Origin of the sequence: Anaerocolumna aminovalerica (assembly GCF_900115365.1) — a bacterium.
Classification (GTDB): Bacteria; Bacillota; Clostridia; order Lachnospirales; family Lachnospiraceae; genus Anaerocolumna; species Anaerocolumna aminovalerica.
The window spans coordinates 1-42,716 of the sequence record NZ_FOWD01000033.1; the positions used below are offsets into that span (position 1 = coordinate 1).

Below are 42,716 nucleotides of genomic sequence, written 5' to 3' on the forward strand. Positions count from 1 at the left end.
GACTGACGCTTGGAGGTTTTTCTTTTATTATAAAATAAAATGTTAGAGTATACGAGTTTTTTCGTACACCCCAACACTTATTATAGAACCATTGTTTGTAACGGCCCTTTCTTAAGTTTTTAATCCAAAATATATGAAATGAAATACTACAATTTATATTAACAGGAGAGTTTTATGGACATACTATACAGAATAAAAAATATATCACAAGACAAGTCCTTTTTGCGGAAAATAGTTGCCATTACAATACCAATTGCAATCCAGAACTTTCTAAATACTACCCTTAATTTTATTGATACCTTAATGATTGGAACTCTTGGTGAAACTACTATTGCAGCAGTGGGTCTTGCCAATAAAGTATTTTTTGTATTCTCGCTATTGCTTTTTGGTATATGCAGCGGTTCTGGTGTTCTGACTGCACAATACTGGGGAAAAAGAGAAGGAGAGAATATCAGAAAAGTGCTGGGAATATCTTTAATATTAGCAATACTGGCTTCCTTACTTTTTACAATTCCCAGTATAATAATTCCTAATGGCGTCATGACCATACTGACAAACAGTGATGAGGCTATAAAGATAGGTGCAGTCTATTTGGCTATTGTTGCTATTAGCTATCCATTTACAGCAATTACCAACGCTTATGTAACCTTATTAAGAGGTATTAATCAAGTTTTTATACCGGTTGTTATTAGTACTATTGCCATACTTACCAATGTGGCATTAAATTATATTCTTATATTTGGAAAGTTTGGTTTCCCGGAACTGGGAGTAGCAGGTGCAGCTATTGCAACGCTGATTGCCAGAATAGTTGAGACAAGTTCCTTACTTATTATTGTTTATGTCAGGAAAGGTCCTGCAGCAGCAAAGATCAGCGAAATGCTCAATTTTAATCGAAATTTTTTAGGAAAGTTCTTTCATACGGTTTCTCCAGTTATTATTAATGAATTTATGTGGGGACTTGGAGTAACTATGTATGCTTTGGTATATGGAAGAATGGGAGATGCCTCCATGGCAGCAGTAACGGTTTCTCAGACAGTGGAACAAATCATGCAGGTAATTTTTATCAGCATAAGCGGTGCCACCGCAGTTATATTAGGAAATGAACTGGGTGCCAATAAATTAGAAGATGCCGATAATCATGCTAAGAATTTCATATTTATCCAAATTACTTTATCTATTCTGGTAGGCATACTCTTTTTCTTTATAAGGGATCCCATTATCAGCTTATTCTATGTATCAGATGAAGTAGCAGGTTACATAAGATTATGCTTTTTAGTATATATTTTATATATGCCATTTAAAATGTTTAATACTATGAATGTTGTTGGAATATTAAGAAGCGGCGGGGATACCAAAGCAGCGTTATTCATAGATGTATCCGGGGTATGGTTTATTGGTATTCCAATGGCTGTAATAGGAGGATTATTATTACATCTACCTATTTTTATAGTATATGCCCTGGTTTTTATGGAAGAAATATACAAATCCATATTAGGGATAATCCGTTATCGTAAGAAGAAATGGCTGAGAAATATCATTTCAACAGATTCCCTATTATAAAATGAAAAATTTAGTAGTAATTTTAATTCCATAGTGCTATAATATCTAAGAATAGGGTCAATTTCCCTATTCTTAGATATATTTGATAGATAAGACGTTGGAGATAATTTCCGAGACTTCTGAAAAGGTTATCGAAGATGAAATCATCTGGACTTATATGGTTAGGTCAAATCATCTATTTTCGGTGAATTTTTCAGTAGTTTCGGCGTCTCCAACATAAAGTTTTTACAAAATTTAATTTATAAGGAGAGCAAAATATGTACAAAAGTTTTTCCATGGAGCTTGCCGGCAGAACCCTTACTGTAGATGTAGGCAGAGTAGCAGCGCAAGCCAATGGTGCTGCATTTATGCATTATGGTGATACGGTAGTATTATCCACTGCAACAGCATCTGATAAACCAAGAGAGGGAATTGATTTCTTCCCATTAAGCGTAGAATACGAAGAAAAGTTATATGCTGTAGGTAAAATACCCGGAGGTTTCATTAAAAGAGAAGGAAAAGCATCTGAGAATGCAATTTTAACTTCCCGTGTTATTGACAGACCAATGAGACCGTTATTCCCTAAGGATTACAGAAATGATGTAACACTGAACAACTTGGTTTTATGTGTTGATCAGGACTGTAGCCCGGAATTAACTGCAATGCTTGGTTCTGCAATTGCAACAGCTATTTCTGATATACCTTTTGACGGGCCAACAGCTTCCACTATGGTAGGAATGGTAGACGGAGAACTGGTATTTAACCCAACCAGTGAACAAAGAGATAAATCAACTCTTAGTTTAACAGTAGCTTCTACAAAAGATAAGGTAATCATGATTGAAGCCGGTGCAGAAGAAATTCCGGAAGATAAAATGATTGAAGCTATCTTTGCAGCACATGAAGTAAATAAACAAGTTATTGAATTTATAGACAAAATTGTTGCTGAATGCGGTAAGCCAAAACATGATTATGTAAGATTCGAAATCCCTCAAGATATGTATAATGATATGGTTTCATTTATTACACCAGAAGCAATGGAAGAGGCTGTATTTACAGACGTAAAACAAGATAGAGAAGAGAACATTAAAGCTATTAAAGAAAAATTAACAGCACGTTATGAAGAAATGAATCCGGATTGGATTTCTCTAATTGAGGAAGCAGTTTATACATTCCAAAAGAAGACCGTTCGTAAAATGATTCTAAAGGATCAGAAACGTCCCGACGGAAGAAAAATGGATCAGATCAGACATTTAGCTGCCGAAGTAGATGTTCTACCAAGAACTCATGGTTCCGCAATGTTTACCCGTGGACAGACTCAGGTTCTTAACATTACTACTTTAGGTGCATTGGCTGAGATTCAAAAATTAGATGGTCTTGATGAAAATGAAACTTCAAAGAGATATATGCATCATTATAATTTTCCATCCTATTCCGTTGGTGAGACAAAACCATCCAGAGGACCGGGAAGACGTGAAATTGGACATGGTGCGTTAGCGGAAAGAGCATTGGTTCCTGTTATTCCATCAGAAGAAGACTTCCCATATGCAATTCGTACCGTATCAGAAGTATTGGAATCCAACGGTTCTACTTCACAAGGAAGTATATGTGCATCCACATTATCCTTAATGGCTGCAGGTGTTCCAATTAAGGCTATGGTAGCAGGTATTTCTGTTGGTCTTGTTACCGGCGAAACGGATGATGATTATGTAATATTAACAGATATTCAAGGCTTGGAAGATTTCTTTGGTGATATGGACTTTAAAGTAGCCGGTACTCACGAAGGTATCACTGCAATCCAAATGGATATTAAGATTCATGGTTTAACCAGAGAAATTATTGAAAAAGCGATATATAGAACCAAAGAAGCAAGATTCTATATCTTAGATGAGATTATGGCACCTTGTATTTCTAAACCTCGTACAGAAGTTGGACCTTACGCACCAAAGATTGAGCAAATCAAAATTGATCCTGCCAAGATTGGTGATGTAGTAGGGCAAAGAGGAAAAACAATCAATGCCATTATCGAGCAGACAGGAGTTAAGATTGATATCTCCGATGAAGGTGCAGTATCCGTATGCGGCGTAGATGCTGATAGTATTAAGAAGGCGATTAAAATGATAAACACCATTGTAACAGACTTTGAAGAAGGTCAGATCTTTGAAGGTAAGGTAATAAGTATTAAAGAATTTGGTGCTTTCATTGAGTTTGCTCCTGGTAAAGAAGGTATGGTTCATATCTCTAAGATATCCAAAGAGAGAATTGAACGTGTGGAAGATGTTCTTACCCTTGGAGATATCGTTAAAGTTGTATGTCTTGGTAAAGACAAGATGGGCAGAATCAGCTTTAGTATTAAGGATGTAAAATAATTATTTCTATAGACATTTTAATCTATTTGAGAATTCGGTAGTATTACTACTGAATTCTCAATTTTTTGGCTTGATTCCTATGAAGGGTATGTAAATTTTGCCCATGTTTATATATATCCTTACATAGAATGAATGTATGGTAATATTATCTCATATTTTAAAAATTATCCATTCTTTTACTATTGACTATTTACAAATATTTTAGCTATGGTATTATATGTTTATAAAGGATCAATAATGTAATAATATAAGATTTAATAGGGAGGGCTATTAATGAAAAAAAAAGCAATAACATCTGATTCAGTCTACGCTATAATTTCTTTAATAAGTTTGATTTATATAAATTATTATCAAAATGCATTATATTACAAACCAACAGCGAAACATTCTATTCTTTTCGATAAAATTTATGAATATATTGCGACTCCTTGTTTCTATTTTTTTATTACTGCATTTATAACTGCTATACTTTTGAATATTGTTAATATTAATATGTCAAAGACATTACGCAAAGTATTAACATATGTTGTTGGTTTAGCTTCAATTCTATATATTGTATTTATAATAGTTAGTTCAATAAAAGTAATAAATCTTTCTCCTATTGGTTTCAACCATATTTATTCTGTTATTTTTATTATTTTAGGTTGTTTGTTCGCTCTTGCTTCTCATAAAAATTGAAATTTCAGAAAAAGATGGTGGCGTTTATGTTGTAATTACATATAAAAAATTATAGCGGTATTTAAATATTTGGACTAAAAAGCATAATTAATATTTTTATATTATAAATGAGGCTATATTTATTGGAAGAAATAAGATTCTATATTTATTAGAATATGGAAAGCATATAGAACCTATAGATTAGTTTACAAATCTACAGGTTCAATTTATATATAACAGGAGGAAAGACATGGCTGATAAACAAACAATCGGAATCCCATTAAAGGGTTTTGCTGAATTTTCAAGAAAAGTTGCCGCAGAAGGAGCTGTTTTATTAAAAAACGATGGACAGATACTTCCCCTTCAAAAAGGAGATTCCATCTCCATATTCGGCAGAACACAGATCAACTATTATAGAAGCGGTACCGGTTCAGGCGGCGCTGTACATGTGGCATATACGACCAACCTTTTAGATGGACTCCGTTCCAAAAAGTTAATATCTGTGAATGAGGAGCTGGCATCTGTTTATGAAACATGGCTGGAAGAAAATCCTTTTGACAATGGCGGAGGTGCATGGGCAGCCGAGCCCTGGAATCAAAAAGAAATGCCTTTAACAGAGAAAGCCGTATCTACAGCTGGTGTTAAATCAAATAAAGCGGTTGTTGTAATCGGACGTACGGCGGGAGAGGATAAAGATAATGAAGATGCTCCCGGCAGTTATCAATTAACAGAAGATGAAAAGAATATGTTAAACATAGTTGCAAACTATTTTGAAAAGGTGATTGTTGTCCTGAATGTTCCCGGAATCATAGATTTAAGCTGGATAAATGATAATACATATAAAAATCGCATACAAGGTGTCCTTTATGCTTGGCAGGGCGGTATGGAGGGAGGTAATGCCATTGCAGACGTATTAGCAGGGGATGTTACACCAAGCGGAAAGTTACCCGATACCATTGCCTGTTCCTTGAAAGATTATCCTTCCTCTAACAATTATGGAGGAGAGGTAAGAAACTATTACCAGGAAGATATCTATGTAGGATACCGTTATTTTGAAACCTTTTGCCCGGAAAAGGTTCAGTATGAATTTGGATATGGTCTATCATACACAGAATTTAAGATAGTACCTAAGAAAGTATTGGTTAATGATAATGAAGGTAAAAAACAAATAGAAATTGCTGTTGAAGTGATAAACACAGGAAATACCTATGCCGGTAAAGAAGTAGTTCAGGTTTATTTTGAAGCACCACAGGGAAGCCTTGGAAAGCCAAAAAGGGAGTTAGTAGCTTTTGATAAGACAAAAACTCTGCAGCCGGGGGAATCACAAACTTTGACACTTTCCTTTTTAATAAATGATATGGCTTCTTATGATGATAGTGGAATAACAGGACATAAATCTTGTTACGTTTTAGAAGAAGGTGCATACAAAATATACATGGGAAATAGTGTACGGAATACAGTAAAACTGAATGTACAGGATAAAGATGCATATTATGTAGACAAACTTATAGTGGCAGAAAAATTAGAAGAAGCGATGGCTCCAACAGAAAGTTTTACAAGAATAAAACCGGGAGAGCAGAAGACAGATGGCACCTATGAAATAACCTTTGAAGATGTTCCGAAACAAACCATATCTTTAAAGGAACGAATAAAAAATAATATGCCGGAAAGTATGAAGCAGACAGGAAACCGCGGTATTTCTTTAAGGGATGTATATGAGAATAAGGCTTCCATGGAAGAATTTATTGCGCAATTATCTGATGAGGAACTGGCAGCTATAGTAAGGGGTGAAGGCATGAGCAGCCCTAAAGTTACCCCTGGAACCGCCTCTGCTTTTGGGGGTATTACCGACAGCTTATATGCATATGGTATCCCGGTTGCCTGTTCTTCTGACGGACCTTCCGGTATCCGGATGGACAGCGGTCATAAAGCAACTCAGGTTCCAATAGGAACATTATTGGCTGCCACCTGGAATAAGAGTTTGGTGGAAGAGTTATACATAATGGAAGGAATGGAACTGTTAAGCAATAATATTGATACTTTATTAGGTCCCGGGCTTAATATTCACCGAAATCCGCTAAATGGCCGAAACTTTGAATATTTCTCAGAAGATCCCTATCTTTCAGGTGTCTTTGCCACCGCTATTGTCCGCGGTATTATGAGAGGGGGTTCCAATGGAACACTAAAACATTTTGCTTGTAATAATCAAGAGAAAGCAAGATCCTTTGTAGATGCGGTGGTATCAGAGCGGGCACTGAGAGAAGTATATCTAAAAGGTTTCGAAATGGCAGTAAAAGAAGGCAAGGCCAACTCTGTTATGTCATCCTATAATCCAATTAACGGACATTGGGCTGCGTCAAATTATGACTTAAACACAACCATACTTCGAAAAGAATGGGGATTTCAAGGCATTGTCATGACTGACTGGTGGGCTAAAATGAATGACGTAGTAAATGGGGGACCGGCAGATAAAAAATATACTAATTTCATGGTACGGGCACAAAATGACCTCTATATGGTGATAGACAACAATGGAGCAGAAATCAATGCTGCAGATGATAATACAATGGACTCTCTGGAAAATGGTTCTTTAACAATAGGAGAGTTACAAAGGAATGCAATGAATATTTGTAACTTTTTAATGCAGACGCCTGCCTTTTCCAGAGGTCAGGATAGAAAAGAAGAAATAAAGAAATATAAAGCTTCCCAAGAGATTCAATCCGGTTATAAGATGGAACAGACGCTGGAGTTATCCCTTAGCTTAACGTTGAAGCCAAATGGAACTAAAGCAGAGAGAATTAAAGTTGTAAAAGGGGGAATTTATCGAATAGTAGCAAATATCCGCTCTATGGGTACTAACCTGGCACAAACTGCCAGCAATCTTTTGCTAAATGATGAATTCGTAATAACGATTCAGACCAATGGAACAGAGGGAAGATGGTTTAAACAGAACCTTATAAAAATAGAACTGGAAGAAGGTATCTATGAACTGAAAGTAGAATCCGTCAAACCGGGAATGGAGATTGAATGGATAGAACTTTGTAGAATATAATACTTAATCATTCTGTTTGAGAGCGTAAAATGAGTTTTGTCATTCTACGTTCTCATTTTTTTACCATACCCTAGACTTTGGTTCTGTATTTTTAAATTATTTTGTTGACATAAGTCTAATAAAATGGTAGTAATTAGTAATTGTCTAGTGTATAATATCTTTAAATTACCTGATTAATAATTGGTAAAATTATGTTTTTAAATCCAAAACCCTGATAGCAGTGAAGGTAATTTTAATTATATAACAATAGGAGTAGTAGCGGCATGATCCATATATCAAAAGAGGAAGCAAGAAATTATTTGGTTCGTTATCACAATTTAGACGGAATTGAGGACTTTTACGGTGAAGAGGGCGTTTTGAAATATTTTAGAAGAGTGGGTTCTATTCAATATGATCCTTTGAATGTTGTTGGCAGAAATCCGGATCTTGTTCTTCAATCAAGAATTAAGGATTATTCTCATGAGATGTTAGGAAGCCTTCTTTATGAAAAACGTTGTTTGCTAGATGGGTGGGACAAGATGATGTCTATTTATTCCAGAGAGGACTGGCCTTTTTTCTCTAGAGTACGAAAAGAAAAAGAAGTACAGATAAAGGAACTGTTGAAAAGACGTAATTCAGTGGAAGCTTTTCAGTTAATTGATGAGATAAGGATTATGTTAAAAGAACAAGGGCCATTACAATCCAACCGCATACCTACTAAAACCACCAATCCCGGGTCCTGGGGGCATAGGAAGCTGTCCAGTGCTGCATTGGACTTTATGTTCCATACAGGAGAACTGGGTATATATAACAAGATAAATACACAAAAGGTTTATGACTTAATAGAGAACTTATTACCACATAACCTTATAGGGGGTGCAGATCCTTTTCAAAGTGATCATGAATTCTGTAAATGGTATGTAAAGAGAAGAATTGGAAGTGTAGGGTTGCTATGGAATAAGAATGGCGGTGGATGGCTTGGAGATTTTATCCAAAAGAAAGAGTTACGGAATGAAATAATAAAGGAATTAATTGAAGAAGGCGAAATCCTGGAAATACAGGTAGAAGGGATAAACGCTGTATTTTATATACGTAAGGAAGATAAAGAATTTTTCAATAATAAGCTGGAATATAGGGAGGCTCGTTTTCTTGCGCCTTTAGACAATATGTTATGGGATCGTGAAATGACAAAGGCTATTTTTGATTTTGACTATAGCTGGGAAGTTTATGTACCGATAAATAAGCGTAAATATGGTTACTATGTTCTGCCGGTTCTTTATAAGAACAGGTTTGTAGCACGCTTTGAACCTGAGATTCATAGAAATAATGATCCTCTTGTCATTAAAAATTGGTGGTGGGAAAACGATATTGAAATTACTGCTGATATGAAGTCAGCTATAGAAAATGAATTTGAGAATTTTTGTAGATATCTACATTGTGAAAGTGTACAAATGAAATTTTAAAAATAAGAGGAGGGAGAAAATGAATCTTAAATATCCCATTAGTATACTATAGAAAAAGAACTACAAATTGATGGTCAATTAAATCCGGGACCATGGGTAAAGCACTCTATTAATGACAGGTTATTACAGCTTTGTGACAGCCTTTCCGATGCAAATTGATTTTGTATAATAGTAAAACGCTTTGTAGATGTTCACCGTAGATATGGTGTAAATAAATATACTATATCTAAATGGAATAAGATTTTTGAGATAAAAGAAGATTTTGAAAGAAGAATGGGCTGTTCCATATATGACCTGCTTCCTAATGTGAAAGAAAATACTTTTGTAGAGTATCCCTTATGGAAGCCGGGAGAATAAAAAGTAGCATTAAAAAGGAATATGGGGGTATTTATGTTATCAAGTGAGAGAAAAAATGAAATTGGAGCTAAGTATATAATTGAAGGAATTGCCTCAAAAAATGATTTGGAAACTCTGAATATTCAAGAGTTGATTTTTTTAATAGATGCAGCGAAACATTTTAAAGAAAAAGAAGCATATGTATTGGATGATTTAGACCATAAGATTGCATTTTACTATGAAGCTGTATTAGATAAAGTTAAAAATGCAGAGGAACTTTATTTAGCTATAAATAAAGCAACCAATTATCCTCATATTGATGACAATGGAAATGGATGGATTTTTTCAAAAAAGAAATATGCAGATGCAGCAAAGGATTATTACCTGCAACAATTTATAATGTTGGATATTATAACTGTTGAAAAAGATAATCTAACTGCGGCATTTGCGGATTTATACCGTTATGGAATAGAACATTTATTGATAGATAACGGTCAGTATTTTTTACACATAAAACGAGAAGAAATTTTGCCTCCACCTGACTGGGGCAATATACCTGATATTCAAATACCCGTTATGAATCCAAAGTTATCCTTTGCCATGCTCCAATTCTTTCAAAACCTATATACACAAAATAATTACCCGGAAAAACAGCAAAATATGCAAATGCTTGAAGATAAGATGCTGGATGAAGTACTTGCAGCTAAGTATGTAATGCCAATGAGACTTCAGGAAAAAGAGCCTTCAGAACCTGATAAAGACGGTATGAAAATTCTTAAGGAGGGTTCTTTGATTCAAGTTCCTAATATTGTAAATCAAACTGATAGTACCGAATGGCTTCCGGCATTTACAGACTGGGAAGAATTTCAGAAAATGTACTCCAAAGAGGATTGGAGCGGTAATATAGCTACCTATGATGATCTTTTGACTTTTTCTAATAAAGCAGAAGGAATCGTTGTAAATGCGGGTGGAGTTTCCCTAAGAATCAACGAAAAAAATAAACAACTGATTGAAGAATACCGTAAAAGTAAAGATCTATTAAAAGAAGCCTGGGTAACGCCTCATGTTATTAAAAAAGACACACAGGTACTTATAGGAGAGCCTGAGGAAAATACTGTTGAAATGGTAGATACAATGATTCGTTTTATGAAGGCTCATAAGGGTATTAAGAAAGCCTTTCTTCGTAAAATGATAAAAGAAGATGAGGCAAGTTTTTTGGTAATCGTTGATTTCAAAGGAGATAAAGATATTATATTTAAAGGAATAGCAGATGCAGCGATGCCTCATTTAAAGGGTATGTACCTAGACTTCCATGAGTTCGATGAATGGGCTGCGAATACTTGTAAAGAAGTTAAGCCATTTTATAAAAAAGGTTTTTTAGGATTAATATAGATAAAATAAGTGGTGGAGTATATATTATCTATGCCTTCTATAGTGTTTGATAATACTACTTGTACGAAAAGAATTGCTTGACTAATGGCATCATGTATATACCAACAGATTATGTAATATTTATAACATACAAAGAATAGCTTTCGATGCCTAATACTAATATTTCTTTTATTAACTGCTATCAAATACTATAATATAATTATATAAGGAGCGGCACTATGAAAAAATGGATAGGTATCCTTCTTGTTCTAACAATATTTTTTTCAGGTAAGATAACAACATTTGCTGAAGATATAGAAAAACTTCCTTCCGGTTTAAATTACTCTGATTTAGAAGCAGAAATTGATAAATACGTTACTGAACATGAAGAAACAACAAAAGCAGTGTCCGTAGGGGTGTTTGTAAGAGATAAAACGTTGTTGGAGAAATCTTATGGATACACCAATATTGAGGAAGGTATCATTAATGACAGGGAATCAGTTTTTGAATGGGGTTCCTGTTCAAAACTTCTTACTTGGGTAAGCGTGATGCAGCTTGTTGAAAAAGGTGCTATTGATTTGGAGAAAGATATTCGTACTTATCTTCCAGAAGGATTTTTAAGTAAACTAAAATATGATAAGCCTATTACCATGTTAAACCTAATGAATCACAATGCTGGCTGGCAGGAAACTGTAACCGATCTTTTTTTGAAAGATAAGGATGATTTTAAAGGTCTGGGAGAAACACTTAAACTTATAGAACCGGAGCAGGTGAATAAACCGGGGGCTGTAGTTGCCTATTCTAATTGGGGATCAGCGCTGGCTGGTTATATTGTTGAGCGTGTTTCAGGTCAGTCTTTCAGTGAATATGTTCATGATAATATATTCCGGCCTCTTGGAATGGAGCATACTGCATTAAATCCTGACCTTTCAGATAATGAATGGGTATTGGAACAGCGGATGAAAGAGAAATGCTATACATCTAAAGGAGAATCTCTTGGAACCAGTTTTTATTATATATCACTTTATCCGGCAGGCATGGCAACCGGAACAATTGAGGATTTTATGAAATTCGCCAGTGCTTTCGTGCCTAAGGCGGGTAATACTTCAAAATTATTTCAGTCAAATGATACTTTGAATGCAATGTTATCACCGTCACTATATTATTCAGATGGAACAAGGGGGAGAAATTGCCACGGTTTTTGGACGGATGAACTAGGCGTTACTGTTCTATGGCATAATGGAGCAACAGTGGGCAGCTCCTCTTGGTTTGCATTTGACCCTATATCTGGCACGGGAATTGTAATACTTACCAACCAGAGCGGTGAATCCATATATAATAGCGGATTGCTACCTTTTGTATTCGGTAATAACAATGTAAAGCAGAATGCAGAAAACGTACAGGATATTTCAGGTATGTATATAAATTCCAGAAGTTGTTTCAAAGGCTACGCTAAACTATACAGCTTATTTTCCATTATAGAACTGAAAAAGAACGAGGATGGTGGATATACCATAACTGGTATGAATGGAACAGTTATGCATACTGGCCATAAATCCTATCTGATGGATATGGGCGGCCGCAAACAATTCATAATTTACTCCGATACGGATGCAGATGGACGGACTGTTTTACAGTGGCCAGGTTCCGATTATGTTGAGATTAATGGTTACGGAGTACTGGGAAGATTTGCTTTGCTTATATTACTTGTTATAGCTGCATTATATTGTCTTATTGGGTTTCTTATCAGGATGGTTTCATATTTTAGAAACAAAAAATTTAATAAGACAGATGGCTATGATATTATTTTATATTTATCAGTAATAACTGTGATGTCCCTTTTTGTATACATAGCAATTACGTTATTTGGATCTTATTCAGTTTCATTTAAATCCATACAATGGTGCTTTATAGTTATTGGGATTTTATCTTTAATTCCAATAGCTTACGCCGTTAATCTTGCAATAAGATGGAAAAGCATATGCAGCACAAAAAGAAACAAGTTAAAACTAATTAATTGTATTATTGGATTAATTATGACTTATAACGTATTTTTCTGGGAAGCTTATAAGTTCTGGTGATACATGTTATGATCACATATATGGATTATCAATCAGCACATACTTAATTATAGAAGTTAAATAATATTATTGAGACATCAAAATGCAAATGAATTATAAGTAGTATTTTTATACAAGCTATAATCAAGTCACAGAGCTCTCTATATAACAATAGGTTAACCGAATAAGTACATATTTTACCTAATAGGAGGAATTTATTTTGCAGTATAAATATATTACAAACTATAAAAATAACGATATATTACGTAAGAGTTTTAATGAATTAACGGAAAAAACATATTCATTTAATTTTGTAGAATGGTTTCAAAATGGTTTTTGGGATGAGAATTACATTCCATACTCTTTGGCTGATGGTGAAAAAATAATAGCAAATGTTTCGGTAAACAAAATGGATTTCATGCTGGATGGAGCAGAAAAGCGTTACATACAAATTGGAACCGTTATGACGGATAAGGCATATGGTGGTCAGGGGCTAAGCCGTTACCTTATGGAAAAGGTGATAGAGGAATATGTAAATAAGGTGGATGGAATTTATCTTTTCGCCAATGATCAGGTACTTAACTTTTATCCGAAGTTTGGATTTATTAAAAAAAAGGAATATCAATATAGTAAACTAGTTGATGTTAAAAATGATAAACAAATATTACATATTAACATGACAGATAGCATAAATCGGATTAAGTTTCTGGAAACAGCTAAAAACTGTGCGAATAACGAAAGATTTTCAATGCATAATTTTGGTCTGATCGCATTTATAACTACAGGACCAATGATAAATAATATATATTATTGCCCGGTTGAAGATGCATATGTAGTTGCTGATATAAAAGAAGGGGAACTATTGATTCATCAGATTATATCTTTACATAGGGTTAATCTAGATAGTATAATAAATTCATTTGGCAACACTATTGGTAAGGTATACTTAGGTTTTACACCCTATGATTCCGAGGGTTATGAAATAAATGAATATTATGAAGAAGATTGCACGTTATTCTGTTTGGGAAAAGATTTCGAGAATATAGATAAAAGAAAATTGATGTTTCCCACATTATCACATGCATAGAAAATATCTTTAATTTTTTAAGATTTCTATTTTATAAAACCTCATTGGGATTGCCCATTCGTTCCACCGGTGAAAACCCGGAATCCGTCTATGTTGCCGGGTATAAACGTTAATAAAGTAAGGTTCTTAGTTGTTTTACTAGCCGGAATTTTAGGAGGTTTGGCCAGGGGCTTTCTACTCTGTAGGATATTTAGGTATGTTTACCAATAATATTATTAATGGACGGGGTTGGATTCATTTGCAATCTGTTTCCTTGGTAACTGGAATCCAAAGGGAGCCGTAATTGGTACTGTAGTATTCGGAAGCATTATCAATTTATATACAGTCTATTAGCGGGCGGAAGTTACTTTCCAAATGAGTTATTTATTGCATGCCATATATCTTAATATTATACTAACCGTTGCAAGAAAGAACTTTAATGTTCCTGCAAAACTAGGTAATCCTTATAGTAAAGAGAATTAGACTCTTAAAAATCTGTATTTGCAGGAATGGTTTAAAAAATCATTCATGAGCTGTTGTATTACGCTTAGTTAGTTTTACAACAGCTCATTTCTAAGTTTCCCAATTATTTGGGAATTCTTACAAGATTTAATTCATTCTTTTTAAGTTAATAATATTTGAGAAAACACTGGTAACTCCAGCTAAACAACTTCCTATTCCCCACTTGCGGCCCAATAAAATACCAATAGTACCAGTAATTATAAGGAGTGTACCAACTGTCATTCCAATTTTTGAACCTATTCTTGATATTTTTTTTGAAGGATGTGTCAATTTTTTTGCCCTATCCATAGATTTGCTCAGAGTCTCTTGAGACATTTTTTTGTAGCATCTATTATTTTATCATTGTAATTAATCATTATATTACCTCCTTTTTTTTATTTTGTCATACATTTCATCATAGAAACCACATTCAACCACGAATATATCCACTGATTTTATTTCTTTTACCCATTACTTAAAATCAAACATAACTCACCTCCTTAATACCGACCGACGGTATGTATACAGGCAAAAATAATATTCTTTAATTCTTAATGAAATTATATAGGATTAATAATTAAAGAATATAGTATCATCTATTTTATTTGCTGCGAAAAACACTAATGTCCTTATAACTGCTAATAATTTTATTTATTAGTTCATCACCTACAATATCAATACCTAATTGCTTCATGATTTGTTGTAACGCTCTTAAACGTTTTTCTGTTTCATCGAGTTCACGGTTAAATAAAACTGGATTTATCCATATATTTAGTAATAGCATAAATATTTCAGCACATTCAATTGGGTAGTCCGTTTCAATAGAGCCATCTAAAACACCTTCCATAAATAACTTGGACATAAAGCTGGCATCATCATTTACGGTACCTTGTAGACCTGCAACAACAAATTGAGGATTTTTAATTTGTGAACAAAGGATAATATCAATAGCATGAATTTCTGTATCAGCAGCTATTTCATTTAAGATTTTTTTGATTTTTTCTTTTGTGTTTTCACCTTTTGTATTTTGTACTAAGTTATCTAACATTTCTCTTGCATAAATGGAACGTCTGTTGATAACAGCTTCCAGTATTTCTTCCTTGGATTTAAAGTGATGATAGATAGCTCCTTTTGACATTTTTAGTTTATCAATAATATCTTGTATAGTAGTTTTTTCGTAGCCATTTTCAATAAACAAAGTAGTAGAGATATTAAGGATTTGCTCAATTGTTTGTTCAGGATATTTGTTTCGTGACATGATAACCTCCTCATATACCGACCGTTGGTATGTATATATTAGCATTTATACTATAGAATGTCAAAAGATATTTTCAACTATTCAGCGTTAAGTTTTTGTTTCGAATACCTAAAAATGTGGAACTTTTAAATATTCCAATCGTCTAATAATAAAGAGATAAGAAACGGAAGGAGGATCTTAATGAACAGAAAGATATACTTTTATGTATTTATATTACTTTTCAGCGGAATATTAGCCGGATGTGCTAAGAAAAACTTCTTGGTAGGAGATATGATATCTGGATTTACCAATATAGAAGTAAGGGATGGTACAGCAGGTACGATGATTTCTTTAGATAAGGAACAATCAGAAGAGTTATATAATTATATAAAGAAAATGGAATTTAGAAAAGACAAAGGAAATGGGGAAGTTACAGGATGGCGTTATGCTCTGGATTTTATGGCAGATGGGAAAGTAATTGATACCATCATGATTCAAGACGAATCAACTATTAAATATAGGGATTATTTTTATAAGACAGATGATCTTACTATAGATTTAGATTATATGGCCTCTTTATGCCAATATGTATTTAAGGCAGTAGTTATTGATAACAACAAGGGTCTTTTAGTAAAACCAGATGTGGATTCCAATGAGTTTAGGTCTTCTGATAAAATTAGTGTGGGAACTAACAGTACAATTATATATGATGAGGATAAAAAGAAAGTAGATTTAAGTGAGATTCAGATTGGAGATAGTATTAAAATCACTTATAATGGCCTTATATTAGAATCCTATCCTGCCCAGATAGCGGCCGACTATATCAATATTCTTGAATCTAATTTATTAATAGATGGATATATTACTATAATAGATGATATTTACAAAGATGATAGTGGATTAAACAGTGATATAAACATGATTGCCCTCAATTTATACGAAACAAAAATTCTTTCTGAAGCGGATAAGGAAATCTTATTGATAAAGCTATTTGATATGTATGGGCTGGAAGTAAAGGAAAGTACTTTTGATCAATTAGTGAAAGAGGGGCTTATTAATAAAGATGAACTTTATTTTCCTAAAGGTATCCTTATAAACATCAGCAATTCAGAATATAATGAAGATAAAAAAACACTAAAGTTTGATATTGAAAAATGGAGAAGCGGATTAGGAGCTATTGGTTATAAAGGAAAGGCAAAGTATGACGGAGAAAAATGGATAATAACGAAGGAAAATATGTGGATTAGTTAAAAATTATTGGTTTAATAAATTTTATAATTTAATTTAATATCAGAGAATCGGAGGTCAGTGCAATTCCGATTCTCTATTTTATTGATATAAAATGCATTATCTTATATATATTCATAACAAGTACTTATTTCATAGTTAAAAAATTGTGTGGAAGCATAGTTAGAAATGTGGTATAATCTCTCCTAAAATTATGAAATTTAATAGGAAGGGAAAAATGTTAGGAGCAAATTATATATGAGCATTGTTATTGAAAAAGGGAAATATAGTATTTTAGTTTTTCTTATTAATAAAACGGAGGTTATGGTGTGTTATGAACATTATTCAAAGTACGAATAATGAAGTAAAAGAGGTTACAAAACTGGCAAAAATGCTTTGGCCGGATAATGTATATGAAGAATTACATAATTTATTTTTAGAACTGCTAAAGGATGAGCATACAGTATTATTTTTAGCTGTTGAGAAAGGGGAATATATTGGATTTGCACAATGTCAGCTAAGATTTGATTACGTGGAAGGGACAAACAGCAGTCCTGTAGGTTATTTGGAAGGAATATATGTTTTAGATGAATACAGGCATCAAGGTATAGGACGGGAATTAGTATATGCATGTGAGAAATGGTCAAAGTCAAAGGGGTGTGTAGAATTTGGAAGTGACGTGGAATTTCATAATACAGCAAGTTATGAATTCCATTTAAAACTTGGTTTCCTCGAACAAAATAGAATTATTTGTTTTTCAAAAAAGTTATGATTATTAATACGTAAGTTTCTGTTATTGAATTGACAATATGTTCTGGTATTTTATGGTTAAGTAAATTAACTTAAAAAATGAAACGGAGAGTTTAATATGAAGGTAGAAAAGATAAGAATAATTCAAAAGATGTTATTCATAGTTGTTATTTGTTTTTTATCCTCGTCCAAGTCTGTTTTTGCCGCTCAAACAAATTCCTATGATATTAGTAAAGGTAATATTACAATAGGTAAATCCGGTGATTACACAATTTCAGGGAAAACGGATAAGAATATAATAACAATCAAAAAAGGTGTATCAGCCAACATTACATTACGGGATGTTGAAATATCTACTACCGATCCAAAGGCATCGATTCTGATTGAAGAAAGAGGAACAGGAAACTTTATTTTAAATGGTAACAATAAGATAACTAATGAATGGCAAGATGGTATTCATGTGAAATCCGAAGGAAAATTTATTGTCTCTTCCAATAGTACCGGTTCCTTAGAAGCAGCAGGGGGTATTTCCTCCGCTGGTATTGGTGGAAGTGGTGCTATCACAATAAAAGGCGGCACCATAAAAGCAAAAGGCGGCCAATATGGTTATGGAATCGGAAGTGGCTATGCATATCAGCTTCATCAAGAATATGATGGTGAAGCAGGAAATATAACAATTACTGGTGGTAATGTAACTGCAATTGGAGGAAAAGATGCTGCCGGTGGTATGGGTTTTTCCAGTAAAAAATCAAAAGGAACCATAGCGATTACCGGAGGTACCGTCTATTCAACTTCAGGAGGCTCTGGAATAGGTGCTCATGATTTTGAAGGTAAAGGAAATAAAATAACAATTAGCGGCGGTAATATAACTGCAATTGCTGGTGCTTATGGCGCAGGAATCGGCAGTAGTTTAAATCCAAATGGTACATCTGTTATAATATCAGGGGGAACAATTAAGGCAGATGGTGGTATGGGAACTGCGGTGTATGATTCTTGGTCCTATTCCAATGACATACGTCTTAGACAAGGTAAACAGGAATACGACATAGCTGCCAATAGTATTACTATTACAGGTGGTCAAATTTTTGCCGATTCCTGTTCTGTACAGCCCCAAAATTCTCAAGGACAAAAATTATTTCTTATGTTAATTCCAACCGAGAAAGGTAAAGTAACTAAGATAACTGCCTACCAGAAGAGCTATGGCAGTAAAGATATTAATTCCCAAGGAATTTTAAGCTTATGGTTACCTAGATTAGAGAGTAAAGAAGGAAAACCTTGCTTAGATGTAACATTTTCATCGGGGAAACATACTACAATGGATTATTTGAGTACCTTAGATGTATTGCAAGATTATAGTGGTTCAAAGGATATGGTATTTAATTTGTCCTCAGGTAGCTTGGATGTGTATGCAAATGGTCTAATATATAAAAATAAAATTTACCGGAGAAACAGCAATTATGAGCCTATAAAAGTAACCGGCTCCACTTCCAATAATCAAATTATAGTCCATAGTGGAAAACATAGATTTGAATTTGAAAATGTAACTGTAGATTATACAAAACAAACTGATAAAATGTTCTTTGTTGTTAATGGTGAATCTAATGTTATAATTAATAGCAAGAAACAAAATACAATAAAAGTTGGTGGAAATAGTGTGGGATTTTATGTAGGTACTAATGCTAAGTTATCCTTTACAGGCAATACTAATGAAGATAAATTCACCATAGAATCTTATGACGATTCTTATGGATTTACTACTTCCAATGGTTCCATTCAACAATTTGGAGGAACAATATCAATGACTGCAAAGCAAAATAGCATTGGAATGTTTCTGGGCAATGCAGGTGCTTTCTCCTTATATAATGGAATAATTAATGGTACTGGTAATACCCAAAATGTAATTTATGGATTGAATTATATGAAAGTTAACGTACATGGCGGTATAATGAATATGGATAACATTGGATACCGTGATGAAGGTAATGAGGAAGTAACTGACGTAAGTAATTTTACCATTTCAAATGGAGAGGTTAATATAAACAACCGAATGATTTTTAACACATTTGAAGTAACCGGTGGTACTATCAATGCTCATTTATTAGGTTCTGGAACAGGTTCTAAAATTATTATGTACCAAGGTAAGATAGTGATGGATCAATTTATCACAGATTATTCGAACCTAGGATACGATACAGTTTTTGAGTATATAACACCGGATGGCAGTGTATCAAAAGAATCTGCATTGGATACCTCTAACATATATGGTGGAGAAATTATAGAAACTCATAATGTTACAATAGAAGAATTGAAAAAGATATCATTTGGAAGATGCTAATATTCAAATCTAATTACCATTTTTGTTATTTTAAATGGATAGGTATATATGCGAAATTTTAATTATTTATTATTACAGGAGATGAAGTATGGCTATTCGTAACGCTGCAAAAGCAATAATTATAGAAAATGGTAAAGTTTTATTAAATAAATGTATTGGTAAATGTAATGAAATATATTATGATTTACCAGGGGGCGGACAAAACCAGTTTGAAGAAATGGAAGATGCGGTAAAAAGAGAATGCCTGGAGGAGTCTGGTTACCGAATTGAAATCATAAGATTTGCTGCGCTTGCAGAAGAAATATATGATGATTCAGAATTAAGAAAACAATATTATGATTACACCCATAGAATTCATCATATATTTATTGCTAAGTTAACTGACAAATCTGTATATAAACCAACTGAGACAGATATGCATCAATTGGAATGTGTGTGGGTTGATATTAATAATATTTCATCGTTGGATTTACGTCCAAAACCTTTGAAAATTAAATTAATCGATATAATCCATTCTGAGAAGCCATTATATCTGGGAACTGTACATGTTTTATAAGTTTTGTGTTATAATGAAATTTATAGGTTTAAACTTTCAAAAAAGAATGTACAAAAATTAATTTAAAGCTAATGAACAAAAATGAGGAGGATATTTTTATGAGACGATATATTATTTTTGCATAGCAAAGGCTATTGCAAAAAAATAATATAAAATAGCCTTTGCTATTCCTGACAAGATTATTATGTTTAGGAGGGCAAAATGAGCTATATTAAAGCAGATAACATTCTGCCAATAGAATTGGTAGAGTTAATACAAACATATATTGATGGTGAATATATCTACATTCCAAGAAAAGAGGAGAATAAAAAGTCTTGGGGGTCAGGAACTAATACAAGACAAGAATTGGATTTAAGAGATTCTGATATATACAAAGATTATCTGGACGGTATGGTTATAGATTCCTTGGCTGAAAAATATTTTTTATCATCAAAAAGTATACAAAGAATAGTATTAAAAGAAAAAAGAAAAGATTTATAAAAATAGTCAATGCAGTGTTTCTGCATTGGCTTATTTTTAATTCTGAAACAATTATGAGGTTTATTATGAAGTATAAATCTAATAAAATAGTGAAGTCATTAGTAATTTTATTTTATGTTAAGAAGGAGGAATTTCTTTTGAAAAAATATATTTTAAATGCATAGCAAAAGCTATTGCATTATCAAATAGAAAATAGTGAGATAGCTTTTGCATTTCTATTATGCATATGAATGGAGAGGCAAATGAGCTATTTAAAAAAGAAACAATGGATATTAATACCGGATTCCATACCGGAAGTAATAAGATATTGCCCGAAGTGTGGCAAAAGGACAAATTTTATTAACAGTGAAAAATTCAGAATCAATGCAAACCGTAATAATATCGATATCTGGTTAATTTACCAATGTTCTAAATGCAAATCTACCTGGAATATGAGTATTTATGAAAGAATTAATCCAAATGATATAAAGAAGGAATTATACGATAAATTTTTAGCAAATGATAAAATATTAGCTAAAAAATACGGGTTTGATGTAACAATCCATAACAAAAACATGTCTGAATTAATTTTAGATAATATGGATTACCATATAATTGAGTCGGTTTCCAATGATTATTGTGATAAGGAAAATGAGCAGTCTATTGAGATTATTAGTGAATTTCCTCTTGATATTCGAATGGATAAATTCTTATCTGAGAATCTGGATATTTCAAGAAGCCAAATAAAAAATATGTTTGATAAAGGGTTTATATATTGTCAAGAAGAAAGGAATTGGATAAAGAAGAAAGTTAAAAATGGTATGGTAATTAATATTGTAATTAGTCATGAATAACTTAATAAGACTTTAGAGAAATAGTGGTTTACTTCAATAAAGAGGATAAACTTGCTATTTCTTTTTTATTCCAAATTTAAAAAGTTAATTATAGTTATTGACTATTTTTTATATTATTATTGTAGTTATTTTTTTACAAATAGTGTATAATCTTCATAAGTGATTAGTAAGTCGTCATTTGAGAAAAAATGAAGAATATTCAATATATACTGTTGTAATTTTGAGTGCTGTAATTATATGAAATTTAATACATTGGTGGATATGATATTATTTAAGAACAACGTTAATTGCAGGAGAAGCAGAGTAGTTTAATACCGGGGGGAAGAATAGATGGCATCTTGGATGGTACATTTTCGAATAGCAGATAAGATTATGGATAAGATACCGAAGGTGGTAAGAATACCATATATTGTAGGTAATATAGGTCCAGATTGTGGAGAGCCAAATGAAGATTGGAGTTGCTTTACTCCATCGACCAATATTACACATTGGTCTGATGGGGATAAAACTACAATTGATTATGAGAAGTTTTTTACTTTGTATTTAGATAAGGAATCTGATTCTGAAAAATGGTCCTTTTATTTGGGATATTATATTCATTTATTGACAGATGCATTATGGTCTGGAAAAATAGCAAAACCAACTATGGAGAAATGGGAGAAAGAACGCTCGGAAAATAGTGATTTTGTTTGGATAATAAAAAGAGACTGGTATGACTTGGATCATTTGTTTCTAAAGAATAATCCGGAATTTCGAACTTTTCAAGTTTTTAGTAAGATTACTGAATTCCCTAATAAATATTTAGATTATTATTCAGATATGGCGATTATTAAGCAGATTAAATATATCACCAGGTTTTATTTATCAGAGCATGATAACTTAGAAAGAGAATATACTTATTTAGAAGAAGAAACTATGGACAAATTTGTTGAAGAAGCTTCTGAGATTATTATGATGGAACTAAAAATGAAAGATATTATAACCCTTTAAAAAATATAATCTAAATTGTAAAATGAATAAAGGAGGTATAATTTAAAATTTGATTATTAAGAGTTCGTAAATAAGGAGAAAAATTCCTGTTCCTTTTTTGTACTTGGCCAAAAACTTATAAGTATCAGTTGCAGATTAATATTAATAATGGAGAAGCAGAATCTAGTTGGATTCGAATTTAGACTCAAAAAATAAATATAGATTAAAAGGGCATAAAAATAGTATCTTAACGTAAGGCAGTAAAGGATGCTATTTTTTTAATCTATAAAAGACAACGCATAAGATAGGATTAAAGCTAATGTTAATAATTTTGGTGCAGTCATGGATAACGCATTCTTTCTATTAAATAAGAGTTCAATACAGAGATTGTACCTATCCTTGTACAGAAAATTAAATAAAAATCTAAACAGAACAAATATTTAATGAATAACAAGGACATATAACCTGTACTTAATGAATAGATTGATAAAAATAAACCGTACAAAACATGAAACAACTCTCATGTTTCCGTTGTTTTTACCTTAACCATGTGCTAAAATTAAGATAAAATACATGCTTTAATAATAAAACGTATTGAAATGATGAATTTACCTATTATGTTCTTAATTTTGCCTTAAAGAAAAATATACTTTTTTATTTATAGGGGATGAAAAGTTTAATAATGGAGGGGAACATATGTCAGTGAAACAGAGAAGATATAATATATTAGAGGACTTTGATAAGGTCAGTAATTTTTTAATCGATAATTATTCTATAAAAAAGCTGAATGGTTATTTACTGCAGCCATTTTGGGAATATGCCCATACAAACCCATTCTTTAATCACAAAATGACTCATCGTTTTGGAATATGGGAAGATGATTATAAAGTAGTTGCAATCGTCTGCTATGAAACAGACTTAGGTGAATGCTTTTTATTTGCATCGGAAAGGTACGAATATCTTTATGAAGATATGCTTAAATATGCAGAGGAAGAATTAAGTATTCAAAGCCAGAATAAAAGAAAGCTGCGTATCTGGATAACAGATAAACAAAAAGTGTTATTTAATATGTTGGTTTTGGGGAATTATTCTAAGGTTGATAAAAGACCAATTACCATATACAAGTATGATAAGGGTTTTAAAGAGTACATATTGCCAGAAGGGTATTCTGTTCTTTCATTAGAAGATGAAAAGGATATTAAAAAAATGCAACATTGTCTATGGAAGGGAATGGAACTTAGTAATAAACCTGAGGATTGTAATATGTTTAATCATTCAAGACTACATTTTAGAAAAGATTTATCCACCATTATTAAAGCACCCAATGGTGAATATGCTTGTTTTGCCGGAATGTGGTTAGATAGTAAGAATCATTACGGGTATCTAAAACCCCTTGCTACTTCGCCGGAATATAGAAGATTAGGACTTGCATCTGTTGCATTAATGGAAGCAATGAAAAAAACCACTTATTTTGGTGCCACTTATTGTTTTGGAGGTTCTAATGAGTTTTTCAGTTCAATGGGATTTGAAGTATTAGGATATAGAGAAGGTTGGGAGAAAACTTGGTAAATTATATTAAAATGGTATAATAATAAAGTGTTCTTACTATCTATAAAAGGAGAAGGATATGAGAGTATTGATTATTAGACACGGTGAATCCGAAGCCGATTTATTAGATGTACATGAAGGCAGAGCAGACTTCGAATTAACCGAACTAGGCAGAGAACAGGCAGAAAGAATGGCAATTTGGGTAAAGGATAATTATAAAATAGATCGGATTTATGCAAGTACTTTAAAAAGAGCAAAACAAACAGCCATTGCACTATCCCAAGAAGTAGGCATACCTATTGAAGAGACAGAGTACCTGATGGAGTTCAATAATGGTCTTATTGCTGGCTTGTCAAGAAAAGAAGCTGCCCAAAAATATCCTGAAGATCTAAGTCTTCCAATACACGAAAGTGTTTATGAAATGGAATCTTTGTTAGAATTTCGTTTTCGTGGAGATTACATATTGTCTAAAATTTTATCAGAAAACAATCCAGATGCAACCGTAGCGATTGTATCACATGGTGGAATGATAAATCAGCTGTATCGTTCTTTTCTAAGATTGCCGGTAGATTCTAATATAATCTTCCCAACGTCAGATACCGGAATTCATAGTTGGAGTTTTGAAAATAACAGAAGAGTTATATTATTTGCTAATAGTACGAAACACTTAATCAAGATGATTTGTTAAGATAGTACTACAATCTTTTGAATATGAACACTGAATATGAACATTTGGAAATAATAATTGTTAATATCATTTTATACAGGGCTGTCTTTAATCCAATAAGGTTAAAGATAGCCTTTTTCTTGCCATTAAATTACCGGCATGTTAAAATGAGGGAAAATATAGAATTCTATAATTCTCCGGAGGATAGGTTATGTTTAATATTTTAATTATAGAAGATGATAGAGCCTTAAGTGACGGTATTGTATTATCTTTGAAAGATGATAAATATCTATTATTACAAGCACATAATATAGCTGCTGCAAGAGAACTTCTAAAGAATAATTCTATTTCATTAATTATATTAGATATTAATTTACCGGACGGAAACGGTCTGGATTTTCTACGTGAAATAAGAGAAAAGTATATGGTTTCTATAATAATACTTACTGCCAATGACTTAGAAACTGATATTGTGACAGGTTTAGAATTAGGTGCCGACGATTATATTACAAAACCATTTAGCTTAATGGTACTAAGGGCCAGAGTTAAGTTACAGCTTCGTAAATTAGAAACTGCAGTTTCGAGTGTGATACAAATAGATGATTATAATTTTAACTTCAATGCCATGGAATTTTCTAAAAACGGTAATATAATAGAACTAAGTAAAACGGAGCAAAAGCTCCTTAAGATCTTAATTGAGAATAAAGGACATACATTAAGCCGTTCAGCCCTGGTGGATTGGATTTGGACGGATGGTGCTGAATATGTAGATGAGAATGCTTTATCTGTAACTATTAAACGTTTGCGGGACAAGCTGGAGGAGAATCCCTCTTCTTCCCAATATATAAAAACAGTATATGGAGTAGGTTATACCTGGGCGGTGAAATAGATGGATTATATTCGTATTTCAATTATTATAGTTCCTATTATAGTTTTGTTGGTTTCAATAAGTATGGTTCTTTATAATAAATATCAAGTAAATAAAATAATGAAACATTTATATGGTATGTTAGAATCTGCCATCAATGGTTGTTTTACAGAAACTACTTATGATGAATCCAAAATGTCTGCATTGGAAGTGAAACTCCATCAATATTTATGGGAAAGTGAAACGTCTTCAAAAAATCTTAAAAAAGAAAAAGAGAAGATTGATTCACTTATTTCTGATATATCTCATCAAACTAAAACGCCCATTGCCAACATACTTCTATATTCCCAATTATTAATGGAAAAAAATCTTTCAAAAGAAGCTGTACAATGTGCCGATCAGATCATGAGCCAAACTGAGAAACTAAATTTTTTAATCGGCTCCTTAATCAAAACCTCCAGATTAGAAAATGGAATTATTACGGTATCGCCCCAGGCAAATAATATCAGCAGTTTACTTGATGCCATCCATAAACAATTTACTCCACAAGGAGATAAAAAGCATATTTCTGTTTTAATAGATCAGACAAAGGAAAAAGCTTATTTTGATATGAAATGGACAATAGAAGCCTTGGCCAATATTGTTGATAACGCAATTAAATATACTCCGGAACACGGCAGTGTCATGATTAAAACAACGGCATTTGAATTGTTTTGCCGTATCGACATTACAGATAACGGAATCGGAATAGATAAATCAGAATTTAATAAAATATTTATGCGATTTTATCGTTCACAAGCTGTTACAGAGCAGGAAGGTGTGGGTATTGGTTTGTATCTTGCACAAGCCATCCTTTCAGCGGAAGGGGGATATATAAAAGTTGCTTCAAAACCAGGAGAGGGATCTGTCTTTTCTGTTTTCTTACCAAGATACAAGTAAATCTTTCAAAACTGTTAGATTTCAGAAAGAATGTAGAAAGATTTTTATGATATAGTAAAAACGTAATGAGGGAATCACAAGCTTGCTTGGGATTCCCGAGTGGAGTGCTCAAGATCATGAACATGCTTTATGTTCATGATATAGTAAAAACGTAATGAGGAAATCACAAGCTTGCTTGGGATTCCCCAGTGGAGTGCTCAGGATCATGAACATGCTTTATGTTCATGATATAGTAAAAATCACGAACACCTATTACGTTCATGATATAGTCTATGTATAAACTAAGTTTATACATAGATTTTTTAAATGTTTTTTGCCGGTGATAGGGCAAATAAAAAATCACCTGTATGCAGGTGTAGGTATTAGGAAAGGCAGGGATATATTAGTGAAAATTCTTGAAACAAATAATTTAAAAAAACATTATGGAACAGGGGAAAATGTAGTTAAAGCTTTAGATGGAGTAAATCTACAGGTTGAAAATGGTTCTTTTGTTGCAATTGTAGGTACCTCAGGTAGCGGCAAATCAACCTTGCTTCATATGCTTGGAGGACTGGACAGGCCAACAAGCGGAAGTGTAGTAGTGGATGGAAAAGATATTTTTACCTTAAAAGAAGAAGAACTTACTATATTCAGAAGAAGAAAAATCGGTTTTGTATTTCAGAATTATAATCTGGTGCCGGTTTTAAACGTATATGAGAATATTGTTTTACCAATAGAATTGGATGGAAATAAAATAGACAGCTCCTATGTGAATAAAATCATCAAAACCTTAGGCTTGGAACAGAAACTTCAAAATCTGCCCAATAATCTATCCGGAGGGCAGCAGCAAAGAGTTGCCATTGCCAGAGCACTGGCAGCAAAGCCTGCTATAATTTTGGCAGATGAGCCTACCGGTAATCTGGATAGCAAAACAAGTCTGGATGTTATAGGACTTTTAAAAGTTACCAGTAAGCAGTTCGGGCAAACTATTGTAATGATAACCCATAATGAAGAAATAGCGCAAATGGCGGATTACATCATCCATATTGAGGATGGAATCATAATAAGAAGCAAATAGGTGCTTAAAGCACCGGAAATGAGGTTATTATGTTAAATGTAGCAAATAAAAAAATAATCAGAAAATTATCCTTTCGCAGTTTTCGTTCAAATAGAACCAGAAATATAGTTGCATTAATTGCCATTGCATTAACCACTATATTATTTACATCAATATTTACTGTTGCTATCTCCATGAATTATTCCTGGCAGCAGCAAACTATGAGAATGGTAGGAGGTTCTGCTCATGGCGGTTTTAAGTACTTAACGAAAGAACAAGTAAATGAATTAAAAGATCATCCTTTAATTAAAGAATATGGATACTCCGTAATGTTAGCCATGCCTATGGAATCTCCTTTTCATAAGCACCATACAGAGATTCGTTACGGTAATGATGATGGGGCAAAACTGTTTTTCTCTTATCCTACAACCGGGCGGATGCCGTCAGAAGTGAAAGAATTGGCTACAGATACCAAAGTATTGGATTTGCTAGGGGTGCCCCATGAATTAGGGCAAAAAGTGACATTTACCTATCCCCTTGGAGGTAAAAACATAACCGATACATTTACACTCTGTGGATTTTGGGAGACGGATGAAACAATGTTGGCAAGTCAAATCTGGCTTTCTAAAGATTACGTAGAAGAAAAATTATCTTCTTATGATAAGGAAGCTGATAAAGGATGGGGCAGCAATATTATCGGTACCTGGTCTTTAGATGTTATGTTTGATAATAGCAGTAACATAGAGAAGAATCTTAGTATTATAGCAGAAGATAAAGGTTATAACACTCTTGATAACACTGCTGGGAATTATTTGGATACGGGAGTTAATTGGGCGTATACCTCAACACACTTAAATTCTGCTGATAGAATGATTACATTATTGGCACTTGCCATGATAGTTGTTCTCATTGTACTTACCGGATATTTAATTATTTATAATATTTTTCAAATATCCATATCCAACGATATCCGATTTTATGGATTGCTGAAAACAATAGGAACCACTTATAAGCAGCTAAAACGTCTTATTCGAAACCAAGCTTTAATGCTATCTTTATTAGGAATTCCAGTTGGATTGGTAATCGGTTTTTTTATTGGTAATACCCTGACTAAAATAATTATGAGTAATATGGCTGTTACCAGCACTTATATCACCTTTAATCCATGGATATTCATTGGATCCGCTGTATTTTCCTGTATTACTGTACTTATCAGCACTAGAAAGCCGGGTAAAATGGCTGCATCCGTATCTCCAATGGAAGCAGTACGGTTTGTAGAAAGAAGTATAGTGAAGCAAAAAACCAGCAGAACTAAAACCGGTTCAAAAGTGTACCGGATGGCTCGAGGTAATTTAATCCGCAGCCGTAAAAAAACTACTTTAGTAATCCTTTCACTGTCCCTTAGTGTAGTTTTATTAAGTGCTGTTTACACATTTGCAAAGGGATTTAACATGGATAAGTTTTTAAGTAAATTTGTGGTATCTGATTTTGTAGTCGGTCATGCAGACTATTTTAAAAGTTATTTTAGGAGTGAGGATCAAAAGGTTACCGAATCCATTATTTCTGCAATTCATGAGCAGGAGGGTATTACAGAAGAGGGAAGAGTTTATCTTTATACAGATTTGGCTTCTGTTTTACAAACAAAGAAAAAATTTATGGAGTTTTACAGTGACTTGCCCCCAGAACATCTTGATTCTTCAATTATTAATAAGAAAGATGAAGATATGGTAGAAATGAATCTGGATGTTTATGGATTAGATGAACTTCCAATGAAACATTTAAAACTTGTAAAAGGATCTATTGATTTGGAACAAATGAATCAGGAACATGGAATCATTCAGCTTCTATCTGAAGATGATTATGGGAACCTCTATATGCACGAGTCTATTTATAATATAGGTGATAAGGTAAGTATCCACTATATTACTGACTATGACATAGATGATAAGGGTAATGTAACTGAAAATAATGGTTTTGACATTGATTATAAAGTAGTAGCCACCGCAATGATTCCTAATAATATTTCCATGCGTCGCTACGGAAGTTTAAATTTTGCAATAACCTCAGACACCATGAGAGAAGATATGGAAATTATCAGTAATAATAAAAATGTATTTAGCACTATGAATTATATGATAAATGTTGAACCTGATAAGGAAAGCAATATGGAATCATTTATAAAAGATTACACAAATAATGTAGAAGCAGATATTAATTATGAATCAAAGAGTACCTACACGAAAGAATTTCAATCTTTTCAGAATATGTTTTTATTAATAGGAGGAATATTAAGCTTAATTATAGGCTTCATAGGAATAATGAATTTTATTAATGCAGAGCTAACCAGTATCATGTCAAGAAAAAGAGAACTTGCTATGTTGAACAGCATTGGTATGACCGGGAAACAGATAAAAAGAATGCTTGTAATAGAAGGATTGTTTTATGGTGGGAACGCTATTGTTATTTCGTTCTTCGTTAGTATACTGGTAGGATTTTTCTTAATTAGGCAAATGGAGAGTATGTTATGGTTTTTTCAATATCATTTTACGGTGATTCCAATTTTAGGTGTTTTGCCCATATTTATTCTTTTAGGTATTATAATACCCCTTTCTGCTTATAAAGCCACCAACAAACAAAGTATCGTAGAACGTTTACGTGAGGCTGAATAGAAATTAGGACACCGATACCACTTTGGTTTAAAACCCGGGAATGGGATAACTAAGAGATCTTTTCTACCAGCTTTTTTGCATACCACTGCTGAAAACCCCGATGGCACTATTTAGAAAAATGACTCCCAAAAAAAGATATTCTCCCACGCTCCGGCCAGAGAAGGGCAACGCTAATCAGTACTTTGAGCATATTAAACAGGGTAAATACATTGTCTCGGATCATAGCCAGTTGGATTTTGTCTTGGATTGGGGGGCTTGGGCTTTGTTGACCAGCCCCCGACCATGACGCTCTGCTGCCTCTGCCCACGTTAATCCGCTGACGGGGTAGCTACCATTGTTTATCTGGCATGCTGACCTCCTGTTTGGCGACGATGGCTGTACTTACTTACAAAATGCCAAATCGCCTTTTGGATTTCAATGAGTGCAGTTGGAATCAGCGACAATCCCAATATCATCAGCCATTCGTCTGCATCAAGAGAGGATAGAGCAAACACTTCCCGCACAGGGGGAATCACCACCAGCACCAGCATCAGGGCGGCAGAAACCAAGACGGAAACGAACAGGGCTTTGTTCTCAAACAAACCCTTTGAAAAAATGGATTTTGTGTTCGACCGCTGACTGTACGAATAAAAGAGCTGCGAAAATGCTATTGTACAAAATGCCATTGCTTGACCTGATGGCAAATCATCTCGCAGGCCAATAAAGAAGGCAATAAGAGTAGCGGCTGCGATAAAACAGCCTTGTGTAATCACGCGAATAACAAGCGCCTTTTCAAACAATGTGCCGGACTTTTTCGGTTTGTGTTTCATTACATCTGCTTCAGGCGGGTCAACACCCAGCGCAAGTGCGGGCAGCGTGTCAGTGGCAAGATTTATCCACAGAATATGAACAGCCAGAAGTGGAGCGGGGAAATTGAACAGTGTCGCAATAAAGATGGTGAGGATTTCGCTGATGTTGCCCGCAAGCAAAAACTGAATCACCTTCTGGATGTTGCGGTAGACACGACGTCCTTCTTTCACTGCGTCCACGATAGTGGTGAAGTTATCGTCCGTGATAATCATGTCAGACGCTTCCTTTGCCACATCCGTGCCGGAAAGACCCATCGCAATGCCGATGTCAGCGGCTTTGAGAGCAGGTGCGTCATTCACGCCATCACCGGTCATGGAAACGATTTCGCCGGTACGTTTAAGAGCTTCCACAATTTTCAGCTTCTGCTCCGGCGTTACACGGGCATAAACAGATGTGGTGCGGACCGCATTGTTATAGTCGTTGTCGCTCATTTCATCCAGTTCGTCCCCGGTATATACCGTATCACCCTTGTGCCAAATATCCAGTTCCTTCGCAATGGCCACAGCGGTGATTCTATGGTCGCCGGTAATCATAACGGTACGGATTCCCGCGTCCCAGCAGGTTTTGATTGCCGCTTTCACTTCCTCACGCGGCGGGTCGATCATGCCTACAAGACCGATAAAGGTTAGGCCGAACTCCACATCGGCATCATCGTCCTCCGGCACAGTGTCAATGCTCTTTTTGGCAAAGGCCAGCACACGCAGGGCATCGGAAGCCATACCATCTGATATTCGCCGGACGGATTCAATATCTTCATCGGTAATCGGACGCTCGCCCTCAGCTGTCAGGATTTTGGTGCAAACCGGTATCAGTTCATCTATTGCACCCTTCGTAAATACGACAGGTTTACCCCCTACTTCGTTGATGGTGGACATGCGCTTTCTGTGGGAATCAAATGGCTGCTCAAACAGCCGCGGGCAGTCCTCCTCCAAATCGCCATGATCCTCGCCAAATTTTTGGGAGAGCACAATCAGTGCACCCTCAGTCGGATCACCCAAAATACTCCCGGGGTTGTCGGGGTCAAACTCGGCATTGTTACATAGTGCACCCGCCCGAATCAACTCGTAGTAGCTCCCATTCATCTTAAGCGCACTTTGGGTAGGCCGTGCCTTGCCGCTCCCAACATCAGAAGCAATGGCAATTTGCGTTACGGTCATCTTGTTGAGTGTCAGCGTACCTGTTTTGTCCGAACATATGACTGTTGCGCCCCCCAGCGTTTCCACGGCAGGCAGTTTGCGGATAATTGCGCCACGCTTTGCCATGCGCTGGACACCCAGCGCCAGAACGATGGTGGCGGTTGCAGGCAGCCCCTCCGGGATGATAGAGATGGCAAGGGAAATTGCCGTCATGAGCAGAGGAATTAAAGGCTGCTTATAAAAAAAGCCAATTGCAAAAATCAGCGCACATACAACCAAACCCACGATGGTCAGCGTTTTACCAACCGAGGTCAGCTTCTTTTTCAGCGGCGTGTCAAACTCGTTTTGACTATCAATCATGTGAGCGATTTGCCCGACCTCAGTGTTCATGCCGGTGGCAACGACTATGCCTACACCCCGCCCGTATGTAACCAGCGTGGAAGAATAAGCCATATTACTTCGGTCGCCGAGGCTACAGCTTTCGTCAAGTATTTTATCGGCATCCTTTTCCGAGGGTATAGCTTCTCCGGTCAAGGATGCTTCCTGTATTTTCAAGCTGGAGGAATCAAGCAGCCGGATGTCGGCGGGCACCATTGAGCCGTCCTCTAAGAAAACAATGTCGCCGGGAACAAGCTCACTTGCCGGAATATTGCTTTCCTCACCCTGTCGCAGTGCCACAGCCCGTCCGGTGGTCATTTTTTTAAGTGCATCCAGAGAGGCTTCGGCCTTCTTTTCCTGAATGATGCTGATCACGGCGTTTACAGACACGATGAACAGGATGACCCCACCCTCCAATGCTTCGTGTAGAACGAAGGAGAGTATCGCCGCACCGATTAAGATGATTATCATCGGGTCTTTCAGTTGTTCCCACAGCATTTGCAGAATCGTTCGGTTTTCTTTTTTACGGAGCTCATTTATTCCGTGAGCTTTCAGCCGCAGTGCAGCCTCGGCATCGCTCAAGCCTTCTGTTGAGGTTTTCAGTTCTTTGCAGATTTCCTCAGCAGGTTTTGCGTGCCAAGGCATCGTACTTCGGTAGTCCATTAGGACCATACCACCTTTCTTAGTTAAATTTTTATACAAAAAACAACGCTAAAAACACACAAAGACACAAACCGAACTTACAAATCCATTCAGCCTGTGCCTTGTTATATCTTTAACGTTGTTTAATTGTCGTGGGTTACTATCACTTTCTCCACTATCAGATTCCAATTTGATTTGACCTCTTTCTTAATACTGGCATTTACTATAACATACATTTACGCTTCTGTCAAATTAAGGTTTATCCCTATCTACTTTGGGACTCGCAGGGTAGATGCTAAGGCGAGAAACGCCGTGGAGCATATCGCTTCACGGTATTCCCCTTTTGCAATAAGCCTGTTTCTTTATTTACTTTGCGAATATCATAGATCCAATTTTAACTGTAACAGGCTTAGATTTAATCCATTCATTAGTACATGTATCATCATAATAGAACATGGCTTTTTTACTTGGATCACTGCCATTTAAAGCTTCTTTGGCAGCTTTTTTTGCTTCGTCGGTTGCAGGATTATTAATATATCCGTTTTCAACCGGCGTAAATTGATAGTAGCCTCCGGGTACATCATTAATAACGGCTGATATGGTATTTGGCCATTCTGCGCTTTTAACTCGATTGACTACAACAGCACCTATTCCAACCATTGCGCTATAGGGTTCACCGTTGGCTTCAGCAGTTATTAATCTTGCCAAAAGATCAAATTCTTCCTGGGTATAAGATATGACGGCTTTCGAGGAATCCGATTTTGCTGTACTGGAAGATAAAGTGGCATTACTTGATGTTTTACTAGCCGGTATAATTAATTTTCGTCCCGGTAAAATTAAATCATCCCACTTGTGATTTGCCTTTCTTAATGAGAAAAGTTTAACGTTATATTTCTTTGCAATTGAGTAAAGGGTATTTCCTTTTTGAACAGTATGTATTTTGGCAGGGACATCTAATATTTGTCCGGGATAAATTTTATCTGATTGTAGTTTGTTTGTTGTCTTTAGTGTACTTATGGAAGTTCCAAATAGATTTCCAATCTTATAAAGTGAGTCGTTTTTTACTATCTTGTAATTGGCTGCAAAGGCTGTTGTCTGAGATAGTGTTAACGATAGAAGAACTCCTGCAACGAGAACCTTTCCTTTATTTAATTGTTTCATATGTACCTCCTTCTGCTATAAAAAGTGAACACTTTTTACAACTTATGGTTTGTTTATTGAACTTCTCTACCATTGTATATGATAATTAGTTGGAAAATCTATACTATATTATTGGTAAGAGAGGTAAAAATGCTCAATTTGAAATTGTTAAAACTCATATGTATTAGTATTATATACAAAACACATACTTAGGAATAAGCTGCCAATGCAAATACTGTGACATAATATTTCTGAATGGAATTAATTATCAGGTAATCAAGAGCGAAGTTTTGCGTAATTTAATTTTGCAACAGCTCCTTATTGTATAATCTTGTTAAGAGTGTTACAATCTATACTATTAGAATATGGAAAGGAAGTAATAAATGGTAAACCGCAAAAGACTATCCAATGGCATTACTGTAGTTTTAGAAAAGATGCCATATTTAAGAAGTGCTGCTTTTGGCCTATGGGTAAAAGTTGGATCTTCTGATGAAAATGATGATAATAATGGTATTTCACATATAATAGAGCATATGCTTTTTAAAGGCACAAAAAATCGTACTGCAAAGCAAATTGCAGATGATATGGCAAGAATAGGAGGAGATAGTAATGCTTATACCAGCAAAGAGTGTACCTCCTTTTATGCTGTAACTTTAGACGAACATTTGCCAATTGCAATTGAAATCATTGGAGATATGTTAAACAATTCCCTGTTAGATGAAAAAGCATTGGAAAAAGAGAAAGGCGTTATCATAGAAGAAATAGACATGTATGATGACTCTCCAGAGGATTTAGTTCATGAAATGCTTCAAATGAAAGTATGGGATCATCATTCCCTTGGTTATCAAATCTCCGGAAGTAAAAAGACGGTGAGGTCTGTAACCAGACAGCAGATTCTAAGTTTTATGGAGCAGTATTATGTATCTGAGAATATGGTAATATCTGTAGCAGGTAATTTTGAAGAAGATTATATAATGGACTTATTGGAAAAACACTTTTCAGCTATAAAGAAAGGATCACGACAACCGGAATGTTCTGCTCCAATTTATCGTCCTACTATATACACAAAAGAAAAAGATGTAGAACAGCTTCATCTGAACATTGCTTTTGAATCCGTTCCGGCAGATGCGAAAGAAAAATATGCGTTGACTATTCTTAATTCTGTATTTGGAGGAAGTATTAATTCCAGACTGTTCCAGATTATCCGTGAGAACTTAGGGTTAACTTATACTATTTATTCTTATGGCAGCGCTTATAAAAAAGCTGGTTTATATCAGGTATACGGTGCAATGAATCCTATGCAGCTGGAAGCAGTAGTTCAAAATACCTTTGAGATCATTGAGGATATTAAAGCAAATGGAATAACCGATGATGAGTTGATAATGACAAAAGAGCAAATAAAGACAGAATTAATTCTAGGAAGTGAAAGTGCCAAGAACAGAATGAATAGTAATGGAAAATCCATTCTTTTTAAAGACTCTATTACACCTTTGGAAGAAACCATTTCAAAAGTAAATGCAGTGGATAAAGAAGAAATTACTGACTTTGCCAAGAGGTATTTACTCAGGGAAAATTGCAGCTTTTCACTAGTAGGAAATTTAAGTAATATAAATATGGGAGGCTTCTAAAAGGAGATTAGTATAAGTACAAAAGAAAGGTGAATAACATGAGCAATTATCACATTAATACCAAGTGTATTCAAGAGGGCTATATGCCAAAAAACGGAGAGGCAAGAGTGCTTCCTATTTACCAAAGCACTACTTACAAATACGATTCCAGCGAACATGTTGGTAAATTATTTGATTTAGCAGAATCCGGATTCTTCTATTCCAGAATAGCCAATCCCACGGTAGATGCAGTAGAGCAAAAGATTGCTGCATTAGAAGGCGGCATAGGTGCAATATGTACTTCTTCCGGACAAGCCGCCAGTACTCTTGCGGTACTTAACATCTGCAATGCAGGTGATCATATGATTTCTTCCGCTGCCATTTATGGCGGAACCAGTAATTTATTTGGGGTTACGATGAAAAAGATGGGGATAGAAGTTACTTTTGTAAATCCGGATGCTTCTGAAATGGAGATTCAGGATGCCTTTCGAGAGAATACAAAGCTGGTATTTACAGAAACCCTGGCAAATCCTACCTTAGTAGTGTCAGATATTGAGAAATTTGCAACATTAGCCCATAAAAATGGGGTGCCATTGATAATAGACAATACATTTGCCACTCCTATTAATTGCAGACCTATTGAATATGGTGCTGATATTGTAGTTCATTCTACTTCCAAATACATGGATGGTCATGCTGTGGCACTTGGAGGAGTTGTTGTAGACAGCGGTAACTTCAACTGGGATAAGGGTAAATTTCCAGGACTGACCACGCCTGATGAATCTTATCATGGTATGGTATACACCAGAGACTGTGGAAAAGCAGCATATTTGGTTAAAGCCAGAGTTCAGCTTATGAGAGACCTTGGATTAACGCCTTCACCTAATAATGCCTTCTTATTAAATTTAGGTTTGGAAACCCTCCATCTTAGAATGGAACGTCATTGCAGTAATGCATTAGCGGTTGCGAAATGGTTAAAAATCAATGATAAAATTTCTTGGGTAAATTATCCGGGGTTGGAAAGCAATAAATATTATCCTTTGTCTAAAAAATATATGCCAAATGGAACCTGCGGGGTTATTTCCTTTGGAATAAAAGGTGGCAGAGAAGCTGCTGTTAAATTCATGGATGGTTTAAAACTGGCTGCTATCGTAGTCCATGTAGCAGATGCCAGAACTAGTGTCTTACATCCCGCCAGTACAACCCACAGACAATTATCCGATGCTCAATTAGTAGAAGCCGGAGTTACTCCTGACTTAATTCGTATGTCTATTGGTATTGAACATGTGAATGATATTATAGCCGATTTAGAGCAGGCGTTGGCTTGTGTACCAGAATAAATAATATAATTATTGAAAGTCACAAAAGCAGTATAAGAGATTAAATTCGGAAGTTATTGATGTATATTTCAGATATGTTTAAATTCACTAATTTTAAAAGACCCACAGTTCGGAGTAATCCCTATTGTGGGCATTTTTCTGTACCAATATAAATTCCATCCCGTAGCTATCCAGTGAAGACAGGGAATAGAGGTTACATATATCAAATTATAAAATAGCCGATATCTTAATAATAAATTTCGATTTGTGGACGGGGTATCTATTGCTCAAATATAAAAAAAAGAATGCTTTTTTAAAATTTTGACCCTTTTCAAAAAGAATCAATACTTTAAAATTTAAAGTAGTATTGGTTCATAGAAAGCACACGCTCTCTGAACAAATCTGGTAAAATTTTAAGGAGGTATTTATGGGAAAGATAAAAAGGAAAAAGCAATTTGTCCTGTATTTCAAAAGAGGGGCTGTGGCAATGATTGTAATGGCCATGTTGTTACAACCAATTCCGGAAGCCATTGGAAACACTGTACAAAGAGTTGAAGCGGCAGTTACAACGGGAGATTACATTGATTTACAGAACGCGGAAACAGAGTTATGGGTAGGAGGAGAAAACGGCTGGGGTGGCTCATATGCTACTATGAACGAAAGCGGGACGATAGCAACTATTGAAGTTACTAATTTTGGAGTTGGAGAAAATGAATGGACACTTCAGTACATAGTAAAAGACCTGGTACTAAAAAGCGATACCAAATATAAGGTGGAATTCGATATCACCTCAACGATTAACAAGGATGTATTCATTAAGCTGGATGATGCTGGCAACTATATTAATAAACTCATTCACTTGACAGCAGGGGAGAAGTATCATTACAGTGAGGTGAACGGACCGGGTGCGGTTTCTGCCGAGAAACCGTATTTCTTCTTTGCACTGGGCAGGAATGGGAGCGAGCCTAACGATCTAAACGGTATGATTACTATTGAGAACCTAAAAGTTGAAGAAGTTAATGACACGGAAACGGCAGCCGATATTGAGGTAAACAAAAAAGGAACAATCGTAAAGTTCCAGTTAGCAAAGGATTCAGCTGCTTCCACAGCAAAGGCATATTATGCCATCTGCACTTCAGAAGCAGAGGCCAATGCATTGAGTGTCGGAGATGCAGCTTTTAAAGAGTGCACAATGTGGAAGAAGGCAAATGGTATATGGGAAGTATCGGACAACGTTAAATTAACAGACGGTCAGATTATCCGCTACTATTTTGATAAAGACGGCTTGACCACTACACCGAAAAATTATACTTTCTCCGGATTTACGCCATTGGACTATAATTATGACAATCAGGCAGATCTTGCCGCCAACGGCTATACACTGGCGTGGTCTGATGAATTTGACGGTGCAGAACTTGACCTTAACAAGTGGTCCTTCCAGATAGGGACAAAAGATCCGAATGGAGGACCTGAGTATTGGGGAAATGAAGAGAAGGAATATTATACCGATACCAACCATGTGGTAGAGAATGGAAGGCTGGTCATTACCGCGAAACAGGAATCAAAGGGAGGTATGCCATACACTTCAACCCGTATACGCACCAAGACGGATGCCGGTAATACTCTCTATGCGACCAAATATGGACGTATCGAAGCAAGAATTAAGCTGCCTACAGAAGAAGGACTCTGGCCGGCATTCTGGATGCTTCCTGCTGACAGCTCTATTTATGGAACCTGGGCGGCTTCCGGAGAATTGGATATCATGGAGGCAAGAGGCCGTTTTCCGGATAAAGTTGGCGGAACAATTCACTTTGGTTCACAATGGCCGAACAATACTTATTATGGGAAAGAGCATACCTTCGATTCCTCAACGGATATTAGTGTGTATCACTTGTACAGCGTAGAGTGGGAACCGGGTAAGATTACATGGTTAGTAGATGACGTACCCTATTTTTCTACAGGGAATTTCTGGAGCAAAAATTCTGATAATGCAGAAAATTATACTTATGGAGCACCTTATGATGTGCCCTTTTATCTTATTTTAAACCTGGCAGTGGGCGGAACCTATGATGGGGAGGCCAAACTGGAGAATGCACAGTTCCCGGCAGATATGGAAGTTGATTATGTCCGGGTATACAAAAAAGCTGATGATTACTATCAGAATCTTGAAGATAATCTGGCAACTCCGGAGACACACAGGGACAATATGAGCTTTGAAAGTCCTGCATATCAGCCTACAGGCATTAATGGCGACTATGTTAAGGATACGGTATTTAATACCCTAAAGACTGTTTCCCAGGTAAAGCCGGAGGATACTGACTGGCAGTTCTTTGTAGGCGATTTTGGGGGTGAGGCAACGGTAACAAAAGATACCATTGATGGCACGGTCTATGCAAAGACCAATATTACGAAGGGTGGAAACCAAAACTATGCTATTCAGCTAATCAAGCATTTTCCGTTTGCAAGGGGCTATACTTATGAAATCAGCTTTGATGGGGCAGCTTCTGCCAACAGGGAACTTCTGCTTAAACCATGTGGCGATGCTGATAACGGCTGGGCAGGTTACGGTGTATCAAAGAAAGTTGATCTGACAACCACCATGGCACACTATACTCATCAGTTTACCATGGATAAGGATTCGGATCCCACTGCTCGTCTGGAGTTTGATCTGGGTCTTGCAACGGGTAATGTCTTGATTGGAAATGTAGTCGTAAAACAGGTGGAACTGGAACAGGTGGATAACAGGGATATTTTTAAAAATCCGGATCAGAATGGCGGAAACCACATTTACAACGGTTCTTTCGACCAGGGAGCAGAACGGCTTGCTTTCTGGCACACTGAGAATGCAACGGTAAATGTACCAAACGTAATTAATCAGGAATATGATACAGTGACGGGAGATAAAGGAGACTTCAGCCGCAGGGCATTTGTGACAGCCAATGATAGTAGTGGAAGGATTTATCAGAACGGTATTTGGTTGCAGCAGTCAGATATCTATCAATTGTTTCTGAACCTTTCATCTCAGACAGCAGCTAGGGTTTCCGCCGTGCTTACCAGCAAAGACGGTTCCAAGGTTTATATGAAGGAGACCATTGACGTTACAGGAACCGGCATAGGAAAAGATTATACGGTGAATTTTGCAATCCCTAAGGGAATTACAGATAAAGAGGCAGTATTCTCGCTGGTATTTGAAAAAGGAAGTACCGTATCGGTAGATAACATCCGTTTGGTACGCACCACCAATAATAATGTTACCGTAGATTACAGTGATGTTGTTTTAGAGCCAGTTAAGACTGATTCAACAGGCTGGACAAATAATCTGAATAACGGCACTGTTACCCCAGCGGCAAATGAGGGCGGAGAGATTACCAGCCAGACGGTAACCAATCAGTTAAATTATATGAGCATGCTTTATATTCCTGTGTCTGTTAAAAAGGGAATTACCTATCACCTTAGTTTTCAAGGAAAATCACAGTATAATAATTCTGTTATGGTAAATATTCAGGAGGATAATAGCTGGGCGGTAACATTAGAAGAGAAATTGAATATGAAAGCTGAAGAGTGGCAGGAATTCAACTATACCTTTAATTCAACGCTTACAAACGCCGCCAATCCGATTTTCTTGAAATTCTTACTGTCCGGTCCCGATGTGACAGGGGGTACCTTTAAGGTAAAGAATGTATCTATGACCGCAGAAGTTCAGGAAGGTGCAAAGGAGGCACCGGCAGATACCATTCTAAACAGCTCCCCTCCGGTTAGGGGCAGCGATTATGTAATAAAGTTAAAAGATGGCGACTATAAAACGAAATTCTTTAATTACATAGAAAAACCTGACCGAAAAGCTCTGATTATGGTAAACGGTTCTGCTTTGCCCGATGGGTCTGTTAAAAACGGTACAATTGTCATTCCTGCTTCCATCATTGGAACAGGTGTTTATAGGATTGAGCTGGCACTGGATGGTTTCAACAGCATTGTATTATCAGGAACTGTAAAGGATGCTGCAGATCCGGGTGGCAATCCGGGAAGCAATACAGGAAATAATACAGCAGATAATAACGGAAAGGTAATAGATGCGGCTGCGCCGGTTATCGTAACACAGCCTGTCGGCGGAAAATATGCATACAATGCTAATGCAGCCAGCCTGTCCGTAAGTGCCACTGGGGATGGAACATTAAGCTACCAGTGGTATAGGAACAATGGGGATACTACATCAGGAGCATTGGCCATCAGCGGAGCGACTGGGGCAAGCTATACACCTTCCACTGAAAAGGTTGGAAAAACATATTATTATTGTGTGGTAACCAACACCAATAAGGAAGCAACCGGTGTCAAGTATGCAACTGCTACAACTAATATTGTAACCGTAGAGGTGACAAAGGCAGCAAATTCAATTACCGGTGTTAAAAATATATCAACGGTGTATGGCAGTGCGGCATTTACTTTAACAGCAAAAGCAAGGGGAACCATCTCTTATAAATCCTCCAATCCGAAAGTTGTAACTGTATCTTCTGAAAACGGCAGGGTAGTCATCAAGGGAACCGGTAAGGCGACGATTACCATTACTGCCACTGGAAACAGTAATTACAAGGCTTCAACAAAGAAAATCACTGTTACTGTGGCTCCAAAGAAAGCAACTGTAACCAGCTTAAAATCCGGCAAAGCCAACAGCCTAAAGGTGGCATGGAAGAAGGACACCAGAGCAACAGGATATAAGATACAGTATTCCACATACAGTAACTTTAGCGATGCCAAGACGGTATCTGTCAGCAAAAACGCAATAACCACCAAGACCATCAGCAAGTTAAAAGGTGGAAAGACCTATTATGTACGCGTACGTGCATATACCAAATCCGGCAAAACAAACTTAAATGGAGGCTGGAGTACTGCAAATAAAGTTGTTGTTAAAAGATAAATAAAGATTTGTTGCAGTAGGACGCTCAATGTCGTCAACTTAAGGACACTACCGTCATATTGTATATTTATTTATAGGTGTTTTGGTTAAAATGCGAATTGACAAACAAATGTTCCCTCCAAAATTTTATTAGATACATTTTATCTATTAAATTTTGGAGGGATTTTTATGTCTATTCGTAATAACTTAAAGGATTTTTTTCAAGAAATGAATACTCTTCTTACTTCTA

Annotated in this window: 28 protein-coding genes; 24 read left to right on the forward strand and 4 right to left on the reverse strand. The window is 35.4% G+C overall.

Translation table 11 applies throughout. The features are described from left to right. Positions 1 to 174 precede the first annotated feature (174 nt). The 8 genes from BM183_RS15520 to BM183_RS15555 all read left to right on the forward strand — a co-directional run bounded on the left by BM183_RS15520 (position 175) and on the right by BM183_RS15555 (position 13,910). Positions 175 to 1,560 carry an MATE family efflux transporter gene (locus BM183_RS15520; RefSeq protein ID WP_091687790.1) on the forward strand — a complete coding sequence of 462 codons (1,386 nt, stop codon included), beginning with the start codon at positions 175 to 177 and terminating at the stop codon, positions 1,558 to 1,560. 257 nt (positions 1,561 to 1,817) lie between these two features. Beyond that, a complete protein-coding gene (locus tag BM183_RS15525; RefSeq protein ID WP_091687791.1) occupies positions 1,818 to 3,905 on the forward strand; it encodes a polyribonucleotide nucleotidyltransferase in 2,088 nt (695 codons plus the stop codon). Between the two features lie 273 nt (positions 3,906 to 4,178). Then, a complete protein-coding gene (locus BM183_RS15530; protein ID WP_091687792.1) occupies positions 4,179 to 4,583 on the forward strand; it encodes a hypothetical protein in 405 nt (134 codons plus the stop codon). A 229-nt stretch (positions 4,584 to 4,812) separates the two neighbouring features. Further along, a complete protein-coding gene (locus BM183_RS15535) occupies positions 4,813 to 7,614 on the forward strand; it encodes a glycoside hydrolase family 3 protein (protein WP_091687793.1) in 2,802 nt (933 codons plus the stop codon). Positions 7,615 to 7,877: 263 nt separating this feature from the next. Beyond that, the gene (locus tag BM183_RS15540; protein ID WP_091687794.1) at positions 7,878 to 9,056 is read left to right on the forward strand and encodes a DNA glycosylase AlkZ-like family protein; all 1,179 of its coding nucleotides are present in this window, start codon (positions 7,878 to 7,880) and stop codon (positions 9,054 to 9,056) included. Between the two features lie 390 nt (positions 9,057 to 9,446). Next, the gene (locus tag BM183_RS15545; protein ID WP_170848042.1) at positions 9,447 to 10,784 is read left to right on the forward strand and encodes an enhanced serine sensitivity protein SseB; all 1,338 of its coding nucleotides are present in this window, start codon (positions 9,447 to 9,449) and stop codon (positions 10,782 to 10,784) included. A 218-nt stretch (positions 10,785 to 11,002) separates the two neighbouring features. Continuing rightward, entirely contained in the window at positions 11,003 to 12,844 is a 1,842-nt protein-coding gene (locus tag BM183_RS15550; protein ID WP_091687796.1) for a serine hydrolase domain-containing protein, read from the forward strand. A gap of 199 nt (positions 12,845 to 13,043) precedes the next feature. Next, on the forward strand, positions 13,044 to 13,910 hold the full coding sequence (locus tag BM183_RS15555; protein ID WP_091687797.1) for a GNAT family N-acetyltransferase: 867 nt from the start codon (positions 13,044 to 13,046) through the stop codon (positions 13,908 to 13,910). A 588-nt stretch (positions 13,911 to 14,498) separates the two neighbouring features. Here BM183_RS15555 and BM183_RS15565 read toward each other — a convergent pair. Together BM183_RS15565 and BM183_RS15570 are read right to left on the reverse strand one after the other, a co-directional pair. Then, the gene (locus BM183_RS15565; RefSeq protein WP_091687798.1) at positions 14,499 to 14,699 is read right to left on the reverse strand and encodes a hypothetical protein; all 201 of its coding nucleotides are present in this window, start codon (positions 14,697 to 14,699) and stop codon (positions 14,499 to 14,501) included. Positions 14,700 to 14,991: 292 nt separating this feature from the next. Next, a complete protein-coding gene (locus tag BM183_RS15570) occupies positions 14,992 to 15,648 on the reverse strand; it encodes a TetR/AcrR family transcriptional regulator (protein WP_091687799.1) in 657 nt (218 codons plus the stop codon). Between the two features lie 180 nt (positions 15,649 to 15,828). On the opposite strand from BM183_RS15570, the gene BM183_RS15575 reads away from it, so the two are divergent. The 13 genes from BM183_RS15575 to BM183_RS15635 all read left to right on the forward strand — a co-directional run bounded on the left by BM183_RS15575 (position 15,829) and on the right by BM183_RS15635 (position 30,504). Continuing rightward, positions 15,829 to 16,878 carry a DUF3221 domain-containing protein gene (locus tag BM183_RS15575; protein WP_091687800.1) on the forward strand — a complete coding sequence of 350 codons (1,050 nt, stop codon included), beginning with the start codon at positions 15,829 to 15,831 and terminating at the stop codon, positions 16,876 to 16,878. A 310-nt stretch (positions 16,879 to 17,188) separates the two neighbouring features. After that, complete coding sequence (gene aac(6'), locus BM183_RS15580; RefSeq protein WP_091687801.1) at positions 17,189 to 17,626, forward strand: aminoglycoside 6'-N-acetyltransferase; 438 nt, start codon at positions 17,189 to 17,191, stop codon at positions 17,624 to 17,626. Between the two features lie 96 nt (positions 17,627 to 17,722). Continuing rightward, complete coding sequence (locus tag BM183_RS15585) at positions 17,723 to 19,939, forward strand: hypothetical protein (protein WP_091687802.1); 2,217 nt, start codon at positions 17,723 to 17,725, stop codon at positions 19,937 to 19,939. 88 nt (positions 19,940 to 20,027) lie between these two features. After that, entirely contained in the window at positions 20,028 to 20,495 is a 468-nt protein-coding gene (locus tag BM183_RS15590) for an NUDIX domain-containing protein (protein ID WP_091687803.1), read from the forward strand. Positions 20,496 to 20,696: 201 nt separating this feature from the next. Beyond that, entirely contained in the window at positions 20,697 to 20,975 is a 279-nt protein-coding gene (locus BM183_RS15595; protein WP_091687804.1) for a CD3324 family protein, read from the forward strand. A 242-nt stretch (positions 20,976 to 21,217) separates the two neighbouring features. Next, positions 21,218 to 21,808, forward strand: coding sequence for a DUF1062 domain-containing protein (locus BM183_RS15600; protein ID WP_091687805.1), 591 nt, complete (start codon positions 21,218 to 21,220; stop codon positions 21,806 to 21,808). Between the two features lie 330 nt (positions 21,809 to 22,138). After that, a complete protein-coding gene (locus BM183_RS15605) occupies positions 22,139 to 22,798 on the forward strand; it encodes a zinc dependent phospholipase C family protein (RefSeq protein ID WP_091687806.1) in 660 nt (219 codons plus the stop codon). A 675-nt stretch (positions 22,799 to 23,473) separates the two neighbouring features. Then, positions 23,474 to 24,346 carry a GNAT family N-acetyltransferase gene (locus BM183_RS15610; protein ID WP_091687807.1) on the forward strand — a complete coding sequence of 291 codons (873 nt, stop codon included), beginning with the start codon at positions 23,474 to 23,476 and terminating at the stop codon, positions 24,344 to 24,346. Positions 24,347 to 24,404: 58 nt separating this feature from the next. After that, complete coding sequence (locus BM183_RS15615; protein ID WP_091687808.1) at positions 24,405 to 25,013, forward strand: histidine phosphatase family protein; 609 nt, start codon at positions 24,405 to 24,407, stop codon at positions 25,011 to 25,013. Positions 25,014 to 25,203: 190 nt separating this feature from the next. Next, complete coding sequence (locus BM183_RS15620; protein WP_091687809.1) at positions 25,204 to 25,881, forward strand: response regulator transcription factor; 678 nt, start codon at positions 25,204 to 25,206, stop codon at positions 25,879 to 25,881. Beyond that, positions 25,882 to 26,799 (forward strand): sensor histidine kinase, encoded by a 918-nt coding sequence (locus tag BM183_RS15625; RefSeq protein ID WP_170848043.1) that lies wholly within the window; start codon positions 25,882 to 25,884, stop codon positions 26,797 to 26,799. It begins immediately after the preceding gene. 385 nt (positions 26,800 to 27,184) lie between these two features. After that, positions 27,185 to 27,856 carry an ABC transporter ATP-binding protein gene (locus BM183_RS15630; RefSeq protein ID WP_091687810.1) on the forward strand — a complete coding sequence of 224 codons (672 nt, stop codon included), beginning with the start codon at positions 27,185 to 27,187 and terminating at the stop codon, positions 27,854 to 27,856. Positions 27,857 to 27,885: 29 nt separating this feature from the next. After that, on the forward strand, positions 27,886 to 30,504 hold the full coding sequence (locus tag BM183_RS15635; protein ID WP_091687811.1) for an ABC transporter permease: 2,619 nt from the start codon (positions 27,886 to 27,888) through the stop codon (positions 30,502 to 30,504). Between the two features lie 338 nt (positions 30,505 to 30,842). Here BM183_RS15635 and BM183_RS15640 read toward each other — a convergent pair whose 3' ends face one another. Together BM183_RS15640 and BM183_RS15645 are read right to left on the reverse strand one after the other, a co-directional pair. Further along, positions 30,843 to 33,530, reverse strand: coding sequence for a calcium-translocating P-type ATPase, PMCA-type (locus BM183_RS15640; protein WP_091687812.1), 2,688 nt, complete (start codon positions 33,528 to 33,530; stop codon positions 30,843 to 30,845). 345 nt (positions 33,531 to 33,875) lie between these two features. Continuing rightward, entirely contained in the window at positions 33,876 to 34,670 is a 795-nt protein-coding gene (locus BM183_RS15645) for a cell wall hydrolase (protein WP_091687813.1), read from the reverse strand. Between the two features lie 362 nt (positions 34,671 to 35,032). Between BM183_RS15645 and BM183_RS15650 the strand changes: the two genes are divergently transcribed. The 3 genes from BM183_RS15650 to BM183_RS15660 all read left to right on the forward strand — a co-directional run bounded on the left by BM183_RS15650 (position 35,033) and on the right by BM183_RS15660 (position 42,487). After that, on the forward strand, positions 35,033 to 36,277 hold the full coding sequence (locus tag BM183_RS15650; protein ID WP_091687814.1) for a M16 family metallopeptidase: 1,245 nt from the start codon (positions 35,033 to 35,035) through the stop codon (positions 36,275 to 36,277). A gap of 38 nt (positions 36,278 to 36,315) precedes the next feature. Next, complete coding sequence (locus BM183_RS15655; RefSeq protein WP_091687815.1) at positions 36,316 to 37,596, forward strand: O-acetylhomoserine aminocarboxypropyltransferase/cysteine synthase family protein; 1,281 nt, start codon at positions 36,316 to 36,318, stop codon at positions 37,594 to 37,596. Positions 37,597 to 38,002: 406 nt separating this feature from the next. Next, positions 38,003 to 42,487 carry a family 16 glycosylhydrolase gene (locus BM183_RS15660; protein WP_091687816.1) on the forward strand — a complete coding sequence of 1,495 codons (4,485 nt, stop codon included), beginning with the start codon at positions 38,003 to 38,005 and terminating at the stop codon, positions 42,485 to 42,487. The last annotated feature ends 229 nt before the right edge of the window (positions 42,488 to 42,716 follow it).

Excerpts from the sequence above, each read along its gene's own strand:
- BM183_RS15535 (WP_091687793.1), top strand. The coding sequence starts at position 4,813 with ATGGCTGATAAACAAACAATCGGAATCCCATTAAAGGGTTTTGCTGAA.
- BM183_RS15620 (WP_091687809.1), top strand. The coding sequence starts at position 25,204 with ATGTTTAATATTTTAATTATAGAAGATGATAGAGCCTTAAGTGACGGT.
- BM183_RS15520 (WP_091687790.1), top strand. The coding sequence starts at position 175 with ATGGACATACTATACAGAATAAAAAATATATCACAAGACAAGTCCTTT.
- BM183_RS15605 (WP_091687806.1), top strand. The coding sequence starts at position 22,139 with ATGGCATCTTGGATGGTACATTTTCGAATAGCAGATAAGATTATGGAT.
- BM183_RS15575 (WP_091687800.1), top strand. The coding sequence starts at position 15,829 with ATGAACAGAAAGATATACTTTTATGTATTTATATTACTTTTCAGCGGA.
- BM183_RS15545 (WP_170848042.1), top strand. The coding sequence starts at position 9,447 with ATGTTATCAAGTGAGAGAAAAAATGAAATTGGAGCTAAGTATATAATT.
- BM183_RS15625 (WP_170848043.1), top strand. The coding sequence starts at position 25,882 with ATGGATTATATTCGTATTTCAATTATTATAGTTCCTATTATAGTTTTG.
- BM183_RS15585 (WP_091687802.1), top strand. The coding sequence starts at position 17,723 with ATGAAGGTAGAAAAGATAAGAATAATTCAAAAGATGTTATTCATAGTT.
- BM183_RS15640 (WP_091687812.1), bottom strand. The coding sequence starts at position 33,530 with ATGGACTACCGAAGTACGATGCCTTGGCACGCAAAACCTGCTGAGGAA.
- BM183_RS15530 (WP_091687792.1), top strand. The coding sequence starts at position 4,179 with ATGAAAAAAAAAGCAATAACATCTGATTCAGTCTACGCTATAATTTCT.
- BM183_RS15540 (WP_091687794.1), top strand. The coding sequence starts at position 7,878 with ATGATCCATATATCAAAAGAGGAAGCAAGAAATTATTTGGTTCGTTAT.
- BM183_RS15610 (WP_091687807.1), top strand. The coding sequence starts at position 23,474 with ATGTCAGTGAAACAGAGAAGATATAATATATTAGAGGACTTTGATAAG.
- BM183_RS15635 (WP_091687811.1), top strand. The coding sequence starts at position 27,886 with ATGTTAAATGTAGCAAATAAAAAAATAATCAGAAAATTATCCTTTCGC.
- BM183_RS15650 (WP_091687814.1), top strand. The coding sequence starts at position 35,033 with ATGGTAAACCGCAAAAGACTATCCAATGGCATTACTGTAGTTTTAGAA.
- BM183_RS15550 (WP_091687796.1), top strand. The coding sequence starts at position 11,003 with ATGAAAAAATGGATAGGTATCCTTCTTGTTCTAACAATATTTTTTTCA.
- BM183_RS15655 (WP_091687815.1), top strand. The coding sequence starts at position 36,316 with ATGAGCAATTATCACATTAATACCAAGTGTATTCAAGAGGGCTATATG.
- BM183_RS15645 (WP_091687813.1), bottom strand. The coding sequence starts at position 34,670 with ATGAAACAATTAAATAAAGGAAAGGTTCTCGTTGCAGGAGTTCTTCTA.
- BM183_RS15600 (WP_091687805.1), top strand. The coding sequence starts at position 21,218 with ATGAGCTATTTAAAAAAGAAACAATGGATATTAATACCGGATTCCATA.
- BM183_RS15590 (WP_091687803.1), top strand. The coding sequence starts at position 20,028 with ATGGCTATTCGTAACGCTGCAAAAGCAATAATTATAGAAAATGGTAAA.
- BM183_RS15595 (WP_091687804.1), top strand. The coding sequence starts at position 20,697 with ATGAGCTATATTAAAGCAGATAACATTCTGCCAATAGAATTGGTAGAG.
- BM183_RS15565 (WP_091687798.1), bottom strand. The coding sequence starts at position 14,699 with ATGGATAGGGCAAAAAAATTGACACATCCTTCAAAAAAAATATCAAGA.
- BM183_RS15570 (WP_091687799.1), bottom strand. The coding sequence starts at position 15,648 with ATGTCACGAAACAAATATCCTGAACAAACAATTGAGCAAATCCTTAAT.
- BM183_RS15660 (WP_091687816.1), top strand. The coding sequence starts at position 38,003 with ATGGGAAAGATAAAAAGGAAAAAGCAATTTGTCCTGTATTTCAAAAGA.
- BM183_RS15615 (WP_091687808.1), top strand. The coding sequence starts at position 24,405 with ATGAGAGTATTGATTATTAGACACGGTGAATCCGAAGCCGATTTATTA.
- BM183_RS15525 (WP_091687791.1), top strand. The coding sequence starts at position 1,818 with ATGTACAAAAGTTTTTCCATGGAGCTTGCCGGCAGAACCCTTACTGTA.